Source organism: Nonomuraea diastatica, assembly GCF_004349015.1.
In the GTDB taxonomy this organism is placed as follows: domain Bacteria; phylum Actinomycetota; class Actinomycetes; order Streptosporangiales; family Streptosporangiaceae; genus Nonomuraea; species Nonomuraea diastatica.
The window spans coordinates 1-46,037 of sequence record NZ_SMKP01000073.1 but is presented as its reverse complement, the minus strand read 5'-3'; the positions used below and the strand labels follow the sequence as shown (position 1 = coordinate 46,037).

Sequence of the window (46,037 nt, the reverse complement as noted above, 5' to 3'; positions counted from 1 at the left end):
GCCCGCGAGCTCCCACCCCCCGGAGGTGTCCGATGAACGAACATCCGCCTGCCCGTACCAGCGTCTCCCGCCGCGGATTCATCGCCGGGACCGGCTCCGCCCTGGGGCTGGCCGCCCTGGGCGTCCACGCGCGGCCGGCCGCCGCGTCCGCCCCGATCGCCGACGGCGCCCACGTCGCCGTCCTGGTGATCGGCACCGGCTACGGCGGGTCGGTGGCCGCGCTCCGCCTCGCCCAGGCGGGCGTCGACGTGCACATGGTCGAGATGGGCATGGCCTGGGACACCCCCGGCACCGACGGCAAGATCTTCTGCAACACGCGGGAGCCCGACTACCGCTCGTACTGGCTGCGTACCAGGACCAAGGCGCCGCTCAGCAACTTCCTCGGCTTCCCCATCGACCGGGACATTCCCCGCTACACCGGCATTCTGGATGCCGAGGAGTTCGGGGGCATCACGGTCTATCAGGGCCGCGGCGTCGGCGGGGGCTCGCTGGTCAACGGCGGCATGGCGGTCGTGCCCAGACGCGCGAACTTCGCCGCCGTGCTCCCCTCGGTGAACCCCGACGAGATGTACGCCACCTACTATCCACGGGCCAACGCCGGGCTCGGGGTCGCCACCATCGACCCCGGCTGGTTCGAGTCGGCCGACTGCTACCAGTATTCGCGCGTGGGCCGCAAGCACGCCCAGCGCTCGTCGTTCCCGTTCGTGTTCGTGCCCGACGTCTACGACTGGGACTACATGGAGCAGGAGGCGGCCGGCACCGTGCCCAAGTCCGCGCTGGCCGGCGAGATCCTCTACGGCAACAACCACGGCAAGAAGTCGCTGCAGAGGACCTATCTCGCCCAGGCCACGGCCACCGGCAGGGTGACGATCTCCCCGCTGCACAGGGTCACCTCGGTCGCCCCGGGGTCCGGCGGCGCGTACACCGCCGTCATCGAGCAGCTCGACACCACCGGCGGCGTCACCGCGACCAAGACGGTGACCGCCGACAAGGTGTTCTTCGCCGCCGGCAGCGTCGGCACCAGCAAACTCCTGGTACGGCTGAAGGCCGCCGGCGTCTTACCCGGCCTGAACGGCGAGATCGGCAAGGGCTGGGGCGACAACGGCAACGTCATGTGCGGCCGGGCCAACCACCTCTGGGACCCGACCGGCAGCCTCCAGTCGGCCATCCCCTGCTGCGGCATCGACAACTGGTCGGCCGGGGGCGCGTTCGCGGAGGTCGCGCCGCTGCCCACCGGCATCGAGACGTGGGCGTCCTTCTACCTGTCGATCACCAACAACCCGCACCGCGCGCAGTTCACCTGGAACGCGGAGGCGGGCAAGGTGGAGCTCAACTGGCAGACCGCGTGGAAGCAGCCCTCCATCGACATGGCCAAGACGATCTTCGACACGATCAACGCCAAGGAGGGGACGATCTACCGTACCGACCTGTTCGGCGTCTACAAGATCTGGGGCGACCACCTCACGTACCACCCGCTCGGGGGCGCGGTGTTGAACAGGGCCACGGACAACTACGGCCGCCTGCACGGATATCCCGGCCTGTACGTCATCGACGGCGCGCTGATCCCCGGCAACACGACCGTCAACCCGTTCGTCACCATCACCGCGCTCGCCGAACGCAACATCGAGCGGATCATCGCCGCCGACCTGTGACCGGGGCCGTCACGCCGCGCCGCCGTCGAGGACGATGTCGATGCGGTGGTCCCCCACAACGAAACGCGTCGTGTGCGGCACGGGCTCCCGCCGTCGCTCGCCATCGAGACGTGCGGCGACGCGAGCTCGACCAGCGGTCCGTTCGCCTCGTGCGCCAGGCCGCCGTGGAAGGCCACGTCGGCCACCATGTGCGCCGGCCCTTCGTCGTCCGTGTGCGAACACCTCGTCCCACGTCGTCGCCAAGCGCCCATGATCGCACCCCTGCCCACGCGGCACCGTGACGGTGGAGACTCTAGGCGGGCACGGTTCGAGGACTCAGGAGGGACACCAAGGTGGCCGAGCAAGAAGTGTGGGACCCCTTCGGCACGTTGCGCCGCGCGTTGTGGATCGGAGGTGGCCAGTGGGCCGGCAAGTCGACCGTGGCCCGGCTCCTGGCCACACGATACGGCGTCACCGCCTATCACTACGACTACCACGACGCCCGCGGCCACAATGATCGCCGAATCGCCCGCCGCGTCGCTTTCGGCGAGCCCGTCACCGAACCCGACCTTGACGCCGAGTGGGTCCGCACGACTCCGGAGGACATGGCCGCCGCGACCCTGGCCGGATTTCCTGACCGGTTCGGCTGGGCGCTGGACGACCTGCGCGGGCTCGTCTCCGGGCACCCCATCATCGCCGAAGGCTGGGGGCTCCGCCCCGAACTCGTCTCGCCCCTCCTCGACTCTCCGCGCCGCATGATCGTCATGGTGCCCGCGCCCGAGTTCCGCCGGCACCAGATCCGCGTGCTGCCCCGGGCCGTCGCACTCGGCCACGCCGTCAGCGACCCGGCCCGCGCGCAGGCCAACCGCCTCACCCGGGACGAGCTGGTCGCGGATGACGCCGTCCGCAGCGCCCACCGGCTCGGCATCCGGGTGCTCGAAGTCGACGGCTCCTGTGACGCCGACGCGATCGCGGAAATCGTCGCCGAGCATTTCGGCCCGTACCTTCCCAAGAAAAGCAACTGACGTAACACAAGCGTTAAGCCGCACCAGCTGCCGCCATTCTTCGTAATGGCCCGAATCCAGTCATAAAGGGGGCATTATCGCACAACACTGAAGGCGAAAAACCCGCTCTTCCGAAGGGCTCGGTAGATAGTCTTTGACCCGCGCGGCATTGGGTGGGGCGGTGGCGAGGGAGCCTGCATGCTTGACCAGCGGAATCATCAGGGCAAGTTCGCCGAGGACTATGTGCGCGCCCTCGCCTCCGCCGCGGGGCACCTCGTCTACAAGGACGACCTCGACCACGACGGGATAGACCTCGGCTTCCGCTATCCGGGCAGGGCCGGGCACATCGCGTCGCCCGCGATCGCAGTGCAGGTCAAGTCGTGGTCAGCGCCGTCGCGCAACGGGCCTGACCTGTACTTTCACGGGCTGAACGGAGCACCCAACGGCACGCGCCCGTCCGGGTGCCGCTGGGCAACGTCCTCACCGTGCGCGCCCTGCGCGAGCTCGTCGGCGCGCCCGCGTGACCAGGCCCCTGTCAGTCGCCGACATCAGCAGCTATCTCGCCATGACCGGCTGGTCCCGCCAGCCGGTCATCTGGCGGGGCGCCGCCGTCTGGGTACACGAGGGCGATCACGAGATCCTGGTGCCCGGCACGGACGACCTCGGCGACGCGCCTCCGCCTGAAAGAGGGTGCGCGCGGCCCCCGGGCCACGCGAGATCGGCGGCCTTTACGTAGTGAATTCGCCGTCAAGCATCCCTGAAATTGACCGATATGTCATGGAATATGGCTATATAGGTGCTAACGTCCGAATTGAAGGAAGCGATCAACGGGGGAGGAACAATGACGTTCGACTTCCAGCACGGAGGAGGCTGCGGCCGCCGTCGCCGCCGCTGGCGTCGCCGTCGCTGCCGTCGTAGGCGCTGGTGGGGCGGCTGGGGCGGCCCCTGGTGGGGCGACGACTGGGACTGGTGGTAATCCATTCCCACGAGAGCCGCGGATTGTGGCGATGTCGGTGTGCGGCCTACACCCGTTGGCAAACTGCACCCTCGCCACAATCCGCATCTCCAGTCACATCACCCGCACGTTTTCCGAGTCAACACTTACGGAGCATGTTGAGCAGGGCCACCTTCTCGTTTCGCGTCACGAAGAGCCGGTAATGGCGCTTCACGGTGATCCAGGAAATGGCATAACGGCACCAGTGGGCGCGGCGCGGCGGGCGCCAACTCTGCGGGCCCTTGGCACCCTTCGCGATGTTCGCGGAGTGGCTGACCGTGATGAGCTCAGGCCGCTTGAGGTCGTTGGCGAACGCGCGCCTGCGCGCCGGGCTCCACCTGCTGGCCCCCGAACGCCACGCGTACGCCAGCGGAACGACGTGGTCGACGTCGACCAACCTCTCGCTCCTGAGCTTCTTACCGTCGTACGGGCTGTACCAGACACCCTTGACCGGATGGCAGGCCGCGTTCTTGCGCACGCCCCGGCCGTCGCGGGCCAGAACCACCTCGCGAGCGTTGCACCTGCCCTTGTGCTGCTCCCACCGCGGTTGGAAGCGGCGGTGACTGTAGCCGCGGATCGATAACGGCCTGGCCACCTTCAACTGGCCCAGCATCCGGCGGGCCAGCGCGCCGGCCTCGGCCTGTGATCGCTTGCGAGCATCCGCCGCCGCATGCGGGGTCGCGGCGACAGCGGTGACCGGGATGGCCAGCAGAGTCAGCACGACGACTCTGGCCAGCCGCGTCAAGGAGATCATGCCTACACCCCTACCAGCACGCCCCCCTCCGGTGGCAGCGATATTCATGAAACCGGGGGCGATGCAAGCATCCCTTCCCGTCACGTTCACGCTCCCCCGCACCACGTCCAGGCCCGCCGTCGCGTCGGCGGGCCGGCACCGGTCCTACGGAGCGCCGCCGATGGCGCAGGCGCGGCACGGGGGCTGGCCGCAGGTGCACTGCATGATGGCGTCGAGAACGTCGTGGTCGTGGTAGAGGCACTGGTCCCTGCAGGTGTGCCGCGGCACGAAGCCCGCCTGGATCTCGTCGGGCCACGGCTCGTGCCCTTCGCGGCAGCGTACGAACCGCTCGGGGTCGGACGTATGCAGCCCCTGCATGCGTGCGCGCGCCTCGCCCTCCAGCGTCCGTGTCTCCTCCACCATGGTGGTGAGCTGGGCGGCGATAGCGGAATAGTGGTCGTCCCCGGTGCGTACGTGCGCGGCCCGCAGCGCCATCGCCGCGTTGCTCAGGAATCGTGTGGCGTCCTGAAGATCGGTGGTGTGGTGCAACTGAATGCCGGTAACGCCTCGGACCCACACGGCGTCGTTTTGCATTGATCAACCTTTCACAGCGGCAGAGCGCTCACAACAGTCCTGGGGGATACGCCGTAGGATAAGCGCCTTTTACCGGGCTTTCCGTGGCGGAGCAACCAGGTTGACCTTCTCCGCGATGGTACGGGGGAAAGAGAAAACCCCCTGCGCCTGCCGATCCGGTCGCGTAACGCATGCGGCGGCGGGCCGTCACCACGCTGGGGAAATTTTATGCAATATTTGCCGAATCATTAAGGGGGCGGCCACCCCAGGTGATATCCCGGGAGGGCCGCCCCGCGCGCGTCGTGACGGTCAGCTCGTCACGGCGCACTGGCCGCGATCCTGGCTGGCGGGTCCTTTCGCGTTCGGACGTACGTCGAAGTCGAAGATCGCGGTGGGCAGGTAGAGCGAGCAGCACGCGTTGGGGATGTCGACGATCCCGCTGACCCGCCCCTCGATCGGTGCCGCGCCGAGGAGCAGATAGGCCTGTTCGCCGCTGTAACCCCACCTCTTGAGATACTCCACGGCGTTGAGGCAGGCCCTGCGGTAGGCCACCGTCGCGTCGAGGTAGTAGTTGGTGTCGGTGTCGTGGTCCACCGAGATGCCGATGAACGACAGGAACTCCGAATATCTCGGCTCCACGTTTCCCGGCATGAAGAGCGGGTTGGTGGTGACACCGTATTTCTCCATGCCGCCCTTGATGAGGTCGACGTGGAAGTCGATGTAGCCTCCCATCTCGATCGCGCCGCAGAAGGTGATCTCCCCGTCGCCCTGGCTGAAGTGCAGGTCACCTCCTGACAGCTTGGCGTCGCGCACGTGGACCGGGTAGAAGACCCGGGCGCCGCGGGTGAAGTTCTTGATGTCGTGGTTGCCGCCGTTCTCCCTGGCGGGCACGGTACGCGCCCCCTCCGCGGCGATCCGCTGGGCCACGTCGCCGGTCGCCGTGCCGGTGACGGCGTTGTCGGCCAGCGGCGGCAGGCCGAGCGGCGGAACGCGCTGCGGGTCGGTGTCGATGAGCGTCTGCTCCCGGCGGTTCCAGCTGCTGAGCAGGTCCGCCGACGGCGCGGTGCCGAAGAGTCCCGGGTGGGTGATGCCGGTGAAACGAACCCCCGGCAGGTGGCGGGAGGTCGCGACCTGGCCGTGGAAATCCCAGATCGCCTTGTAGGCGTCGGGGAAGTAGTCGGTCAGGAATCCGCCGCCGTTCGCCTTGGCGAAGACGCCGGTGTACCCCCATCCCTGTCCTGGCGCCTCCCCTACCTGCTGGGGAACCGCGCCGAGGTCGAGGATGTCGACGACGAGCAGGTCTCCGGGTTCGGCGCCCTCGACCCCGATGGGCCCGCTCAGCACGTGCGCGACGGTCAGGTCGACATCGCGTACGTCGTTCGCGGAGTCGTTGTCGCCGATCTGGGCGTCGGTCCATTCCCGGCATTCCATCCGGAACTCGTCTCCGGGACGTACCATCTCCGCCACCGGAACGTCCGGGTGCCAGCGGTTGTGCCCAGGTACCTCCTGGTCGCGCATCGGCTTCGACTGGTCGATCTTGAAAACTACCTTCGGCATGATGGATGTCCTTCTTCTCGGGGATGGCTCCTTCCTGGCTGGGCGTTAGCCTCACCTCTCTTCCGCCTCGGCGGGCTCCGTCAGGTCCATCGCGGGCGATGCCGGCGCTCGCCGTCCGGCCTCGAGGGTTCCTCCGCCTCGCCGGGCGCCGCGCCGGCCGGCTCCCCGTGTCGCGTCAGCGGCCACAGCGCGGCGAACACCACCACGCCGAACACGGCGAGGATGATCGCGAAGAGCCTGGTGTCGCGCCAGTAGCCGGCCAGGGTCATGAAAGCGGGGATCGCCGCCGTGACCCAGCCCTGGATCGCCGTGACCCAGCCGGTGTACCTGGTGATCCGCGTACGTTTCAGCCCGAGCAGCACGAAGAACAGAGTCCACAGGAACGACCAGTAGAGCCAGATGACTCCGAAGGCGGGATCGCCGAGGATCCGGAAGTTGGCGAACGAATAGCCGAGCGCCATGACGGCCACGAAGAGCGAGAAGTAGCCGACCCCTGTGGTGTCGAAGCCGCCGAGCAGGTTGATGCCCACATAGAGATAGGTGAATCCGAACAGATAGATCCCCGACGCGCCGAGCACCACGGCCGGGTCGGTGGGATTGAGGATGACCAGCACGGTGGGCGTGATCACCTGCAGCGCTCCGACGAACAGGTTGAACACGCCGGCCGCTTTCGGTTCGACCTTTCCCAGGAGCATCAGACCGTTGAGGAAAAGCACCGCCCCCACGTAAAGGAGTCCGACGGCTCCCATCACCGACACCTCCTCGTGTCAGTACGGGTGGTTTCAAGGCTGTTTCAAGGCCGGGGCAGCCGCGACGGTGCCGGGTGTGACGGCGGTTGCCACCGCCGCCCCGGAGGCACGTGCGTGACCACCTCGGGCGCTTCCCTGCTCTGCTCCTCTCGGGTCAGGGCGGCGGACGCCGCATGGGAGAGCCGGGTGAGGTTCGGGACGGTGAAGAATCGGCGGGCCGGAGAGCGGCACACCGGACAGTCACGGACCGCCTCGGCGGTCCCTATCGGCAGGCGCACCTCGAATTGCCCGCATTCCAGACAGCGGTACGCGTACGTTGCCATGGACATCCCCGTAAAAGATCGGGATTCTTTTCACGGCACGACACCGCGTGCGGCGTTATGCCTCCATATCTCCAGAAAACCTCCAGGCTATTCGCCCTGTCAAGGTCCACGCCCCGGCCCCGTACGAACAAAAAAGCCTTATCCGTGCACGGCACGCCATTTATCTTTTATGCATAAAAATGGCCTTCTCGTAAGGCAGCCATGGCGTTACCCAGAAAGACGCACGCCTCCCGGCGCTAGAGCGTGCCGAGCGCGCGGGCCAGGACGGTCGCGGTCTTCGCGATGGTCGTGTTGTCGGTGGGGAGGCCCTTGGTGCGGTTGGTGTAGATCGACATGATGAGGGGAGCGGCGCCCTTCTTGGGCCAGATGACGGCGATGTCGTTCCCGCCGCCGAACCCGTCGGAGTTGGTGCCGGTCTTGTCGGCGACCGTCCAGGTCTTGGGCAGGCCGGCGCGGATGCGCTCGCCGCCGGTCTTGTTCGCGAGCAGCCAGGCGAGGAGCTGCCTGCGGTCCTTGGCGTGCAACGCCCGCCCCACCGTGAGCACGCGCAGGTCACGGCCGATGGCCGCGGGCGTGGTGGTGTCGCGCTTGTCCTTGGGGGTCCAGTCGTTGAGCTCGGGGTGCCAGCGGTCCATACGCGAGGTCGGGTCCTTCAGCGTACGGAAGTACTTCGTCAGCCCCTTCGGCCCGCCGATCTGCTTGAGCAGCAGGTTGGACGCGGTGCCGTCGCTCCGCGTGACGACCGCCTCGCACAGCTGGGAGACGGTCAGGCCGTCCTTGACGTGCTTCTCGGTGACCGGCGAGTTGGGCTTCATGTCGGCGCCCGTCCACGTGATGAGCTTGTTCATCAGGCCGGGCTCGGCGGTGCGGGCCTTCTGCAGCACGGCCGCGCAGAGGGGCGCCTTGAAGGTGGACAACATCGGGAAGCGCTCGCCCGCCCGGTACGTCACGGTCTTGCCGGTGGCCGTGTCGAGCGCGTACGCGCCGATCCTGCCCTTGACGGCCACCTCCATCTTGCGCAGCTCTTTCCTGGCCAGAGCCGCTCCGGGAACCACCGCCGTCGGAGCCGCCACGGTCGTCGGCACAGTCATCGACACAGTCGTCGGCGCGGCCGAGGCCGGGCCCCCGCCGACGCCGATCAGAAGGGAGGCCGCCAGGGCGGACGCGGGCAGGGCGGCCACGATCCTGCGGGTGCGTACGTGTCGCATGTCGAATCCTCCGCTTGTCGGCTGTCAGAGAAAGGAGCCAAGCAGATGCGATCAAGCGATGTCTAATAGCGATACCGATCACCGGGCGATATCCGCCTCGATATGTGCCCACGTCAGGCTGACCGCCGAACCGTTACAGCAGGCCTTCCTTCGGGCCGAGCACACTGGACAGGAACGCCCTGGTGCGCTCGTGTCCAGGATCGGCCAGCAGCTCGCCGGGCCGGCCCCGCTCGACGGCCACGCCGTCGTCGAAGAAGGTCAGCCAGTCGCCGACCTCCCTGGCGAAGGCGATCTCGTGGGTCACCACGACCATCGTCATCCCGTCGGCGGCCAGCCCCTTCATGACCTCCAGCACCTCGTCCACCAGCTCCGGGTCCAGCGCGGACGTCGGCTCGTCGAACAACATCAGCGCCGGGTTCATCGCCAGCGCCCTGGCGATGGCCACCCGCTGCTGCTGGCCGCCGGAGAGCTGGTGGGGCCGCTTGTGCGCGTGGTCGGCCAGCCCTACCCGCTCCAGGTGCTCCATCGCCAGCCCCCGCGCCTTGTCCGCCGGGCTGCCCAGCACGTGGACGGGCCCGCAGGCCACGTTCTCCAGCGCGCTCTGGTGGGCGAACAGGTTGAAGCGCTGGAACACCATGCCGATGTTCCGGCGGAAGGCGGCGAACTCCTTGGGCGTCCAGGGGTGGTACCTGCCGTCGCGCAGGGTGTGGCCGACCTCCTCGCCGAGCACCCGCAGACTGCCGCCGAGCACCGGCTCAAGACCGTTGACGCAGCGCAGGAACGTGGACTTGCCCGAGCCCGACGGGCCGATGACGCAGCTCACCTCGCCGGCGGACACGGTGAAGTCCACGCCGTTGAGCACCTGCACGTCGCCATAGCTCATCCGGACGTCTGTGGCCTGCACGACCTGCGTCCCCGGCGCGGTCACGCCGTCGCCTTCGGCAGGACCCTGGCCGCCAGGCCGCCGCCGCGCACGAGACGTACGGCGTCGGAGCCGAACCGGCGCTCCAGCCTCCCCTGCAGGAAGGTCGCCACGGCGGTCATGAGCATGTACCACAGGCTCGCCACGATCAGCAGCTCCATGATCAAATTGTTGGCCTTGTAGATCTGGCTGGCGTTGGTCATCAGGTCGTGCCCGGCGACCACGTACACCAGCGACGTGGTCTTCAGCATGGAGATGAACTCGTTGCCCGTCGGCGGGATGATGATGCGCAGCGCCTGCGGGAGCACGATGACCCGCATCCGCTTGGCGGGGGTCATGCCCAGCGCGTACGCCGCCTCGGTCTGCCCCTTGTCGACGGCCTGGATGCCGGCGCGCACGGTCTCGGCGAAATAGGCCGCCAGGTTCAGCCCCAGGCCCAGCATGGCGGAGGTGAAGCCGGTCATCACCTCGTTGGTGTCCCACTTGAGGCCGATCATCGTGAACGGGATCTTGAGCACCAGCTCGGGGAACAGGTAGGCCAGGTTGTACCAGAAGATGAGCTGCACCAGGACGGGCGTGCCGCGGAAGAACCAGATGTAGCCCCCGGCCAGCCCTCTCAACACCGGGTTGTACGACAGCCGCATGATCGCGATGAGCACGCCCAGCACCAGCCCGAGAGCCGTGGCCACCACCGAGATCTCGATGGTGACCCAGACCCCGGCCAGGATGCGGTCGTCGGCCAGATATTCGACGACCTTGCTCCAGTCGAGGCGAGGATTGACGACGACCAGGTAGGCCAGCCAGCCCGCGACCGCCAGCGCGGCGGCCGCGCCCGCCCAGCGGCCCCAGTGCAGGGTGCGCGCGACGGGGACGGGGGTGCCCGTCGCGTCGAGGATCGGCTCGGTGCGCACGGTCACTTACCGCCGTTGACCGTGGCGGACTCGACGGCCAGTTTCTCCAGGTTCCACGCCTTGAGCACCTTGCCGTACTCGCCGCTCCGGATGAGGGCGTCCAGTGCGCCCTTGACGGAGTCGATCAGCTCCTTGTCGTCCGGCTTCATGCCGATGCCCCACAGGCTCTCCGTGCCTTCGAGCGCGATCGCCTCCACCCCCAGCTTGGGGTCGGCGGCCTTGTAGGTCGTCACCACGTAGTCGGTGATGCTGGCCTGCGCGCGACCGCCGCCGACCTGGAGCAGGGCCTCCTGATCGCCGGGGAACTTCAGGATGCTCACGGCGCCCTTGCCGGCCTTCTCGCAGTCGGCGTCGTACTGTTCGGCCAGCGCGAGCGAGGAGCCGTTGTCGACGACGGAGACCGTCTTGCCGCACAGGTCGTCCGGTCCCGAGATGCCCGCCGGGTTGCCCTTCTTGACCAGGAGTCCCGCGCCCGCCCGTACGTAGTCGACGAAGGAGACCTTGCCCTGGCGTTCGGCGTTGTCGGTCATCGAGGAGATGACGAAGTCGTAGCGGCCGGTGAGCACGCCGGGGATCTGCGAGTTGAACTCCTCGTCGGTGATGGCCACCTTGACGCCGAGCTTCCTCGCGATGGCCCGGGTCAGTGAGGGGTCGAGCCCGATCGCGGTCTTGCCGTCGGAGCCGTAGAACTCCATCGGCGGGTAGCCGAGGGAAGAGACGACCTTCAGCCCGTCGGTCTTCAGCCGGGCGGGCACCTTGGCGGCGAGCGCCTCGTCCGGGGTGATCGCGTTGATCACGCCGGCCGCCTTGTCCTCGGCGGGGGCCTGGTCGAGAACGACGGGCGCGGCCGACCGCTCGGCCTCCGCGCCGGAGTCCAGGGGCTCGGCGCCGCAGGCCGTGGCGGCGGCGAGCAACGCGGCGGCAGCGAGCAAGGTACGGATCCGGGTGTTCAATGGGGGGTTCTCCTTCAGCTTCGCTGCCAGCGGACTTCGCCGCCGACGACGGTGGTCATGACCTTTGTACGCAGCACCGCGTCCGGTGACTCCAGGAAGGGGTCGGTGTCCACCGCGATGAAGTCGGCGAGCTTGCCGGGCACGAGGGTGCCCTTGCGCTCTCCCTCGCCCGCCGCGTAGGCCGCGCCCAGGGTGTGAGCGGTGATGGCCTCGGCCATGCTCAGCCGCTGCTCGGGCTGCCAGCCGCCAGGGGGTGTGCCGTCGGGGCGGGTACGGGTGGCGGCGGCGTGGAGTGCGGCGAACGGGTTGGGATGCTCCACGGGGGCGTCGGAGCCGAAGGCCAGGGCGACGCCGACGTTCAGCATCCCGCGCCAGGCGTAGGACGCCACCCCGTGACCGGCCAGCAGGGAGTCGACCAGGTCGATGTCGCTGGTGCAGTGCACGGGCTGCATGGAGGCGGCGATGCCCAGCCGGGCCATCCTCGCCAGGTCGCCGGGCCGCACGTGCTGGGCGTGCTCGATGCGGTGCCGCAGGCCGGGCGTGCGGCCGATGGCCTCGTAGGCGTCGATGACCAGGCGGTTGGCCCGGTCGCCGATCGCGTGCGTGGCCACCGCGATGCCGGCGCCCGCGGCCCTGCCGAACAGCTTGACGATGTCGTCGTACGGCGTGACCGCGATGCCGGCGTTGCCCTGATCGCCGGCGAAGGGCTCGCTCATGTGGCAGGTGTGCGAGCCGAGCGCGCCGTCGCTGAAGATCTTCACGGGCCCGGTGCGGATCCAGTCGTCGCCCTGCCCGGTGCGGCGTCCCTCGTCGATGGCGGCCTCCAGGTGGGTCGCCGGGATCGCCTTGTGCACGCGCAACTTCAGCCGGCCCGTTTCGCGCAGCTCCAGGTAGGCCGCCCGGCAGTCCTCGCCGTCGATGTCGTGCACGCTGGTCAGGCCGAGCCCGAGCAGTTCCTCCTGGGCGGCGCTGAGCAGGTCGGTCAGGTCGGCGGAGACCATGAGGTGGCGCAGCGGGTACGACGCAGCCTCGCGCAGGATGCCGGTCGGCTCCCCCTCGGCGTCCCTGACGATCTCGCCGCCCACCGGGTCGGGGGTACCGGCGTCGATGCCGACCAGGCGCAGGGCCGCGGAGTTGGCCCAGACCGTGTGGCCGTCGACGCTGGGCAGCGCGACCGGCAGGCCGGGGCAGACCGAGTCCAGGGCGTACCTGTCCGGCTGGGCGGGCGGGTCCCAGGTGTTGCTGTTCCAGCGGCCGCCGAACAACCAGGCGCCCGGTCGCAGCCGGGCGGCGTGCGCGGCCACCCTGGCCAGGGCCTCGTCGAGGGAGCGCACGTCGCGCAGGTCGACCGCGTCCAGGCTCAGGGCGTACTGGGCGGTGTGGATGTGGGCGTCGTAGAGGCCGGGCAGGACGGCGGCGCCCTCCAGGTCGATCAGCTCCGCACCCGATCCCGCCGCCTCGCGCACGTCCGCCTCGCCGCCGACGGCCAGCAGCGTCTGGCCTTTCACGGCCATGGCCTGGGCCAACGGGTTTTCGCCGGCTCCGGTGTGGATGGCGGCGTTGCGGTACACGCGGATGCTCATGGGACTCTCAGCGGGCCGGAAATGTGATGGGCCTCACTGTAGGAGTAGCTAAATGCAGGTGGAAGTGCTACAAACACGACATTTAGCGCTTCTGAGGGTAAGGGTTGCTGATGCTGAAGCCGGAGCACCTGCGCACTCTCCGTGAGGTCGTGCGGCGGGGATCGTTCGCGGCAGCCGCCAACCGGCTCGGTTACACCCCCTCCGCCGTCTCCCAGCAGATGGCCGCCCTGGAGCGGGAGATGGGCGTGGCGCTGTTCGAGCGCTTCGCCCACAGCGTGCTGCCCACCAGCGCCGCCGAGGTGCTGGCCAGGCACGCGGAGGTCGTGCTCATCGACATTGAGCGCATGATCGCCACCGTCCAGGAGGTGCACAGGAACAGCGAGCGGCAGATCCGCCTGGGCATCTTCCCGAGCTTCACCGACGTGCTGACCGGCGTCCTGCGCGCCATGGAGCCCGCCGACCGCGCCGCCATCCGCCTCTCCGTGGCCGAACCCTCACAACTCATCCCGCGCCTGGGCGCGGCCGGCGAACTGGACGCGGCCATCGTCTACCAGGTGAGCAACTCCGGCCTGTCGTGGCCGTCGTCGCTGGGCCGGCGGTGGGTCGCCGAAGACCGCTACAAGGTCGTCCTGCCGCGCGGCTGGCCCGATCTGGCGCCGTACCGGGTGGAGCAGTTCGTCGACCTGCCGTGGATCGTGCACCATCCGGCGAGCAGTGACGCGTCCTTCTTCGACGGCGTGTTCGCGCGCTGGCGGCTGCATCCGAGGGTGGCCTGCCACTCCGACGACTTCAAGATCACGCTGGCCATGGCCGAGGCGGGGGTGGGGGCGGCGCTCGTCCCCGACCTCGCGCTGCGGGATCACGGCCGGGACATCGTGGTCGCCGACGTGCCATGGCTGAACACCAGCCGCAGCATCTTCACCCTCGTCCGCCCCGACCGCGAGACCGCCCGCCTGCAGTCACTGCTGGACGCGCTGGCCGTCTGACCATCCCCGCCGGGGGCGCCGCTCCCGCGCAAGCCGTGAGGACGCTCGCCGGGACGCCGGCGCGCTCGCAAGCCGTGAGGACGCTCGCCGGGAAGCCCCCCGGCAGACCGCTCTGTTGACCGACGGTAGCCGCGCGATCATGTGGATGTTATCTTGCGCGGATGAGATGGGTTCGCCTCGTGCCGGCCGTGGTCGTCGGGATGCTGGTCACCGCCTGCGGAGACGGCCCACCACGGGCCACCCCGGCGACGACGTCCCCGGCACCGGCTTCCACCTCCGCCGCACCGGCGACCACCTCCGCCGGCCCTTCCCCTTCTGGATCGGCGACGCCGAAGGTGACGCAGGACGTACACGACGCCTTCCGGGCCGCGATGGACGCGCACCCGGGCGCGGGAAATCTGGACAAGTGCACCCGTCGCACCCCCCTGATCAGCAAGACCTGCGGCAAAGCGCTAGCGGCGGCGGTCAAGGTCGCGACCGGCACCGCGCGCCGGCTGCGCAAGCAAGACCCGAAATACGCCGACCTGCTGTACGGCGCGGTGCTCCTCACCGCCGGGGAGATGCAGGAGATGCTCACGCGGCTGCGCGACCCGATCCCCTGCTACGGGCTCAGCGACGCGCCGCAACCCCCGCCGCCACTGCGCTCCGAGGCCCAGGAGATCTGCGCCGAGGCCGCCGACATCACCAAGTCGACGTGGCGGATCTTTCTCGCCCAGGTCGAGCGCTGAGACGCTGCGCGCCCGCGAGAGGCATTCCGTGCCGCGCGCCCGCGAGAGGCACCCCGCCCCGCGCGCTGACGTGCCGCGCGCCCGCGAGGAACACCCCGTCCCGCGCGTCACCCCGTCGGACTCCGCGGGACCCCGGACGGCACAGTCGTCCTGGCGTCAGGCGCGGTTTCCCGCTCCCCAGAAGAGCGGCCCAGAGGTCGGGTGGATCGTGATGCGCCATCCGATCCGTTCGAGCTGTCGTTCGAGGTCCGCCGGACGGTGCGGGACCTTGACGATCCGGTAGGTGGTCCCGTCCATGAGCCGGCGTTGTATGGTCACGGACTGCTCACCCTCGATGAGCTCGTCGGCGGTCCGGTAGCTGTCGTCGACGAAGAACACCTGCCCGTCCGGCTTCAAACAGTCGGCCACCAGCGACCAGAAGGACGCGAAGCGTTCCGGCGGGACGTGCGACAGCCAGAACCCGAAGAAGACGACGTCGTAACGGCGCTCCGGCCGCCAGCGGAACAGGTCGGCCAGGACGAACCGCACCCGTTCGTCCTCGCCCACCCGCGTCGAGGCGATGGCGAGCATTTCCGGGGACGCGTCGAGGGCGGTGACGTCTGTGGCGTGCTGGAGCAGCTGGGGGGTCCAGGTGCCGGGACCGCAGGCGAGTTCGAGCACGCTGCCGGCCGGCCGGAACGTGTCGAGCGCCGCCGACAGCTCGGAGGCCCCGGGGAAGGGGAGAGCGTGGCGTTCGTACTCCGGGGCCACCGCCCGGTAGTAGACGGCCTGTTCGTCGAGCAGCTCCTGCAGATTTCCACCATCGGCTGATCCCATGGATCGACCATCACAAATCTTCCCCATGGCGGCAACACGGCCGCCAAGCGGCCGTCCGCGCCCCTCGCGGGTTGACCCGGCGCCCCCGCCCGAACCGATGACCCGGCTCAGGTCTCCGATCGGCTGAGCTCCTCGGTCTCGCCGGCGTTGGCGGCTCGGGCCGGCAGGAGCAGGGCGGTGGCCACCACGACAACGGACAACACCGCGCCGACGACGAAGGCCAGCCGCATGCCGCCGAGGTTGGCGAGCATCTCCGTGACCCCCTCGGACCTCAGGGCCTCGGCACGCGCGCTCATCACGGTGATCACCAGCGCGGTCCCCATGGCGGCGGCGACCTGCTGTAGGGTGCTCAGGATCGAGCTGGCGTGGGAGTAGAGCGGCGGCGGAACCGCTCCGAGGCCGAGGGTGAACACCGGGGTGAAGGTCGCGGCCAGGCCCACCATCAACAGCGCGTGCAGACCGAGGAGCTGCCAGACCGGCATGGTCATCGTGACCTGGGTGAAGCCAATGAGCGCGAACATGATCCCGATCGCGCCGGGGATGACCAGAACCCGGCCGCCGAACCGGTCGAACAGGCGGCCGACGGTCGGACCGAGCAGCCCCATCGCGAGGCCGCCCGGCATGACGAGCAGCCCGGTCTCCAGGGCGCTGAGCTGGCGGACGTTCTGGAGGTAGAGCGGCAGCAGGATCATCGAGCCGAGCATCGCCATGAACGCCACCGACATCATGATCAGCGCGACCGTGTAGGTGCGGTGGCGCAAGGTGCGCAGGTCCAGCAGCGGCGCACCACGCTTCTGCAACGACAGCTGGCGGACGACGAACACGGCGATGGACGCCAGGCCCGCGACCACGATCGCGGCGGCGACGCGCACGTCACCGCCCTCGAACCGGCTGAGCCCGTAGACCAGCCCGCCGAAGCCCGCGGCCGCGGTCACCACGCTCAGCCAGTCGACGGTGCTGAACCGGGGCTCTCCGACGTTCTTGAGCTGCTTCAGCCCGCTCCACGTGATCACGGCGGCGATGGGGAGCACCACGACGAACAGCAGCCGCCACGACCCGAACTGGAGGATCACCCCGGAGACCGTCGGGCCCATCGCGGGTGCCACCGAGATGGCCAGGCTCACGTTGCCCATCACCCGGCCGCGGTCCTCCTCGGGCACCACCTGCATCAACGTGGTCATCAGCAGCGGCATCATGACGGCCGTCCCGGACGCCTGGACGATGCGGGCGGCCAGCAGCACCTCGAACGACGGCGCGACGGCGGCCAACGCCGTGCCGGCCAGGAACAGGCCCATCGCGACGGTATAGGCGCTGCGGGTGGACACCCGCTGCAGGAACCATCCGGTGATCGGGATCACCGCGGCCATGGTCAGCATGAAAGCGGTCGAGAGCCACTGCGCGGTCTGCTCGGTGATGTGCAACGCGCTCATCAACTGCGGGATCGCGTTGATCATGATGGTCTCGTTAAGGATGACCACGAACGTGGCCAGCACCAGCAGCCGGATCACGGGCGGGGTGCGGCCCTTGACGGCGGTCGCGGACGTGGCAGGTGAGTCGAGCAGGGGGCCGGGCACAGTACCTCGATCGGGGTTGTCGGGAGTGACATCGTCGCGGCTGGCATCCCAGCCTTGGGTCTCACAAGAAGTTGTGGTCATGCACAGGTTGACGTGCGCTACCGACAAAACTCATCGACCGCACCCAACATTCCGACAAGTGCCACAAAATGTCACCCGATTTTCAGCGGTGCCGGATGGCGCCTTCGTCCAAGATGGCGGGGTGCACTTCCAGCCGATCGAACGGCCCGCAGGGGCGTTCCAGCAGCCGGTGACCGCCGACCAGATCCGGGCGGTCTGCCGCCGGGTCTTCGGCCCGGACGCCGGCGTGTCATCCGCGGTCGAGATGGGCCTGGGGATGTACAACACCACCTACCGTGTCACCGTCGAAGGCCGGAGTCGTCCGATGATCGTGCGCTTCGCCCCCGAGCCGGACCGCCAGTTCGTCTCCGAACGCGAGCTCATGCGCAACGAGTACGCCACCGTGCCCCACCTCGCGAAGATCGCCCCGTTGATGCCACGTGTCATCTCGGCCGACTGGTCGCACGAGCTCGTCGGCAGGGACTACCTGGTGCAGACCCTGCTCGACGGCGTCCCCGCCGCCGAGGGGCTGCGTACGCATCCGCGCCGGGCACGGACGGGTTTCTTCCGGCAGATCGGGGAGATCGCCAGAACGGTGCACGAGGTGCGAGGCGCGAGATTCGGCCCCGTGGCGGGCCCGGCGTACACCACGTGGAGCCAGGCGGTGATCGGGTCGTTGCAGGACATCGCGGCCGACCTGGACGGGCTGGGGCTGGACTCCGCCGGCCTGCGCAAGGCCGCGGCGCTGGCCGCCGAGCACCACGCCGTGCTGGACGAGATCACCGAGCCTCGCCTGCTCAGCGGGGATCTGTGGACCGTCAACATCATGATCGCCGAAGATGCTCCCGAGCCGATCATCTCCGGAGTGTTCGACCTGGACCGCACGCTGTGGGGCGACCCGGCCGCCGACTGGCCGATCCGGCTGGCCGCGTCCAAACAGGATGAGCGTGTCGCGTTCTGGGAGGCCTACGGGGAGCGGGACCTGAGCCCCGCGGCGGTGTGGCGGTCGCTGATCTATGAGATTCGCCACCTCGGGGCCGTCCGGCTGGAGCGCCACCGTCTCGGCGACCCCGGCGGCGTCGGGGACTCGTACGACGCCGTGGAAACCGTGCTGGCTGAGCTCGCCTGAAGCGGGCTCCCGCGAGGCCGGCTGCTACACGGTGAACGCCGCCACGTGGTCGCGGGCGAAGTCGGCGAAACTGCGGGGCGGGTGGCCGGCGACGTCCTCGACATCGGTCGTCGTGAAGTCGCCGAAACCGGAGCCCAGCGCCTGCCCGTACTCCACGAGCATCCCGGCGAGCCATTCGGAGATGCCTCCGGCGACCATGCCCGCGTGGGCGTCTTCCGCGCCGGCGGCAACGTACTGGATCTTCCTGCCGAGCACCTGTCCGAGCTGTTCGGCCGCCTCGGCGTAGGTCAGCGTCTCAGGCCCGGACGGCGTGTAGATCTTGCCATGGTGGCGGTCCGGCTCCGCGCGCAGGATGTGGGCCGCGACGTCGGCGACGTCACGCATGTCGATCATTCCGAGCCGGCCCTGCGCCATGTTGAGGGAGAAGATCCCGTCGCGGACGATGAGGCCAGCCTGCCAGAGCAGGTTCTGCATGAAGGCGTGCGGGCGCAGGATCGTCCAGCGCAGGCCGGACGCCTGCAACTCATGGTCGGACAGGGCGTGCAGGCGCCCGTTGCGTGTCGGGGCGTCGTAGGCGGCGCCGATCGCCGACAGGCGCACGACTCGCTCCACGCCGGCCTGGCGAGCGGCCCAGAGCGCGTTCATGCTGTTCTCGGGCGCCCGGGGATCCATCGCGGTCAGCAGCCACAGGTCGTTCACCCCCTTGAAGGCGGGCGGGAGCGTGCTCGGGCCGCCCAGGTCCCCGACGACGACCTCGACGCCGCGCCGTTCCAGCGTGCCGGCCCTGGACCGGTCACGGACCAGCGCCCGGAGGGTGAGATCGGAGCCTTCGAGGGCATCGCGCAAGGCGGTCGACACGCTGCCGGTCGCCCCGGTGATGAGAACTGTGCGGCTCATCGTCCGTCCTTTCGTGAAGGGTTCCCTGCCCGTGCGGGTCAGGGCCACGCACCGAAGAATAGTCTTGAAAGGTGACTATCACAAAGTGTGACTTGAACGAAGTGATACCATGCTGGCGTGACGCACGCTCCAGCCGGCGAACGCATCCGGATGATCACCCAGGATTCCGACCTGGGGATCCTCGCCGCGCGGTTGTTGTTCTCGTTGCAACGGGAGGTCTTCGCGCGGCTCGCGGAGAGGGGGCACGGCGAGGTGAGCCCGCGCCACGGGGCGATCCTGGCCTATCTCGACGCAGGCGGCGTCCGCGCGACGGAGCTGGCGCGGCTCTCGGGCCGGCACAAGCAGATCGTCGGCCGGCTGGTCGACGAGTTGGAAGCGCTCGGCTATGTGGAGCGCCGGCCGGATCCGGCCGATCGCCGCGCGAAGCTCGTGGTGCCGACCGAACGCGGCCTCGACCAGCAACGCCACGCGGACGAGATCATCGCCGACATCGAGCGCCGGCACGCCGGCACGATCGGCGAGCCCGCCTACGCGCAACTGCGGCGAGCGCTGATGGCGATAACCGACGAGGCCGCGGCCGGGCCGGACCAACAACACGATTCCGGACCTGCCCCCGGCTGAATCCGTGCGGATGCGGCCGACCGGTCCTCTCCGGGCACCCGGACACAGCCGTGACACCGTGTTCTGCTCACAGCCGTGAACGCCATCCCCACCTCGGGCCGCGTCCCGAGCCCGTCCGTTGGGCAGCAACCGATCAAGACTGACGTTTGACCGCAATCCACGTTCGAGAAGCGATGTGTCAGGGAGCGGTGGAATTCATGATGTCGCCTGCGGACAGCCACGTGCACAGCGAGTGGTCCTGGGACGCCCCATCAGGGTCGATGGAGCGCTCCTGCGCGCGGGCGGTGGAGCTCGGGCTGCCGGCGATCGCCTTCACCGAGCACGTCGACCATACGGTCTGGACGGTCGCTCTTGACGCCCTCGCCCCGGACGACCACCTCGCGACCTTGACCACGCCGGACGGGCTGCTGGCTCCTCCGGCGTTCGACGCGCCCGGATACCTGGAGGCGATCGAGAGGTGCCGGGAACGGTTCCCGGCTCTTCGCATCCTGAGCGGCCTGGAACTGGGTGAACCCCACCGGCACGCCGCCGCCGTCGCGAAGGTTCTCGGAGCCGGCCGGTTCGATCGGGTGCTCGGCTCCCTGCACTCCCTCCCGGACGGCGACGGCTTCGCCGAGCCACCGGGCCTGTACGGGCACCGGGCCGCGGCCGACGTCGTACGGGAATACCTGGCCGAGATCGTCAGGCTCGTCGCTGACAACGGCGTGTTCTCCGTGCTGGCCCACATCGACTACCCGATGCGATATTGGCCGGCGCAGGAGGCAGGCCCCTTCGATCTGCCGGTGTTCGAGGAGGAGTTCCGGCACGCGCTGCGGATGACCGCCCGGTCGGGCAGGGCACTCGAGATCAACACGCGCATACCGCTGCACTCGGCCATCGTCAGGTGGTGGCACGAAGAAGGCGGGGAAGCGGTCACGTTCGGCAGCGACGCCCACGACCCCGCGGCCGTCGCCCGCGGGTTCCGGGATGCGGCGGACATGGCGCAGGCTCACGGATTCCGCCCTGGGCGAGATCCGTACGACTTCTGGGCGCGTGCGGACTGATCGCGTGGGCCCGGATGACAGTCACCGGTCCTCCCGGCATCACTCCCGCGCGGTATCCGGCCGCCGGCGTGCCGTGAGAACTCCCCCGACCTGAGAGCCATCTGCGCCTCGACCGCGAAGCGGCGTCGTTGGGCCGGCCGGCTCGGGAACGGTCGTACCGGTGCGCCTGAACTCGCTCGGGCTGACGCCTCTGGTCCGTTTGAACGCTGCGCTGAATGCGAACGCGTCGGAGTAGCCGACGGCGTGGGCGACCTCGGAGACGGTCACCGCCTCGCGCTCGGCCAGCAGGTCCGCCGCGAGCGTCATGCGCCAGCGGGTGAGGTAGGTCAGCGGCGGTTCGCCCACCAGGTCGGCGAACCGCTTCGCCAGGGTGGACCGCGACACCCCCGTCCGGTCGGCCAGCGAGGAGACCGTCCAGGGCGCCGCCGGTTCGGCGTGCAGCAGGCGCAGCGCGTCGCCGACCACCGGGTCACGCTGTGCGGTGTACCAGGCCGGTGACTCGCCGGTGGGCCGGTCGAAGTATTCGCGCAGCGCGCAGATTAGCATCCAGTCCAGCAACCGGTCCAGGACCACCTGCTGGCCCGGAGTGTCGGTGGCGACCTCGGCGGCGAGGTGGTCGAGTACGGCGTTGGCCCCGCCGCCGCAATCCACGCGCAGCACGACGGGCAGCGCGTCCAGCAGCCTGCGGCTGATCTCGCCGCGCACCAGGTAGGCGCCGACGATCAAAGTCGTCGCGCCGTCACCGGAGCCGCCGCAGGTGTCGTTCCAGCCACGCCGGTGCCGGGTCCCGCCCTCCTCGGGCGTCGCGCAGTGCTCGCCGCACGCGATCGGTTCGGCCCGGGTGCCGACCTCGTCGACGAAGGTGAACGGTGCGGGGCCTCGGACGATGACCGTCTCGCCGGCGCGGAGCTGTTCGGGCGGGCGGTGTTCCGGTACGATCCAGCCCGTCCCGCCGAGGACGGTGCACAACGTCAGCGGCGCGCCATCCACGAAGTGCAGCGCCCAGGGCGGGGACAGGATCGAACTGCCGAACAACGAGCCTTGGGCCCGCATCCCGCGGAAGAGGTCACTGAACGCGTCCACCCCACGGAGTTTAGACGATGACATATGTGATCCGGCTTCTTACCCATGGATTCGTCCGAGCGGACGCCGTTGAATTGTTGCCATGAGCAACGACATCACCCTCGTCCTCGGCGCCACCGGCAAGAGCGGCCGGCGGGTCGCCGCCCGGTTGCGGCTGCACGGCACGCAGGTGCGCGCCGCCTCCCGATCCAGCGCGACGCGCTTCGACTGGTCCGACCCCGGCGGCTGGGGTCCGGCCCTGCAGGGCGTCACCGCCGCCTACGTGGTGGCTCCGCCCGTGCCCGGACCGGTGCACGAGTTCGTGGCGCAAGCCACGGCCGCCGGCGTACGGCACCTGGTCCTGCTCTCCGGGCGCGGCGCCGACACCTGGGGCGACTCCACGTTCGGGCTGGACATGCGCTCGGCCGAGGACGCCGTACGCGGCTCGGCGCTGGAATGGACGGTTCTGCGGGCCTCGAACTTCAACCAGAACTTCACCGAGGACATCTTCCACGCCCCGCTGGTCGCCGGCGAACTGGCGCTCCCGGCCGGTGCGGTCCCCGACCCGTTCATCGACGTGGAGGACGTCGCCGACGCCGTGGCCGCGGTGCTGGCCCAGCCCGGCCGGCACGCCGGCCGGATCCACGAGCTGACCGGGTCGCGCGCGCTGACCTTCGCCGAGGCGGTCGAGCTGATCTCCCGGGCGTCCGGGCTGCCCATCTCCTACACGGAGGTTTCCCCCGCGGAGTACGCCACGGCACTGGTCGAGGAGGGCTGGGGCGTGCAAGACGCCCACCACGTCGCCGAGATGTTCGTCCTGATGCAGCGCGGGCTGATGAGGGAGCCGACGGACGGCATCGCCACCGTGCTGGGGCGCGCGCCCCGCATCTTCGAGGACTACGTCGTGCGGGCCGCGGCGGCGGGAGCCTGGCGGCCATGAGCACCACCACCAGCCGGCTGACCGCCGAGGACCTCGAACTTCTCGCACGCCCCCTGTACGGGTTCCTGTCCGTGGCCGGGGGAACGCAGCCGCCACAACCCCGGCCCGTGTGGTTCGAGGCCACCGCGGAGGGGACGGTCCAGTTCATCACGGAGCCGGACTCCCTGAAGATGCGGCGCCTGCGCCGCGACCCCCGCGGCTCGATCGTCGTCGCGGCCCCGGTGGGTGAGCGCGAGCGTTGGGTGTCCGTCGCCGGCCGCACCACGGTGGAGGCCGACGGAGCGCACGACCTGTGTGCCCGCCTCGCCGCCCGCTACTGGGACCTCGATGGCCCGGGCGATGTCCTCCATGGTCATCTCTCGCGGGGTGGGCAGGTCGAGCGGCCCGTCGGGAGTGTACAGCCGCTCGCCGGAGCGGTATCGGCGACGGCGCCAGCGGCAACTCGCCTCCCGGGTACAGGTAAGGGTGCCCGATCCGCCCCGCGTTCATGAGCTGCACGAAGATCCGCCCACCGCGCCGGTGCACCACATCGGTGACACGCCGCCAGGCCGCAACCTGCTCCGGCGTGTGCAGGCCCGGTGTGTCGATGTACCCCTGTCCGAGCACGCAGGGCTGTGTGCCCTCCGTGATGATCAGTCCGGCGCCGGCGCGCTGGCCGTAGTATTCCGCGGTCAGCTCGTCCACCAGGCCATCGCGGAAGGCACGGCTGCGGGTCATCGGGGCCATGAGCAGACGGTTGGAGAGGTCCGGCCGTCCTACGGTCACAGGTTGAAGCAGTTCGTTCATGCCTCGACGGTAGGAACGAGCACTTACGGACCGAACCGGTAAGGTTACCGTGATTACGTACGGGTGTTCGGCGTACGTACTTACGGATCGGGGGCGCTTGGTGCTGTACGGCAGGGCAGTCGAGCAGCCTCGATCCAGGCCCTCGTCGACGCCGCGCGCGCCGGATGCAGCGGCGGCCACGTGCTGCGCGGAGAGCCCGGGATCGGTAAATCCGCGCTCCTGACCTGGGCCGCCGGCTACGCGCAACGCACGGGCCTGCGGACGTGCAGGTCACCGGCATCGAGGTCGAGGCCGACCTGGCCTTCGCCGGCCTGGTGCAGTTCCTGTGGCCCGTGCAGGACCGGATCGGCGCGTTGCCCGGCCCTCAGGCTGACGCGCTGCGCGCGGTTCTCGCGCAGGACGACGGACGGCGGGGAGCTCCGGACCGGTTCCTGTCCGGGCTGGCCGTGCTGACCCTCCTCGCGGAAGTGGCCGAGGAGAGCCCGCTGCTCTGCCTGGTGGACGACGCGCAGTGGCTCGACCAGGCGAGCGCCGACGCGCTGCGCTTCGCCGCCCGCCGCCTCAGCGCCGAGGGCGTGGCGATCCTGTTCGCCGCGCGGGAGGAGGGCTTCACCGCGACAGGGCTGCCCGAGACGCAACTCTCGCGCCTGTCCTCGGCGGACGCGGCTCTGCTGCTGGCGGACCGGGGGCTCACACCGGCCGTCCGGGAGCAGGTGATCGAGGAGTCGGGGGGTAACCCGCTGGCGTTGACGGAGTTCTCCGCGGCGCAGCGGCCCTACCACTCCGCGGCCGGGCCGATGCCCGTCGCGGACCGGGTGCTGGCCACGTACCGGTCGAGGATCGCCGTACTGCCGGACAAGACCCGCCTGATGATGCTGACGGCCGCCGCCGAGGCGCGCGGCCATCTGCCCACCCTGCTGAGCGCGGCCGAGACGTTGGGCGTCGGTCTGGAAGGCCGAGCAGGCCGGGCTGGTCGACGTCACCGCTGCTGTCGTGACGTTCCGGCATCCGCTGATCAGCACCACCGCGTACCAGGGAGCGCCGCTGGCGCAGCGGGTCCTCGTACACGAGGCACTGGCGCGCGCGGCCACCGACGACGACTGCCGGGCCCGGCATCTCGCCGCCGCCACGACATCCCCGGACGAAGAGGTTGCCGAGGAGATCACTCACGCGGCTGAGCGCGCCCGCGGCCGCACGGCGTACGCCGCCGCGGCCGGCCTGTACGAGCAGGCCGCGCAGCTCACCGCAGAGCCGCAGACCCGGGCGGCACGGCTGGGCGAGGCGGCCTGGCTGGCGCTGTCCGCAGGACACGCCCACCGGGCCGCCGACCTGGTCGGACAGGCCGAGTGGCTGGTGTCCGGCCCGACGTCACCTGCGGTGCTGGCGCCGGTACGGGCGGCGGTGGAGTTCGAGCTGGGCGAACGGCGGCTGGCGGCCCGGGTGCTGGTCGAGCGTTCGGCGGACGCCGGCCCGGAGCAGGCCGCGCTGATGCTGCGCGCCAGCACCGGTTACGGGTGGTTCTGCGGCGACAGGAAAGCCATACTCGACGCGGCCGAGCGGCTGTGCGCGCTGGCACGACCCGATGGTGGCCGGGATGGCGGCTCTCGTGCGAGAGGACTACGCACGAGGGTTGCCGTTGCTCGCGGAGTTCGTGGCCGGCGCGCGGCGAGCGGTGCCGGACCTCCCTGCCGACGCGCGGCGAGCCGTGCCGGACCTTCCTGCCGGCACGGGACGAGCGGTGCCGGACCTCCTTGCCGCCACGCACCGGCGGCGGCCCGATGACGAGGCCCTGACGATGGCATGGGGCGCGTTCTGCGCGATGATCATCGGTGCGGGAGGCCGCCATGCCGCGGCGCTCGACCGGCTTGAGGCGGCCGCCCGCGGCCCGCTGCGGCACGCCTCCGGCCTGGTCAGTGCCGGCGCCGACCAGGTGGAGGCGGCCGTCCGGCTCGGCGAGCCCGAACGGGCGGCTGAGCCCCTGCGCCGCCTGGAAGCATGGGCGCACGCTGGAGGGCAGCGGTGGGCTCAGGCGGTGAGCGCGCGCTGCCTGGTCACCGATGACGAGGCCCACTACCTGCGCGCGCTCGACGCACACGATGGAGCGGGCCGACCGTTCGAACAGGCACGCACCCAACTGCTCTACGGCGAGTGGCTGAGACGGGCCAAGCGGCGCAGCGATGCCCGGGTGCCGCTGCGCTCGGCTCTGGCCGTCTTCGAGCGGCTGCACGCCACGCCGTGGGCCGAGCGGGCGCGGACGGAACTGCACGCGACCGGGGAGACCCTGACGCGGGCCGAGCCCACAGCCGCCACCCCCGTGGAGCGGCTCACCTCACAAGAGCTCCAGGTCGTCCGTCTGGCAGCCGATGGCGACACCAGCCGGGAGATCGCCGCACAGCTCTTCCTCAGCCCGCGCACGGTCGAGCACCATCTCTACCGCGCCTTCCGCAAGCTCGGCATCCGATCCCGCCGCGAGCTGAGCCACATCGACCTCTCCTGACGGTCGACAACTGAGCGCGTCCGGAGCAGGACGATGCCAAGGACGCCGTACGCGACTCGGCGCTGAACGGCCTGTGTTCACGACACCAGAACCGCACATCGGGAAGGACACCTGATACCCACGTTCCAAGGGGACCATATTTGATTACAACGGCGCCAGGATCCGCATAAATCGCTGCGCCGCACGTCGACACCATCACGATTCTCTGAGGCAGCCGGCGGCGTCCCGACATCCCGAACGGGCGCCGCAACGGGGAGACATGGGACGACGCACAGATCGTCGATCGCCTCCAGCGATCCACGGCGGCCGACCAGCGCATGGCGATCGCAGGGGGCCGCTTCGGAAAATCCGGCGGCTCACCCGTTCAGGTCTTCCTGTGCTGCCAGTTCGCGCAGCGACCGCGCACTGGCGCCGCCGAGCATCGCGCGCAGGCGGAGCAGCCGTGGAGCCAGGAGGGACGAGAGGTCGCGTACGAGCGCCGAGCCCGGCGGAGTTCCGCCGGGCTCGGATCCACGAAAACCAGCCCAGCCACATCATGGGGATGGCGGGCGGCATAAAGCTGGGTGACGAGCCCGCCGTAGGACCAGCCCACGAATGCCGCCGGCAGTTCGAGGTGCAGGGCGCGAAGAAGCCGACGCAGGTCTTCGGCCATCTCGGCGATGGTACGGGCCTGCGATCCGCCGGAGCGGCCGACACCGGCCCTGTCGCAGGTCACCGCAGTGGCACGCTCGGCCAGCGCGCGTTCCAACTCCTCTCCCCAGCCTCCCACCCACGCCCTGGCCTGAGCCGCCGCAGTCGAGAACCACTGCGGGGCCCTTCCCGCGGACCTGGGCGCCTAGCACATGATCGCCCACCTCGATCATTACCGGCGTCGCTCCATCGTCGTTTCCGGGCTTCCCCTCCCATTCCATAGCGTCTTGTTCCACCAGGACGGCCTCGGCCGTCAGGCGTTCGCTCGGCGGAGGCGTTCGGCTGCTTGTGTCCAGAGTGCTTTGCCGGACACCGCGGTGTAGCCGTGGAGTGCTTCCCATCGGACGTCGTGGGCGGCCGGCCACAAACTGGCCGCCCACGCGATCTGCCGCTCTTCGGCGGTGAACAAGCGAGCCCGAAAGTCCTGATAGGCCGCCAGGAACGCCTCAGTGCTCTCGATCGGCGGCAGGGTGGCCGGCCCCATCTTGGCGAACACCGCACTAGCGGCTCCCACCAGGGCGGCTTCGGGCTGCCATGCCAGGCTGTCCCAGTCGTGCACCGTCCACACCTGCTGGTCGTGCCACCGGAGGTTGTGCGCCTCGAAGTCGGCATGACCCAGCACGCGGGGCAGGTCAGCGGCCAGCATGCGCCGGCGAGCCCTGTCGGCTGCGTCCATGACGTAGGCGGGTATGAAACTCTGGTCCTTTGCGTCGAGTGACTCGATCGACGGCCACAGCCCGGGGTCCGTGTGATCCCACCGTACCCAGCGCGGGTTCGGCAGCGGCGGCGTGACGGCGAGGTCCGCCAGTGCGGCCATCAGCCGGGCGAAGACCTCCGCGTAGCGCACAGCGATGTCCGGCGCGTCTCCGCGCAGCACCTCTCCTCCAGGGCGGAATTCCTCCGCGTGCACGGCCAGGGGACCGACACCGACGACCGGCGTGAGTGGGCTGGCGCAGGGAAACCCGTTCTCGGCCAGCCGGGCCTGTGCTGTCACACATGACCCCGCCCGGCCGTCGTCGTCGCGCGCCTTGACCACGACGTGCTTACCGCCGGCCAACCGGAGACCGAACACGGCCGACATCGATTGTTGCCGGAACAGCACGTCGGCGGGTTGGTCCCCGAGATGGTCCAGACACCACGCCGGCAGCCAGTCCGGCAGATCGTCAAACGGCACGGTGAAACTGTGCCATAGGTGCACCCCGAACACGCCGGAGCGGGTCAGCTTGGGGTGTCGGCGAGCTGGGTGACGACGAAGTCGAGGCGCTCCTCCTGACCGTCCGGAGGGATACGGCCGCTGTCCGACAGGACGGCCATGCCGTGCAACGTGCTCCAGATGACCTCGGCGAACAGTTCGCGTCGCGCGTTGTCCGGGCGGAGACAGCTGACGAATTCGTCGAAGGCAGCGCGTAGTTGGGGCGGCGTCTCGGCGTGCGCGAACTTCACGTCGGTCGGCATGACGAACATGGCCTGGTAGAGGGCGGGCCGCTCGGTGGCGAACTCCAGGTAGGCGCGGCAAACGGCGTGCAGGGCCTGCCGTGGCTCGGGGTCGGCCAGCCGGGCACAACGCAGGTGGGCGGCGAGTTCCCCGAAGCCGTCGATCGCGACGGCGCTAACGATGGCGTCCTTGCCGCTGAAGTGGCTGTAGAGCACGGGCTGGCTGTACTCGACGCGCTCAGCGAGCCTTCGCGTCGTCACCGCCTCCCAGCCTTCGGCCTCGGCGAGTTCGCGGGCTTCTGTGATGATCAGCTGATGGCGTTGGGCGCGTTCACGCTCACGGCGCTCCTTGATGGCGGACATGACGACACTCTAGCAACGCTAGACATCCTGCCGCAGGTATCGCTATCGTCGACACAACAACTAGCGCCGCTAGACACCTGTGGGCGCTGCTACCGAAGGGAAGCAACCATGCTCACCAGCGTCGCCACCGTGCTCGCCGGACTGATCGGCGTGGGCATCATCTTCATGGGCGTACGTGCATTCTGGGCGCCGCAGGCCGCGGCCGGCTTCGGCATCCCCGACACGCCGACCGAGGACCGGAGCTTCCGTGCCTGGCTGTCCGTCAAGGCCGTGCGCGACATCGTCTCAGGGCTCTTCGTCTTCATCCTGCTGGCCGCCGGGACAACCCAGCTGCTGGGCTGGTTCATGCTGGCCGCCAGCCTCATACCCGTCGGCGACGCGATGATCGTGCTGCGCAGCAACGGGCCCAAGGCAGCCGCCTACGGCATCCACGGCGCCACCGCAGTGGTGATGCTGGCGATCAGCCTGCTCCTGCTCATCGCATAACCGGCCCCGCTCGTGCTGGTCCACCTGCGCAAAGGCGAAACCCACGCCGAACTCGCGGCTGGCTTCGGCATCCCCGCGGCCACCACCTGACGGTACGTGGCGCTGCGGTCGGCCCGCTCACGCCGGCCCGTGAGATCATCCAGGGCCACCCTGAAGGACCTTTGAACTCCAGAGCCGACGAGCGATCGTGTAGACGGCGTTGCTGTACGCGCTGCCGTACAGCTCGCGCATCTCTGCGTCGCCGCATGTGGTCGCCGGGCCGTCAGCGCCTGTTCGGTCCCCGCAGCACGGGAAGCCCCGTCCCGGAGTCAAGTACGAGGCGGTCGCCGAGCGGCCGGGCGAGCGTGACGGTGGTCGTCGCCGTCTTGAGAATCGCCGGGCAAGGCTCGCCAGAGCTGGAGTCCTCCTCGTCCATGTCGACCACCACCAGTTGGCCGGTCTCGTAGGCGCGCGGCCCGTGAACGGTGTCGCAGGCGCCGAACCCGTAGCGGAGAAGCAACACGTCAGGCTTGCCGGCGAAGAGGTCGAACGCCATCACCTCTTCGATGCGTCCCTGCACCCGCTCGGGGCGGGCGGTGACGGCCGAGGGGTCCACCGCCACGTGGACCTTCTTCTGCTCGACCCCCTCGACGGTGAACATCCAGGCGGGCACCTGGATCGTGCCGCGGCTGGTCTCCAGTGGGACCTTGCCCAATCTGGCGCCGGTGACCCGGAGCGGGCGGCATCCCTTGGCCGGGCACTCCTCTTCGATGAGGTCGGCCGGTTTGCTGAACCCCGCGTACGCGCTCGCCGCCGAGATGAGCGGCACCTGCGAGACCTCGCCGTCAGGCCATCGCACGTCGGCATCGCCCGGGGAGTCGGCAGGCAGCTTGGCGGCCGACCGCCAGGCGCCGTTGTGCGAGCTTCTGTTCACCCAGGCCGGGATGCGGCTCACGTGGTTCCATCCGTGCGGGTTCAGGACTTCCAGCGCAACGAACCCTTTGCGCCAGGCGTGGTCGTCGGCCGAGCCCTGCCAGCGCTCCGCCACCTCCCGGGCACGCCTCTCGAACTCGTCAGACGAGGCGCCATGGGATCCGCTGGCCGAGGTATGAGGAACCCCGCCGCAGGAGGACAGGAGCAGCACCAAGGACAGGCACGCGATCATTCTTCGCACGAGACCTCCTCCACCCCATGATCAGGCAACGCCCAACGCCTCCGCTTGGCTTTCCGGGTTCTTACGATCTGCTCCTGGAACGCGCCCGGCCGGCCCGTTCATCCGATCGCAGGCCATCCGCACCACCCCCACCGACGACACCCCTGTTCCCCGGCGCCCGCCAAGCCTTCCGGCTCCGCCGCGACACCGACGACTTAGCTGGCCCGCCCGCCTGGGCCATTACCAGCGCACGCACTGGACCGTGGAAACCGGCTCCACCGGAGCCGGGCGATCGAGAACAGCAGCGGCCGCTGGTCCTGGAACTCCTCCGCAGGGGTCATGCCTCTTCCTTTTCCTGATCAGAACCTGTCTATGACATCCGGCCCGAGTGGCCGGGCCGAGACCGCACTCACCAGGGCAATGGGCCCTCCTCACCGAAGAACCCCGCGGTCGGCCCGTCCGTGCCGAGTGTGGCCATGCGCACCAGGATCGCGGCCCCCTCCGCGGGCGTGAGGTGCCCGGTGTGGCCGTTGCTGTCGGTGTCGACGAAGCCGGGGGCGACGGCGTTGACCAGGATGCCATCCTTCCGCAGCTCATTGGCGTACTGTACGGTCAGCGCGCTCAGCGCGGACTTGGACGGCGAGTACGCGGCCGACGGCGGCAGTGCCGCGAAGGGCCCGCTCGGGTCGCTCATGAGGGTCAGCGACGCGGCGTGGCTGCCGACGTTGACGATGCGTGGCGCTGGTGACCGCCGCAACAGCGGCAGCATGGCGTTGGTCACGGCGATCACCCCGAAGACGTTGGTCTCGAACACCGCCCGCACCATGTCCAGGTCGACGGCGCTTCCCAGACACGCCCAGCTCCCTCATGCCCAAGCTCATCGCCGCACACAACAAGCAGAACCCCCGGGCACCACTCCCCCACGCCCGGCTGCACGACCTACGCCATATCCACGCCACCACACTCCTGATGGCCGGCAACCCCGTGCACGTCGTCGCGGCCCGCCTCGGCCACGCCGACCCCGCCATCACCCTCCGCGTCTACGCTCACGTCATCCACGAGCAGGCCGCCACAGCCGCCGACATCTTCGCCCAGGCGGTGACCTCCTGTTAGCAAGGGTGTTAGCAAGATCGCCACATTGTCCTGACAAACACGAAGCCCCTGAACCGGGACCACCAGTTCAGGGGCTTCTTCTCGCAGAGCCGACGAGGGGAATCGAACCCCTGACCTTCTGTTTACAAGGGAACGGCAGATACCTCGTCCGCGGCGTCCTGCCTTCCTGAAGCGGTGGGTATGGGTCGATGCCATGTGATCGCATAAGGCTGTGTTGCTGTACGCGCTGCTGTACAGCCTTCCTCCACGAACTGCGGGGACGTCGGGCGTGGCCCTCCATGAACATGATCGCAAAGAGACCTCGAGACGAGACGACCAGGAGTGCCATCCCAGCATGAGGAGTAGCCCAGTGGCCTGCGGCACTTGAAAGCCCAGTGGGTGAAGAGTCGGTGGTGGTCCGATGTGATCCGGCCACTACGGCTGTTCGCGTCAGCTCGTGATTTTCTCCTTATATGTCTGCGCGGTCTTCTCCTGACCGGTGATACGGAGCTTGACGTTCTCCGTCCTCTGGGACGTGAGCACATACGCGGCCTTCGCCGCTTCAGGGGCTCGCCGGTTGTACTCGGTGCTGAAGTTCCATTCGCAGGTGAAGAGTGTCACATATTCATACTCGGCCACTCTCGCCGCGAGATAGGTCTTGAAGGTATCGGTGATGGCGACGGTGTCGAGCGGCCGGCCGTTCCATCTGTCCGGAACCGCCCACTTCGGGGAGTCGTCACGACAGAGGATCATCCTCTTGCCTGGATCGAGGCTGTCGGATTGCCCCTTATACCAAGGCGGCCGACTGGCGTCGAGAGAGGAGGGGAATGTGTGTTTTATCACTGTTTCGCCCTCGTAAGTAGCGATTCGGCTACTCGCGACGAATTGCAGGAGCCCTACATCGAGCGCGTCGGCATCCTCGCCACTAGCGCACAGCGTCGTCATGAAGCCGAACAGGCCGAAGTCGATCTGCAGCGTCGGGGGCTTGAAAGGCTTCCCGGCGATTTGGCCTTGAATAAACTGGCTCGTCTCGACGGTCGGCGGATACGCGAGGACGGCTGGGGTAGCATAGCGCACGACCTTCTTGCCGATTGTCAGGTCCTTGTCCAGGTCGAGCCGTGGCGCTATGGCGCACTTGTAGAACTCGGCGGCGTCGAACATGTCTTCGTCTGGCAGGTTCGACAGATAGTTGGTGAGGGTGCGCTTCCACGGCTCGCCCAGACTCCACATCGCCGTGGCCGCCGCGATTCCTCTACGTATTTCGCGCATGTCGCCCGCGAAATCGCCCGCCTCGCTCGTAACGGCGTTCAGCAAATCGGTGACGAAGTCGTCTTCGTCCTGCAATCTGGAGGCGTTGACGAGATCCTGTAACTTCTGACTGTATTCCTTCGCTTCGGGATAGCGCTCTTCGAGATAGCCGGCCGCTGAGAACATGCTTCCTCTCCTCGTCTGCGTCACTGATGGAAAGCGAGTCCACGCACGCAATTTTACTCCTCCCCGTGCTGAGCTAAGGCTGGAGTGACACCGAGCGGGTGGACTTGACCGGGTTCGAGGCCTTCGACGCGGCCGGGGCAGGAGCGCTTCGCGGCCAGATCGTCCGCTTGTCGGGCTCCATGGCGTGTCGCTCCATCTGCCCCGGGCCGATGCTGCGGTCAAGAGATCGGTCATGCTTTGCGCTGACGTCTCCCCTGGGCCTTGCCGATGGCGGCCTCTATCCGGGCCTGTCTGTCGGCCGACTTGAGTCGGCCGAGCTTGTCATGGAACTGATCGATCAAGCCCTGCAGCGTGGCACAGATCGACTTGAAGTCCTCCAATGTGATCTTCTCCTCGGCGAGCATCTCCCCAAGCTTGTTGAGCCGTTCCTCGTAGTCCGCTAACAGGTTCTCGTATGTTTGGACCAGGCCGATGGCCGCCTCTGTTTGCGCCTGCTTGATGGAGAAGCGAACGTCGTACATGTACAGGTACTGCGAGATGTATTCGTTGACGAAGAAGCTGTGTGACTCGTACGTCGAGGTCGCGACGGAGGTGAACATCTGCATGCCGAAGCCGAGGGACTCCGTCTTGGTGCTGCTGGTGTAAGCGACCGACGTTCCAGTGCCGAAGCCGAGCACAATATTGCTCAGCACGTCGAAGACCTTGCCGGCGATGTAGAGCTCCAAGTTGGCCATGGCTCCGACCGTCCTGCCTAGATCCTTGTTGGCGGCCTCGACCGCGTCTTTGTTCGTGCTGACGCCCTTAGGAGGCTGTGCTCCCGAGAACACCGCGGCGCTGATCTGGTCGATCACGTTTTTGAGATTGTTCAGCGAGAACTCCTTCTCGTGCACGAAGTCGACGCTTTTGCCCGCCACGAAGGCCTTGGCATCATCGTATTTGTTGCTCGAGTAGAAGGCCTCTATCTCACTGCGCATCTGTTCTGCTGCGGTCGCCGCTTTCTTGTTCAGATCTTGTTCCAGGGTGTTGAGATACTGTCGGAATTGTTCGTCCTTGGCCTGCAGATCTTCGATGCTGGGCGAGCGTCCCATTTGTTTCCTCCCTTGGGCGATGCATCCTCTCTCGTTAAAGTGACTGGTTCAGTCGAGGCGGTCGTCATCAAAGTTGATGAACTTCTCGCATACGCTCGAGCAGCGTCGGCTCGCGGCACGACCGGTGAGCCAGTGCGACCGCAGCGAGCTGGGAGGAGACTCCGAGCTTGGTCAACACGGCACGAATGTGACTGCGGACGGTCGGCATGGAAACCTGGTTCGCCACAGCGATCTCGGCTGCTGAGCGGCCTGCGATCAATGCACCCAGCACGTGCTGCTCACGAGGGGTCAGGCCGAAAAATCGACGAGCTTCGTCCTCCCTCTGCCGTAACCGGGCGACCAGGCGATTGGCGTCGTGAGCGACGGGGGTCGATCGCAGTAGCGAGTCCAAAGCCGCGACAAGGTCGGCGAATGGCCGGTCCGCGTCCAGCACTGCTGCCGCCACCCGCCGCTCTACGACGTCGGCCAGCGTCGAGAACGCGCCTCCCGCCCCCACGGCGACGACGAACGGGCGAGGGCGGCCGGCCAGCGCGGCCCGGGGGTCCGGGAGCCTTCCCTGTGTGTCCGCGATGAGAACCAGCCTGCCGGTGGGGCCGATTTCCTTTGCGGCTCGCGCAAGTGCTTCCTCGCTTGCCAGCTGAACGACGTCCCAACCGACGACGACCAATGCCGCTGCCAGCGCCGCTGAGAGCAACGAGCCGCCCGGCATCAACCAGACATTCCCTTCACGCCCGAATTCAGAACGGAGGGTCACAGGCCCCGACCGTTGGCTGCAGGACCTGGCTCTACTGACCGGATATCCGAAGGGCGCGGTGATTGTGGATCAGCATATCCGAATGCATGGCGACGGGCCGAAGCGGCATTCCGGGTCCCGTCTCTGCTGAGCTCCCCTGTTTGGACGATGCCGTCAGCCCGAACACGGCCGACCGAGCCGCAGAGACGCTGTGCGGCATTGACAAGACGCCTCTTCACGGGTTTGCGCCGTGATCCGCACGCGCCGCCTTACAGGTCATTGACCTTGTCTCGCGCCAGCCTCGCCACACGCGGGAAGAGCAGGTACAGCAGCCATACGTGCCGGTCGATGAGCCATGCACCCCGATGACACCCCCGGTTGTTCTCGGTGACCAGGTATCCACGTGGCATAGATCGTGACAGAACGAACGTCTGTGCGCGCGGTCAGTTACGATATCTATATCAACCTGGGTGATGCTGAGCCTCATAGGCAATGCGAAGAATCGTGTTCAAGACAGGCCGAACGCTCAATCGTGAGGAGAAGGCCAACGTCACCCCGCTATGCCACCCCGGCACGGGCGCGTCTATCCAAACAATCGGACACCGTCTTGGGGCGTCTTGGGGAACCACGTCCGACAGCCACCGTAGCTATCCGATGGCAAGCCGACCCGGAGCGCAGGGCCGCCAGCCCGAGCACCGGAAGCGGCGCGACAGAAAGCCTTTCCCCGTGCCATGTTGATCGTCTTATGCTTGCGCCGTACCCAGCGCGATCAGATGATCAATCGCATTGGACAAATCCTGAAATATACTGCCCTGCGTCGTCAATCGTCTCTCGTTCCCAGGGTGGCAAACCCGCTCGATTCTCCTGGCTGTAGGTCGGAGCTCCATTTTCGTTGCTAACGAATAAAGATTCCAGACACATCAGATGGCGCTTGGGCGATGGCGAAGTCGTAAGTCCTTGCGCATGGCGGCCTGCGGGATCAGATGTCCACTCTTGGTGTCGACATAGATAACTACCGAGTCAGGGCCGCAGAGTCGATCGCCCAGCCCGTCCACGGTGAGCACCGAAGTCAGCGATCGTCACGGCATCGGCCATGCTGTGATCTTTCACGAGCGGCACCCACTTAAGACGCTGGGATACCGCAACGCCATCACCGTCGCCGAATATCTCGCCGAGTGGATTGAGGGCCACGCCGTCGAGATCAAGCCGCACACGCTCAAGGGCTACCGCGACATGATGCGCCTCTACATCATCCCGCGCATCGGGGCTCTCCGTCTCCAGGCACTACGCCCTTCGGCGATCACCAAGTTCTACCGTGACCTGCTGACCAGCGGCGGCAGGAAGAACAGCCCTCTGGCACCGAACACCGTCAAGCACGTCCACACGGTGCTGCGGAAAGCGCTCACGGATGCCGTGCTCGTTGATGAACTCCTGCCCAACAACCCAGCGGAACGGGCCAAGCTCCCCCGAGTCTCATCCGCAGAACCCGGCATGGTGTGGACGCCCGCCCAGCTCCGGGCGTTCCTCCAGACAGCGCGAGACCACCGTCTCTTCGCCTTCTTCCACCTCGCCGCCTACACGGGTGCCCGCAGAGGCGAACTGCTCAACCTCCGCTGGACGGACGTGGACCTCGACAAACCGCAGATCCACATCACCGGCACAGCGGCCGTCCTCGACCGCCAGCGCGTCGTGGGGACCACGAAGAGCGGTCGTTCCCGAGTCGTCTCCCTCGACGTGAGCACCGTCAAGGTCCTCAAGGCCCACCGCGCCCGCCAGGACGAGGAACGCCTCGCGCTCGGCTAGTCCTGGAACAGCGGCCACACTTACGTCTTCACGACCGGCTGGGAAGAGCCCGTCTTTCCAGAACACGCCCAGCTCCCTCATGCCCAAGCTCATCGCCGCCCACAACAAGCAGAACCCGCGCGCACCGCTACCCCGCGCCCGCCTTCACGACCTGCGCCACATCCACGCCACGACGCTCCTGATGGCCGGCACGCCTGTGCACGTCGTCGCGGCCCGCCTCGGCCACGCCGACCCCGCCATCACCCTCCGCGTCTACGCGCACGTCATCCACGAGCAGAGCGCCACCGCCGCCGACATCTTCGCCCAGGCGGTGGCCTCCTGTTAGCAAGATCGCCACATTGTCCGGACAAACATGAAGCCCCTGAACCGGAAACACCGGTTCAGGGGCTTCATGTCGCAGAGCCGACGTGGGGAATCGAACCCCAAACCTTCTGTTTACAAGACAGATGCTCTGCCGATTGAGCTACGTCGGCGCGGCCTATCAGTGTAGACGCTAGCGACGCCTGTGACGAGCGACTTCGTACAGCGCCACACCGGCCGCCACCCCCGCGTTGAGCGACTCGGCGGATGCGTGCATCGGGATGCGGGTCACCACATCGCACTGCTCGCGTACCAGCCGCGAGAGCCCCTTGCCCTCGGAGCCCACGACCACCACCAGCGGTTCGGTCAGCAGTTGGGCCTCGCCGATGTCGGCCTCGCCGGCGCCGTCGAGGCCGACCACGAACAGGCCCGCGTCGCGGTAGTCGCGCAGGGCGGCCGTCAGGTTGGCGGCGCGGGCGACGCGCAGGGTGGCGAGCGTTCCCGCGGACGTCTTCCAGGCGCCTCCCGTGACGCCGGCCGAGCGGCGTGAGGGGATGAGCAGGCCATGGGCGCCGAAGGCGGTGGCGGAGCGGGCGATGGCGCCGAGGTTGCGCGGGTCGGTGACCGAGTCGAGGGCGACGATCAGCGGGGGTTCGCCGGCGTCGTGCGCGAGGTCCACCAGCTCTGACGGGTGCGCGTAGTCGTAGGCGGGGATCTGGAGGGTGATGCCCTGGTGAACGGCGCCTTCCGTGAGGCGGTCGAGCTTGTCGCGGGTGACTTCGAGCAGGGCGATGCCGCGTTCTGCCGCGATCTTGATGGAGTCGCGGACACGGTCGTCGTTGTCGATGCGCTGGGCGACGTAGAGGGCGTTGGCGGGCACGCCGGCCTGCAGGGCCTCGAGCACCGGGTTGCGGCCACCGATGTATTCGGGTGCGTCTTCGGGACGCCTGGACCTGGTGGGGGCGGCGCGGCGGCTGCCGCCTCGCTCTTCGCGGGCGACGCGCTCGGCGCGGGCCTTGTCTTTGTACCAGTGCCGCATCTCCGCGGGTGGGGTCGCGCCCCTCCCCTCAAGCGACCGGCGGCGCTGCCCTCCGGTGCCTTTGGACGGTCCCTTCTTCTTCGCGGGCCTGCCCGAGCCCCTGCCGCCTGCTGCCATGGCATCCAGGGTACTCGGGGCGCGGGGCAACTCGGCCCACGCGAGAATGCCGGGCCATCCAGCCCGTGCAAGGGGAACGAGACAACCGGCCACGCCCGCCCAGCGAACGAGGCGACCGGCCGACGCGCAAAGGAGGAAACCCGGCCCACGCGTGAAGACCGCAGAGGGCTTCGGTGGTCAGCCGGAAGGGGCGAGCCGGGCCGCCACTCCCTCAAGGACGCATTCCAGGCCGATGCGGAAGCCGTCGTCGCGGCTGTCGCGGACCTGCCGCCCCCGTTGTCCCGCATAGAGCCGGCGCAGCCGCGGGTAGCTTCGCGCGGCCTCTTCGGCGGCGGGGAGCAGGCGTTCGGTCCATTCCTGCTCGCCCTGGCCGCTGCGGGCCAGGGTGGTCAGGGTGGCGGCCTCGCTGGTGGAGACGCCGACGACGTACGCCACCACGGTGTTCATCGCCTGGTCGGCCGCCTGCAGGCTGAACCCGCCCTCCTCGAACACGGCGAGCATCGCCTCGGTCAGCCGTGAGACGTTGGGCCCCAGGTAGGCCAAACCGGCCTCGCCCAGCACCGAGACGATCCAGGGGTGACGCAGGAGGGTCGCACGCATGCTCTGGGCGCAGCCGGTGACGGCCGCCCGCCAGCCCGCCGGATCGCCGGTGGCGGGAACGTCGACCTCGCCGTAGACCTCGTCGACGACGAGTTCCAGCAGTTCGTCCTTGTTGGCCACGTGCGTGTACATCGAGGTGGCGCCGGCGTTCAGGCACGCGCCGAGCTTGCGCATGCTCAGCGCGGCGAGACCCTCGGTGTCGAGCAGGTGGAGCGCCGCGGAGACGATCTGCCGGCGGCTCAGCGCCGGCTGGTCGCGCCGCTGAGGGCGCGGGCGTGCCCACACCGATGGGACCTGCTGCTCGTCGGCCGGCATGTGTCTCCCTCCGAAGCTCTCCCGCACAGTGTACGACTTGCGCACAGTGTGCGGTTGTGCGTACGGTGTGCGGCGACTCCGAACACTGTACGGAGCCTCATGATGAAGGGAGACTCCCATGTCCTTCGAGATCGATCGCTGGCAGGCCAGGCTCGACGAGCTACGCGCGGCCCACCGCGTGCCGGGCGCGGCGCTGGCGGTGCTGACCGGCGGCTCCGTCCACGAGTTGGCCAGCGGCGTGCTGCACCAGGGCACCGGGGTGGAGGTGACCACAGACTCCGTCTTCCTGGCCGGCTCGCTGGCCAAGCTCTACACCGCCACGCTCGTGATGCGCCTGGTCGACTCCGGCGACCTGGAACTGGACACGCCGGTCGTGAGCGTGCTGCCGGAGTTCGGCACCCCCGACCCGGAGGCCACCGGGGCGATCACGATCCGGCGGCTGCTGTCCCACACCGCCGGCATGACCAACGACTTCACTTACGATTCCGGCCGGGGTGACGACTGCCTGGCAAGGTACGTCGAGGCCGTCAAGGAGGTCCCGCTGGACTGCCCGCCGGGGACGGCACTGTCCTACGGCAGCGCCGGATACGCTGTGCTGGGCCGGGTCATAGAGGTGCTCACCGGGCAGACGTGGGACCAGGCACTCAAAGACCGGCTGTTCGTCCCACTCGGGCTGGAGCACTCGATGACGCTGCCGGAAGAGGCGCTGCGTTTCCGCGCCGCGATGGGCCACCTGGACGGCCCCGCGCCGGTCTGGGACCTGATGCCGCGCTCGGCGGGCCCGTACGGCAGGGTCATCGTCTCCGCCGGAGATGTCGCACGTTTCGCCCAGATGCACCTCAACGGCGGCCTCGCCCGGGACGGCAGCCGCGTTCTGTCCACCGAGGCGGTCGCGGCCATGCAGCGCCGCCATGCCGACAGCCCGGACAAGTGGTCGATGTCCGCCGACGGCTGGGGCCTCGGGTGGACCCTGCACGACTGGAACGGGGTCGCCGGCTACGGGCACGACGGCAGCGCCGTCACCCAGCACGCGTACCTGCGGGTCATCCCGCACGCGGGCGTGGCGGTCGTGCTGCTCGCCAACGGCGGCGCCTTCAGCCGGTTGTACGCTGACCTGTTCGGCGAACTGCTGGCCGAGCTCGCCGGTGTGCGCATGCCGCCGCCGTTCGCCCCGCCGGCGGACCCGCCCGCGGTGGACCTGGCACCGTGGACGGGCACCTACAAGCGCGCGGGCGTCGTCACGACCATCACCCAGGACGACCGGGGCGCGCGCATCCGCTACGAGTTCGTCGACGGCATGAAGGACTTCTCGCCTCCGCTGGAGGCCGAGCTGACGCCTGTGTCGCCGACGGTGTTCGCCGCCTCAGGGGGCCCTTTCGGCGATGACCATCTCCCCGTGGTGTTCGCCACGCTGGCCGACGGCACTCCCTGCGTGTACGTCAGCATGCGCGCCACGCCCAAGGTCGCCTGACGTTTCTACCGGCTCAGCTCCCAGCGCGGCCCGTGCGGGGTGTCCTCCACCGTGATGCCGGCTGCGCTCAGCTGGTCTCTGACCGCGTCGGCGGCCGCGTAGTCCTTACGCTCGCGGGCCGCACGGCGCTGCTCCAGCGCCACCGCCACCAGCGCGTCGACCACCGGCGACAGGTCGGACCCCGTGCCCCGCCACTGCGGCGAGCGCGGGTCGAGGCCGAGCACGTCGAGCATGTTCTGGGTCTCGGCGAGCAGCCGGGCCACCGCCTCCTTGTCGCCCCGCGACAGCGCCACGTTGCCCTCGCGCACCACCTCGTGCACGACCGCCAGCGCCTGCGGGGTGCCCAGGTCGTCGTCGAGCGCGTCGGCGAACGCCTGCGGCAGCGGCGCGTCGGCGTCGACGTCGTGGATGACCTCGGCGGCGCGCGTGACGAAGCCCTCGATGCGCTGGTAGGCCGCGGCGGCCTCCTGCAGCGCCTCCTCGGAGTAGTCGATCGAGGAACGGTAGTGCGGGGCCGCCAGGTAGTAGCGCAGCTCCACGGGCCGCACCTTCTGCACCATCTCGGGGATCAGCAGGGAGTTGCCGAGCGACTTGCTCATCTTCTCCGCGCCGATCTTGAGCATGCCGTTGTGCATCCAGTAGCGGGCGAACCCGTCACCCGCCGCCTGCGACTGGGCGATCTCGTTCTCGTGGTGCGGGAAGATCAGGTCGATCCCGCCCCCGTGGATGTCGAACGCCGGCCCCAGGTATTTCGTCGCCATGGCCGAGCACTCCAGGTGCCAGCCGGGGCGGCCGGGCCCCCAGGGGGTCGGCCAGGTCGGCTCGCCGGGCTTCTCGCCCTTCCACAGGGCGAAGTCGCGGGGGTCGCGCTTGCAGGACTCGTCGTCGGTGTCGGCCGCGGGGCGCATGTTCTCCACCTTCTGGTTGGAGAGCGAGCCGTAGCGGTCGGCGTAGGACTGCACGTCGAAGTAGACGTCGCCGCCGGAGGCGTAGGCGTGCCCGCGTTCGATCAGCCGCCGCATGAGCGTGATCATCTCGGGGACGTGCCCGGTGGCGCGGGGCTCGACGGTCGGCGGGAGGCAGCCCAGGATGTCGTACGCCCAGGTGAAGGCCCGCTGGTTGCGCTCGGCCACGACGAACCATGGCACGCCCTCCGCGGCCGACACCCTGATGATCTTGTCGTCGATGTCGGTGACGTTGCGGCAGAACATCACGTCATATCCGGAACGTGCAAGCCAGCGGCGGAGCACGTCGAAGTTCACGCCCGAGCGGATATGCCCGATATGCGGAGGAGCCTGCACGGTAGCCCCACACAGGTAAATCGACGCCCGACCTGCTTCGACCGGAACGAATTCGCGGATGGCGCGTGTGCTGGTGTCGTAGATGTGCAGGCTCACAAAAGAAAGGCTAACGCCTCAGAGCTGCCTCCTGACCGTTAAATCAGCCCCGCAACGTGACCTTGTCCGGAGAGATCCTCACGATGAGTCGCTCAGTGCCCGGTTTGTCCTCCCAGGGCTGCCCCCGGTACCTCTGCGACAGCTCCTCGATGAGCGCGCCCTCCGGGTCGGGCGTCATGGTCACCCGCCCGCGCACCTCGACGTAGCGGTAGGGGTCGTCCGGGTCGATGACGAGCAGGCTCGCCCTCGGGTCGCACTCGAAGTTGCGCGGCTTCACACGCCCTTTCGCCGTCGAGAAGATCACATCGTCGCCGTCCGTACGGATCCAGACGACGCTCGAATGGGGGCCACCGTCCGGATTGAGAGAGGTGATCGTCGCGAAATTCGGCGCGTCCAGGAGCTTTCGGGCATCTTCTGACAGCTCGGCCATGTGTCCTCCTAGATCGGTCTGGCCCTCCATTCTTCTGTAGGCTCACAACCGCCATGGACGTGACTCCCCCTTCTGCGCTCCGCCGCCTGGGCATCGCCCTTGCCGGCCTCGCCGTCGCCGCCCTCACGGGGGCCGCGTGCGCGCTCTCCTTCCACGACCTGCGCGCGCTGGCCGTCACCGGAAAGGCCGCCACCGACCTCGCCTACCTCTATCCCGCGGCCTTCGACGCGCTCCTGGCGGTCGCGCTGATCAGCGTGCTGCTGCTGCGCTCGGCCAAGCTGCTCGTACGCGTGCAGGCGGCGTTCGTGCTGGTCCTGCTCATGGTGGCGGCCGCAGCGGTGAACGTGGCGACGGCGGTGCGGTTCGGGTTCGACGTGCGGCAGACGGCCATCGGCGTGGCCCTGGCGCCCTGGGTCATGCTGGCGCTGGCCCTGTGGCTCTGGCTGCTGCTGATCAAGCACGTGAACGCCCGCCGCGCATCAGGGAGCGGCGCCGAGGCCGAGCCTGCCGCGGAGCACGACATCGTGCCGTTCGGCCGGCCGTCGCCCGCCACGGAGAAGTCCGCACCGTCGCCCGTCGCAGGTCCCGAGACCTCACCTCTCCTCGAGCCCGCGCCTGTCCCGGAGAGGTACGCCGCGCCCGCGCCGAAGGAGGCGCCGCATTCCGAGCCCGCCCGGGAGCCCGCGCCGGTCTCGGCGCTGGTGTCCGAATGGCCCGTGCAGGAGGAGGAAGGGAAAAGAACGCCCGAGCTCCGCCCTGTGGAGTTAGATCCGCAGCCGCAGCCGGAACCGCAGTCGGTATGGCAATCGGAGCCGCAGCAGCCGCAGTCGGAGTGGCAATCGGAGCCGGAACCGCAGCCGGAGCCGCAGCCGGAGCCGGAACCGCAGCCGGAGCCGCAGCCGGAGCCGGAGACCCGGCCCGTCCGCTGGGGTGATCGCGTCAAGCCGGAGGACGTCCTCGTCCACCCGCGCTCCGACGACAAGGACGCCGACACGCAGCCACATCACGTCGTCGCCGACGACGGGCCCGACCCCGCCCATGGCCCCGAGGCCGCCGACCGCCACGAAGCCGGGCGGGAGGACGAGGACACCGCCCCGCACCCCGTGGTCCACGACGAGACCCCGGCGCCCTCGGAGCGGCTGCGCAGCACCCCGCGCCCGCCGGAGGACTGACGCCCGGAAAGGCCCGCCCGGGAGCCTTCCCTGGCGGGCCTGCCCGAATCCGCCTAAACCTTCGAGCCGCGGCGCAGCCCCGCGACGAGGCCGACGCCGACGATCGCGAGCACGACCTGCATCACCAGTTCTATCCAGTCGATGCCAGCCGTCGTCTCCACACCGAGCACCTGCGCGAGCAGCGTGCCCAAGAGAGCCGCCACGATGCCGACGACGATGGTGAGGATCCAGCCGATGGCCTGCTTGCCGGGAAGCAGCAAGCGGCCGATTGCGCCAATCACGGCACCGATCAGGATGGCGCCGAGGATGGACTGGATTGTCATGACACAAACCTCCCCGTGAGGGTGATCGGTTCACTCTCACGGGGTGCTCGCTACCCGATCTACCGCGTTTATGCGCAGATATGACGAACGAGCAGGTCAGACCTAGGTTCTTCCGGTACGGCCGGAGCGCCCGATCCCCATGCGCGTCACGAGGAGCACGCCCACGACCGCCAGCACGAGCTGGAGTATGTGCTCGATCCAGTCGATGCCTCTCGTGTCGGCCCAGCCGAACGCCTGCGCGATCAGCGTGCCGATCAGGGCGGCCACGATGCCGACGATGAGGGTCAGGCCGATGGACATCTTCTGCTTGCCCGGCACCAGCAGCCTGCCGAGCGCCCCGACTATGGCGCCGATGACTACTGCCGAAACTATCGCGCCGATCATGTGTAGCTCCCCCCCAGACGTTCACATGTCTTCGAGCAGACCTACCCGTTGAACAGGCAAACTACCCAAAAGAGGAAGGCGGCGGTCCGTACCGCGCCAGTGACGAACCGCCGCCTTCGGACTTCGGCGGGCTAGGCGACGACCCGCCGGGACACCCTCACGCGTCCCTGCGTAAGACGCCCAACCCTCAGGAAAGGTTGACCACCAGCGCGGTGGCGAACGCGGCGATGCCCTCGCCGCGGCCGGTCAGCCCAAGCCCGTCAGTGGTGGTGGCGCTCACGCTCACCGGCGCGCCGACCGCGGCGCCGAGCGCCTTCTCGGCCTCGGCGCGTCGAGGCGCGAGCTTCGGCCGGTTGCCGATCACCTGGATGGCGACGTTGCCGATCTCGTAGCCGGCGGCGCGCACCTGCCGCGCGGTCTCCTCGAGCAGCGCGGCGCCCGACGCTCCGGCCCAGCGTGGGTCGGACGTGCCGAACAACCGGCCCAGATCGCCAAGACCGGCGGCGGACAGCAGCGCGTCGCAGGCCGCGTGTGCGGCGGCGTCACCGTCGGAGTGGCCGTCGAGCCCGGTCTCGCCCGGCCAGTGGAGGCCGGCGAGGTTGAGCTCGCGCCCTGAAGCGAACGAGTGGACGTCGACTCCGACGCCCACCCGTGGAAGTTTCGTGCTCAGGAGTTGAGAACCTCGTCGAGAAGGGCCTCAGCCTTGTCCTCATTGGTCTTCTCGGCCAGGGCCAACTCGCTGACCAGGATCTGGCGCGCCTTGGCGAGCATGCGCTTCTCGCCCGCGGACAGACCGCGCTCGCGGTCTCTCCGCCACAGGTCCCGAACCACCTCGGCGACCTTGTTCACATCGCCGGACGCGAGCTTCTCCAGATTGGCCTTGTAGCGACGAGACCAGTTGGTCGGCTCTTCGGTGTGCGGCATCCGAAGGACGTCGAAAACTCGCTCAAGGCCTTCCTGGCCGACAACATCGCGTACGCCGACGAGTTCTGCGTTTTCTGCTGGCACCTGGACGGTAAGGTCGCCCTTGTCGACCTTGAGCACCAGGTAGGTCTTTTCCTCACCCTTGATGGATCGCGTCGTGATTGCTTCGATCCGAGCAGCCCCATGGTGGGGGTAGACGACAGTGTCGCCGACCTGGAAAGTCATGTGACAAGTACCCCTTCCGCTGTACTCCAGGGTACCACGCATCCACAGCCTCCCGGAACAGTGAAATCCTCATAACTGCAGGTCAAAGCCGCATATTGGGGCTTGACAAGTGCTCAACTGTATGAATCTCATTTGCGGACATAGCGAATGACCTGCGGGGGTGCGGATATGACCATGCATTCGGGTCGATAAGGTGGGCGCGGCTCATGCGCATGCGCGAGACATGCGGATGAGCCTCACACACGCATGCGCAAGACCAAGGAGAACCCGCCCGTGACCAGCAGTCGCTGGATTGTCGTAGCCGCCGCGTTCTTGGCAGCCCCCGTGATCGCGGGCTGCGGGGCAGGATTCGACGCCACCACCAACCAGCCGTACGCCCCCAACGAGGCGCAAGTGTTGATCGAAAAGGGTGCATACGGCACGCGCGGCATTCACATCCCGCAGGCGTTCATACTCGGCCCCGACCCCGGGGCGCAGCTCGCCTGGCGCGGCTCCGCCCCCATCTACCTCAACATCCTCAACAAGTCGGACACCCCTGACACCCTGCAGACGATCACCGCGGGAGGCATGGGCGAGGTCAAGGTCACGGCCCCGATCCAGCTTCCCGTCGGCCAGCTCGTCAACACGGGCAAGCCCACCCCGCAGATCATGCTCGAGTCGATCCCCAAGAGCCTCAGAGGCGGCGAGAGCATCAAGCTGGACCTCCAGTTCGCCAAGGCCGGCGTCGTGTCCATGAACGTGCCTGTGGTCACGCGCAGCCGCGAATACCAGGACTACCCGCCGGCTCCCAACGCCACCCCCGCCC

48 protein-coding genes, 1 tRNA gene and 1 pseudogene are annotated in these 46,037 nt (G+C 68.6%); 18 read left to right on the top strand and 32 right to left on the bottom strand.

Annotated elements, in window-relative coordinates; all coding sequences use genetic code 11:
* Positions 1 to 32 precede the first annotated feature (32 nt).
* On the top strand, positions 33 to 1,652 hold the full coding sequence (locus tag E1294_RS24970; protein ID WP_132512057.1) for a GMC oxidoreductase: 1,620 nt from the start codon (positions 33 to 35) through the stop codon (positions 1,650 to 1,652).
* Positions 1,653 to 1,984: 332 nt separating this feature from the next.
* Positions 1,985 to 2,656, top strand: a complete 672-nt coding sequence (locus E1294_RS24965) for a hypothetical protein (protein WP_220447920.1) — start codon at positions 1,985 to 1,987, stop codon at positions 2,654 to 2,656.
* A gap of 1,073 nt (positions 2,657 to 3,729) precedes the next feature.
* Here E1294_RS24965 and E1294_RS24950 read toward each other — a convergent pair.
* From E1294_RS24950 to E1294_RS24905, 10 genes are all read right to left on the bottom strand, one after another.
* A complete protein-coding gene (locus E1294_RS24950; protein WP_132512053.1) occupies positions 3,730 to 4,383 on the bottom strand; it encodes an HNH endonuclease family protein in 654 nt (217 codons plus the stop codon).
* Positions 4,384 to 4,527: 144 nt separating this feature from the next.
* On the bottom strand, positions 4,528 to 4,956 hold the full coding sequence (locus E1294_RS24945; protein WP_132512051.1) for a hypothetical protein: 429 nt from the start codon (positions 4,954 to 4,956) through the stop codon (positions 4,528 to 4,530).
* Between the two features lie 288 nt (positions 4,957 to 5,244).
* Complete coding sequence (gene fmdA, locus E1294_RS24940) at positions 5,245 to 6,492, bottom strand: formamidase (RefSeq protein ID WP_132512049.1); 1,248 nt, start codon at positions 6,490 to 6,492, stop codon at positions 5,245 to 5,247.
* A gap of 80 nt (positions 6,493 to 6,572) precedes the next feature.
* Positions 6,573 to 7,241 carry an AmiS/UreI family transporter gene (locus E1294_RS24935; RefSeq protein ID WP_132512047.1) on the bottom strand — a complete coding sequence of 223 codons (669 nt, stop codon included), beginning with the start codon at positions 7,239 to 7,241 and terminating at the stop codon, positions 6,573 to 6,575.
* Positions 7,242 to 7,285: 44 nt separating this feature from the next.
* The gene (locus tag E1294_RS58165) at positions 7,286 to 7,564 is read right to left on the bottom strand and encodes an FmdB family zinc ribbon protein (protein WP_132512045.1); all 279 of its coding nucleotides are present in this window, start codon (positions 7,562 to 7,564) and stop codon (positions 7,286 to 7,288) included.
* A 236-nt stretch (positions 7,565 to 7,800) separates the two neighbouring features.
* The gene (gene bla, locus E1294_RS24925; protein WP_132512043.1) at positions 7,801 to 8,772 is read right to left on the bottom strand and encodes a class A beta-lactamase; all 972 of its coding nucleotides are present in this window, start codon (positions 8,770 to 8,772) and stop codon (positions 7,801 to 7,803) included.
* Between the two features lie 133 nt (positions 8,773 to 8,905).
* Positions 8,906 to 9,655 (bottom strand): amino acid ABC transporter ATP-binding protein, encoded by a 750-nt coding sequence (locus tag E1294_RS24920; RefSeq protein WP_132512063.1) that lies wholly within the window; start codon positions 9,653 to 9,655, stop codon positions 8,906 to 8,908.
* A 41-nt stretch (positions 9,656 to 9,696) separates the two neighbouring features.
* Positions 9,697 to 10,611 (bottom strand): amino acid ABC transporter permease, encoded by a 915-nt coding sequence (locus E1294_RS24915; RefSeq protein WP_132512041.1) that lies wholly within the window; start codon positions 10,609 to 10,611, stop codon positions 9,697 to 9,699.
* Complete coding sequence (locus E1294_RS24910; protein WP_132512039.1) at positions 10,608 to 11,558, bottom strand: ABC transporter substrate-binding protein; 951 nt, start codon at positions 11,556 to 11,558, stop codon at positions 10,608 to 10,610. Before E1294_RS24910 ends, E1294_RS24915 begins: the two co-directional genes overlap by 4 nt.
* A gap of 14 nt (positions 11,559 to 11,572) precedes the next feature.
* Positions 11,573 to 13,141 carry an amidohydrolase gene (locus E1294_RS24905; protein ID WP_132512037.1) on the bottom strand — a complete coding sequence of 523 codons (1,569 nt, stop codon included), beginning with the start codon at positions 13,139 to 13,141 and terminating at the stop codon, positions 11,573 to 11,575.
* Positions 13,142 to 13,251: 110 nt separating this feature from the next.
* On the opposite strand from E1294_RS24905, the gene E1294_RS24900 reads away from it, so the two are divergent.
* Both E1294_RS24900 and E1294_RS24895 read left to right on the top strand, forming a co-directional pair.
* Complete coding sequence (locus tag E1294_RS24900) at positions 13,252 to 14,127, top strand: LysR family transcriptional regulator (RefSeq protein ID WP_132512035.1); 876 nt, start codon at positions 13,252 to 13,254, stop codon at positions 14,125 to 14,127.
* A 161-nt stretch (positions 14,128 to 14,288) separates the two neighbouring features.
* Positions 14,289 to 14,855, top strand: coding sequence for a hypothetical protein (locus E1294_RS24895; protein ID WP_132512033.1), 567 nt, complete (start codon positions 14,289 to 14,291; stop codon positions 14,853 to 14,855).
* Positions 14,856 to 15,011: 156 nt separating this feature from the next.
* On the opposite strand, the gene E1294_RS24890 is transcribed toward E1294_RS24895, so the two are convergent.
* Together E1294_RS24890 and E1294_RS24885 are read right to left on the bottom strand one after the other, a co-directional pair.
* Complete coding sequence (locus E1294_RS24890) at positions 15,012 to 15,671, bottom strand: class I SAM-dependent methyltransferase (protein WP_132512031.1); 660 nt, start codon at positions 15,669 to 15,671, stop codon at positions 15,012 to 15,014.
* 107 nt (positions 15,672 to 15,778) lie between these two features.
* A complete protein-coding gene (locus E1294_RS24885) occupies positions 15,779 to 17,245 on the bottom strand; it encodes an MDR family MFS transporter (protein WP_246083253.1) in 1,467 nt (488 codons plus the stop codon).
* Positions 17,246 to 17,447: 202 nt separating this feature from the next.
* On the opposite strand from E1294_RS24885, the gene E1294_RS24880 reads away from it, so the two are divergent.
* On the top strand, positions 17,448 to 18,434 hold the full coding sequence (locus E1294_RS24880; RefSeq protein ID WP_132512027.1) for a phosphotransferase family protein: 987 nt from the start codon (positions 17,448 to 17,450) through the stop codon (positions 18,432 to 18,434).
* 24 nt (positions 18,435 to 18,458) lie between these two features.
* Here the strand turns inward: E1294_RS24880 and E1294_RS24875 are convergent, their stop codons facing one another.
* Positions 18,459 to 19,331: an SDR family oxidoreductase gene (locus tag E1294_RS24875; protein ID WP_132512025.1), complete on the bottom strand. Its 873-nt coding sequence runs from the start codon at positions 19,329 to 19,331 to the stop codon at positions 18,459 to 18,461.
* A 150-nt stretch (positions 19,332 to 19,481) separates the two neighbouring features.
* On the opposite strand from E1294_RS24875, the gene E1294_RS24870 reads away from it, so the two are divergent.
* Positions 19,482 to 19,952: a MarR family winged helix-turn-helix transcriptional regulator gene (locus E1294_RS24870; RefSeq protein ID WP_132512023.1), complete on the top strand. Its 471-nt coding sequence runs from the start codon at positions 19,482 to 19,484 to the stop codon at positions 19,950 to 19,952.
* A gap of 197 nt (positions 19,953 to 20,149) precedes the next feature.
* Positions 20,150 to 20,995 carry a PHP domain-containing protein gene (locus tag E1294_RS24865; RefSeq protein WP_132512021.1) on the top strand — a complete coding sequence of 282 codons (846 nt, stop codon included), beginning with the start codon at positions 20,150 to 20,152 and terminating at the stop codon, positions 20,993 to 20,995.
* Positions 20,996 to 21,034: 39 nt separating this feature from the next.
* Here E1294_RS24865 and E1294_RS24860 read toward each other — a convergent pair whose 3' ends face one another.
* Positions 21,035 to 22,078: an AraC family transcriptional regulator gene (locus tag E1294_RS24860; RefSeq protein ID WP_132512019.1), complete on the bottom strand. Its 1,044-nt coding sequence runs from the start codon at positions 22,076 to 22,078 to the stop codon at positions 21,035 to 21,037.
* 82 nt (positions 22,079 to 22,160) lie between these two features.
* Between E1294_RS24860 and E1294_RS24855 the strand changes: the two genes are divergently transcribed.
* Both E1294_RS24855 and E1294_RS56025 read left to right on the top strand, forming a co-directional pair.
* Positions 22,161 to 22,997 carry an NmrA family NAD(P)-binding protein gene (locus E1294_RS24855; RefSeq protein ID WP_132512017.1) on the top strand — a complete coding sequence of 279 codons (837 nt, stop codon included), beginning with the start codon at positions 22,161 to 22,163 and terminating at the stop codon, positions 22,995 to 22,997.
* Positions 22,994 to 23,488 carry a pyridoxamine 5'-phosphate oxidase family protein gene (locus E1294_RS56025; protein ID WP_181958552.1) on the top strand — a complete coding sequence of 165 codons (495 nt, stop codon included), beginning with the start codon at positions 22,994 to 22,996 and terminating at the stop codon, positions 23,486 to 23,488. The genes E1294_RS24855 and E1294_RS56025 overlap by 4 nt, the downstream gene beginning before the upstream one ends.
* A 43-nt stretch (positions 23,489 to 23,531) precedes the next feature.
* Here the strand turns inward: E1294_RS56025 and E1294_RS56020 are convergent.
* Positions 23,532 to 23,723 (bottom strand): annotated as a pseudogene (locus tag E1294_RS56020) (oxidoreductase); the annotation flags it as partial.
* A gap of 323 nt (positions 23,724 to 24,046) precedes the next feature.
* On the opposite strand from E1294_RS56020, the gene E1294_RS24845 reads away from it, so the two are divergent.
* Both E1294_RS24845 and E1294_RS24840 read left to right on the top strand, forming a co-directional pair.
* Entirely contained in the window at positions 24,047 to 24,961 is a 915-nt protein-coding gene (locus tag E1294_RS24845) for a hypothetical protein (protein WP_132512015.1), read from the top strand.
* Between the two features lie 560 nt (positions 24,962 to 25,521).
* Positions 25,522 to 26,280, top strand: a complete 759-nt coding sequence (locus E1294_RS24840) for a helix-turn-helix transcriptional regulator (RefSeq protein WP_246083252.1) — start codon at positions 25,522 to 25,524, stop codon at positions 26,278 to 26,280.
* A gap of 364 nt (positions 26,281 to 26,644) precedes the next feature.
* Here the strand turns inward: E1294_RS24840 and E1294_RS24835 are convergent, their stop codons facing one another.
* From E1294_RS24835 to E1294_RS24825, 3 genes are all read right to left on the bottom strand, one after another.
* Positions 26,645 to 27,049 carry an alpha/beta fold hydrolase gene (locus tag E1294_RS24835; RefSeq protein WP_132512011.1) on the bottom strand — a complete coding sequence of 135 codons (405 nt, stop codon included), beginning with the start codon at positions 27,047 to 27,049 and terminating at the stop codon, positions 26,645 to 26,647.
* Positions 27,050 to 27,223: 174 nt separating this feature from the next.
* A complete protein-coding gene (locus tag E1294_RS24830; RefSeq protein ID WP_246083251.1) occupies positions 27,224 to 28,177 on the bottom strand; it encodes a phosphotransferase in 954 nt (317 codons plus the stop codon).
* An 11-nt stretch (positions 28,178 to 28,188) separates the two neighbouring features.
* Complete coding sequence (locus E1294_RS24825) at positions 28,189 to 28,767, bottom strand: TetR/AcrR family transcriptional regulator (protein WP_132512009.1); 579 nt, start codon at positions 28,765 to 28,767, stop codon at positions 28,189 to 28,191.
* 108 nt (positions 28,768 to 28,875) lie between these two features.
* On the opposite strand from E1294_RS24825, the gene E1294_RS24820 reads away from it, so the two are divergent.
* Positions 28,876 to 29,253: a DUF4267 domain-containing protein gene (locus E1294_RS24820; RefSeq protein ID WP_132512007.1), complete on the top strand. Its 378-nt coding sequence runs from the start codon at positions 28,876 to 28,878 to the stop codon at positions 29,251 to 29,253.
* A gap of 262 nt (positions 29,254 to 29,515) precedes the next feature.
* On the opposite strand, the gene E1294_RS24810 is transcribed toward E1294_RS24820, so the two are convergent.
* A complete protein-coding gene (locus E1294_RS24810) occupies positions 29,516 to 30,406 on the bottom strand; it encodes a hypothetical protein (protein WP_132512005.1) in 891 nt (296 codons plus the stop codon).
* 388 nt (positions 30,407 to 30,794) lie between these two features.
* Positions 30,795 to 31,211, bottom strand: coding sequence for an SDR family NAD(P)-dependent oxidoreductase (locus tag E1294_RS24805; protein WP_281284494.1), 417 nt, complete (start codon positions 31,209 to 31,211; stop codon positions 30,795 to 30,797).
* Between the two features lie 41 nt (positions 31,212 to 31,252).
* Here E1294_RS24805 and E1294_RS24800 point away from each other — a divergent pair, with 41 nt between their 5' ends.
* On the top strand, positions 31,253 to 31,498 hold the full coding sequence (locus E1294_RS24800; protein ID WP_132512003.1) for a tyrosine-type recombinase/integrase: 246 nt from the start codon (positions 31,253 to 31,255) through the stop codon (positions 31,496 to 31,498).
* A gap of 429 nt (positions 31,499 to 31,927) precedes the next feature.
* Here the strand turns inward: E1294_RS24800 and E1294_RS24795 are convergent, their stop codons facing one another.
* The 3 genes from E1294_RS24795 to E1294_RS24785 form a co-directional block, all read right to left on the bottom strand.
* On the bottom strand, positions 31,928 to 32,911 hold the full coding sequence (locus E1294_RS24795; RefSeq protein ID WP_132512001.1) for a hypothetical protein: 984 nt from the start codon (positions 32,909 to 32,911) through the stop codon (positions 31,928 to 31,930).
* 230 nt (positions 32,912 to 33,141) lie between these two features.
* Complete coding sequence (locus E1294_RS24790) at positions 33,142 to 33,999, bottom strand: hypothetical protein (protein WP_132511999.1); 858 nt, start codon at positions 33,997 to 33,999, stop codon at positions 33,142 to 33,144.
* 67 nt (positions 34,000 to 34,066) lie between these two features.
* Positions 34,067 to 34,753 (bottom strand): helix-turn-helix transcriptional regulator, encoded by a 687-nt coding sequence (locus tag E1294_RS24785; protein WP_132511997.1) that lies wholly within the window; start codon positions 34,751 to 34,753, stop codon positions 34,067 to 34,069.
* 1,035 nt (positions 34,754 to 35,788) lie between these two features.
* Between E1294_RS24785 and E1294_RS54730 the strand changes: the two genes are divergently transcribed.
* Positions 35,789 to 36,535, top strand: coding sequence for a tyrosine-type recombinase/integrase (locus tag E1294_RS54730; protein WP_220447919.1), 747 nt, complete (start codon positions 35,789 to 35,791; stop codon positions 36,533 to 36,535).
* A 79-nt stretch (positions 36,536 to 36,614) separates the two neighbouring features.
* Complete coding sequence (locus E1294_RS57295; RefSeq protein ID WP_220447918.1) at positions 36,615 to 36,860, top strand: tyrosine-type recombinase/integrase; 246 nt, start codon at positions 36,615 to 36,617, stop codon at positions 36,858 to 36,860.
* A gap of 75 nt (positions 36,861 to 36,935) precedes the next feature.
* Here the strand turns inward: E1294_RS57295 and E1294_RS24775 are convergent.
* From E1294_RS24775 to E1294_RS24765, 3 genes are all read right to left on the bottom strand, one after another.
* Positions 36,936 to 37,008, bottom strand: a tRNA-Thr gene (locus E1294_RS24775).
* Positions 37,009 to 37,028: 20 nt separating this feature from the next.
* Positions 37,029 to 37,991: a 23S rRNA (guanosine(2251)-2'-O)-methyltransferase RlmB gene (gene rlmB / locus E1294_RS24770; RefSeq protein WP_132511995.1), complete on the bottom strand. Its 963-nt coding sequence runs from the start codon at positions 37,989 to 37,991 to the stop codon at positions 37,029 to 37,031.
* Between the two features lie 177 nt (positions 37,992 to 38,168).
* Positions 38,169 to 38,906, bottom strand: a complete 738-nt coding sequence (locus E1294_RS24765) for a TetR/AcrR family transcriptional regulator C-terminal domain-containing protein (RefSeq protein WP_132511993.1) — start codon at positions 38,904 to 38,906, stop codon at positions 38,169 to 38,171.
* A gap of 118 nt (positions 38,907 to 39,024) precedes the next feature.
* On the opposite strand from E1294_RS24765, the gene E1294_RS24760 reads away from it, so the two are divergent.
* On the top strand, positions 39,025 to 40,377 hold the full coding sequence (locus E1294_RS24760) for a serine hydrolase domain-containing protein (protein ID WP_132511991.1): 1,353 nt from the start codon (positions 39,025 to 39,027) through the stop codon (positions 40,375 to 40,377).
* 5 nt (positions 40,378 to 40,382) lie between these two features.
* Here E1294_RS24760 and cysS read toward each other — a convergent pair whose 3' ends face one another.
* Complete coding sequence (gene cysS, locus E1294_RS24755; protein WP_132511989.1) at positions 40,383 to 41,774, bottom strand: cysteine--tRNA ligase; 1,392 nt, start codon at positions 41,772 to 41,774, stop codon at positions 40,383 to 40,385.
* A 43-nt stretch (positions 41,775 to 41,817) separates the two neighbouring features.
* A complete protein-coding gene (locus E1294_RS24750; RefSeq protein WP_132511987.1) occupies positions 41,818 to 42,204 on the bottom strand; it encodes a PPOX class F420-dependent oxidoreductase in 387 nt (128 codons plus the stop codon).
* 53 nt (positions 42,205 to 42,257) lie between these two features.
* Between E1294_RS24750 and E1294_RS24745 the strand changes: the two genes are divergently transcribed.
* Complete coding sequence (locus E1294_RS24745) at positions 42,258 to 43,376, top strand: DUF2637 domain-containing protein (RefSeq protein ID WP_132511985.1); 1,119 nt, start codon at positions 42,258 to 42,260, stop codon at positions 43,374 to 43,376.
* A 53-nt stretch (positions 43,377 to 43,429) separates the two neighbouring features.
* On the opposite strand, the gene E1294_RS24740 is transcribed toward E1294_RS24745, so the two are convergent.
* The 4 genes from E1294_RS24740 to E1294_RS24725 form a co-directional block, all read right to left on the bottom strand.
* Positions 43,430 to 43,699, bottom strand: a complete 270-nt coding sequence (locus E1294_RS24740; RefSeq protein WP_132511983.1) for a GlsB/YeaQ/YmgE family stress response membrane protein — start codon at positions 43,697 to 43,699, stop codon at positions 43,430 to 43,432.
* Between the two features lie 102 nt (positions 43,700 to 43,801).
* Positions 43,802 to 44,083 carry a GlsB/YeaQ/YmgE family stress response membrane protein gene (locus E1294_RS24735; protein WP_132511981.1) on the bottom strand — a complete coding sequence of 94 codons (282 nt, stop codon included), beginning with the start codon at positions 44,081 to 44,083 and terminating at the stop codon, positions 43,802 to 43,804.
* Positions 44,084 to 44,270: 187 nt separating this feature from the next.
* Positions 44,271 to 44,732 (bottom strand): 2-C-methyl-D-erythritol 2,4-cyclodiphosphate synthase, encoded by a 462-nt coding sequence (gene ispF / locus E1294_RS24730; RefSeq protein ID WP_132511979.1) that lies wholly within the window; start codon positions 44,730 to 44,732, stop codon positions 44,271 to 44,273.
* 17 nt (positions 44,733 to 44,749) lie between these two features.
* Positions 44,750 to 45,232 carry a CarD family transcriptional regulator gene (locus tag E1294_RS24725; protein WP_020544658.1) on the bottom strand — a complete coding sequence of 161 codons (483 nt, stop codon included), beginning with the start codon at positions 45,230 to 45,232 and terminating at the stop codon, positions 44,750 to 44,752.
* 246 nt (positions 45,233 to 45,478) lie between these two features.
* Between E1294_RS24725 and E1294_RS24720 the strand changes: the two genes are divergently transcribed.
* Positions 45,479 to 46,037: copper chaperone PCu(A)C domain-containing protein (locus E1294_RS24720; RefSeq protein WP_181958551.1), on the top strand; the 559-nt coding region annotated here is incomplete at its 3' end.

What these genes read in the sequence shown, in the direction of transcription:
- rlmB (WP_132511995.1), bottom strand. Translation starts at nt 37,991, where the DNA reads ATGGCAGCAGGCGGCAGGGGCTCGGGCAGGCCCGCGAAGAAGAAGGGA.
- E1294_RS24825 (WP_132512009.1), bottom strand. Translation starts at nt 28,767, where the DNA reads ATGTCCGCCATCAAGGAGCGCCGTGAGCGTGAACGCGCCCAACGCCAT.
- E1294_RS24790 (WP_132511999.1), bottom strand. Translation starts at nt 33,999, where the DNA reads ATGGGACGCTCGCCCAGCATCGAAGATCTGCAGGCCAAGGACGAACAA.
- E1294_RS24760 (WP_132511991.1), top strand. Translation starts at nt 39,025, where the DNA reads ATGTCCTTCGAGATCGATCGCTGGCAGGCCAGGCTCGACGAGCTACGC.
- E1294_RS24865 (WP_132512021.1), top strand. Translation starts at nt 20,150, where the DNA reads ATGATGTCGCCTGCGGACAGCCACGTGCACAGCGAGTGGTCCTGGGAC.
- E1294_RS24895 (WP_132512033.1), top strand. Translation starts at nt 14,289, where the DNA reads ATGAGATGGGTTCGCCTCGTGCCGGCCGTGGTCGTCGGGATGCTGGTC.
- E1294_RS24745 (WP_132511985.1), top strand. Translation starts at nt 42,258, where the DNA reads ATGGACGTGACTCCCCCTTCTGCGCTCCGCCGCCTGGGCATCGCCCTT.
- E1294_RS24890 (WP_132512031.1), bottom strand. Translation starts at nt 15,671, where the DNA reads ATGGGATCAGCCGATGGTGGAAATCTGCAGGAGCTGCTCGACGAACAG.
- bla (WP_132512043.1), bottom strand. Translation starts at nt 8,772, where the DNA reads ATGCGACACGTACGCACCCGCAGGATCGTGGCCGCCCTGCCCGCGTCC.
- E1294_RS24970 (WP_132512057.1), top strand. Translation starts at nt 33, where the DNA reads ATGAACGAACATCCGCCTGCCCGTACCAGCGTCTCCCGCCGCGGATTC.
- E1294_RS24740 (WP_132511983.1), bottom strand. Translation starts at nt 43,699, where the DNA reads ATGACAATCCAGTCCATCCTCGGCGCCATCCTGATCGGTGCCGTGATT.
- E1294_RS24805 (WP_281284494.1), bottom strand. Translation starts at nt 31,211, where the DNA reads ATGGTGCGGGCGGTGTTCGAGACCAACGTCTTCGGGGTGATCGCCGTG.
- E1294_RS56025 (WP_181958552.1), top strand. Translation starts at nt 22,994, where the DNA reads ATGAGCACCACCACCAGCCGGCTGACCGCCGAGGACCTCGAACTTCTC.
- E1294_RS24920 (WP_132512063.1), bottom strand. Translation starts at nt 9,655, where the DNA reads ATGAGCTATGGCGACGTGCAGGTGCTCAACGGCGTGGACTTCACCGTG.
- E1294_RS58165 (WP_132512045.1), bottom strand. Translation starts at nt 7,564, where the DNA reads ATGGCAACGTACGCGTACCGCTGTCTGGAATGCGGGCAATTCGAGGTG.
- E1294_RS24795 (WP_132512001.1), bottom strand. Translation starts at nt 32,911, where the DNA reads ATGTTCTCAGCGGCCGGCTATCTCGAAGAGCGCTATCCCGAAGCGAAG.
- E1294_RS24950 (WP_132512053.1), bottom strand. Translation starts at nt 4,383, where the DNA reads ATGATCTCCTTGACGCGGCTGGCCAGAGTCGTCGTGCTGACTCTGCTG.
- E1294_RS24750 (WP_132511987.1), bottom strand. Translation starts at nt 42,204, where the DNA reads ATGGCCGAGCTGTCAGAAGATGCCCGAAAGCTCCTGGACGCGCCGAAT.
- E1294_RS24870 (WP_132512023.1), top strand. Translation starts at nt 19,482, where the DNA reads ATGATCACCCAGGATTCCGACCTGGGGATCCTCGCCGCGCGGTTGTTG.
- E1294_RS24765 (WP_132511993.1), bottom strand. Translation starts at nt 38,906, where the DNA reads ATGCCGGCCGACGAGCAGCAGGTCCCATCGGTGTGGGCACGCCCGCGC.
- E1294_RS24735 (WP_132511981.1), bottom strand. Translation starts at nt 44,083, where the DNA reads ATGATCGGCGCGATAGTTTCGGCAGTAGTCATCGGCGCCATAGTCGGG.
- E1294_RS24800 (WP_132512003.1), top strand. Translation starts at nt 31,253, where the DNA reads ATGCCCAAGCTCATCGCCGCACACAACAAGCAGAACCCCCGGGCACCA.
- E1294_RS24935 (WP_132512047.1), bottom strand. Translation starts at nt 7,241, where the DNA reads ATGGGAGCCGTCGGACTCCTTTACGTGGGGGCGGTGCTTTTCCTCAAC.
- E1294_RS24875 (WP_132512025.1), bottom strand. Translation starts at nt 19,331, where the DNA reads ATGAGCCGCACAGTTCTCATCACCGGGGCGACCGGCAGCGTGTCGACC.
- E1294_RS24855 (WP_132512017.1), top strand. Translation starts at nt 22,161, where the DNA reads ATGAGCAACGACATCACCCTCGTCCTCGGCGCCACCGGCAAGAGCGGC.
- E1294_RS24820 (WP_132512007.1), top strand. Translation starts at nt 28,876, where the DNA reads ATGCTCACCAGCGTCGCCACCGTGCTCGCCGGACTGATCGGCGTGGGC.
- fmdA (WP_132512049.1), bottom strand. Translation starts at nt 6,492, where the DNA reads ATGCCGAAGGTAGTTTTCAAGATCGACCAGTCGAAGCCGATGCGCGAC.
- E1294_RS24725 (WP_020544658.1), bottom strand. Translation starts at nt 45,232, where the DNA reads ATGACTTTCCAGGTCGGCGACACTGTCGTCTACCCCCACCATGGGGCT.
- E1294_RS24900 (WP_132512035.1), top strand. Translation starts at nt 13,252, where the DNA reads ATGCTGAAGCCGGAGCACCTGCGCACTCTCCGTGAGGTCGTGCGGCGG.
- E1294_RS24945 (WP_132512051.1), bottom strand. Translation starts at nt 4,956, where the DNA reads ATGCAAAACGACGCCGTGTGGGTCCGAGGCGTTACCGGCATTCAGTTG.
- E1294_RS57295 (WP_220447918.1), top strand. Translation starts at nt 36,615, where the DNA reads ATGCCCAAGCTCATCGCCGCCCACAACAAGCAGAACCCGCGCGCACCG.
- E1294_RS24905 (WP_132512037.1), bottom strand. Translation starts at nt 13,141, where the DNA reads ATGAGCATCCGCGTGTACCGCAACGCCGCCATCCACACCGGAGCCGGC.